This window comes from Streptomyces sp. NPDC033131, assembly GCF_055578365.1.
The window spans coordinates 1-41479 of sequence record NZ_JBVIPA010000030.1 but is presented as its reverse complement, the minus strand read 5'-3'; the positions used below and the strand labels follow the sequence as shown (position 1 = coordinate 41479).

Here is a 41479-nt window from a genome sequence, read left to right as displayed (position 1 = left end):
TGGCATCCGGTCTCCGCCCTGGCCGCGAGTCCAGGCCGCCCTGGGTCACCGCGACGGCCCGAGCCCTCCATGGTCCCTGTGGCCATCAAACGACCGCCCGGACCGCCCGGGCCGCCTAGGACCGCCCGACCGCCTACGACCGCCCGGACCGCCTACGACCGCCCGGGCCATCCCATGACCGCCCGGGCCCGCCACCCGTCGGGTCACGTCACGACCGCCCGGGCCAACTCACGGGCCACCTGACGACCGCCCAGGCGCCTACGACCGCCCGAGCCGTTCAAGACCCCTGGGCCGCCCGACGACTGCCCAGGCCAGCCAGTTGCTCCCAGGCCACCCCACGACTGCTCAGGCCACTCCACAACCGCCCCGGCCGCCCGACAACCGCCCCAGCCGGGTCACAGGGGAGCACGCCGCCGAGGTTCATGACCGAAACCGCGGACCTACGGGCACAGCGCCTCGTCGCCCCGCATCACTCCGAACGTGCCCTGCGCCGGGTTCGCCGCCCGCACCCTGCGCACCTCTTGGAAGTCCGTCCCGGCGATCACCTTCAGCGTCGCCCCCAGCCCCTTCACCGCCCGCAGCTCGCTGCCCGGCAGCGCGGCCGCGAGGGACTTCGCGGAGCGGTCCCAGCCGGGGTCGTAGGCGACGACCGTGCGCTTCACCGTGCGGTCGGCCGCGTTGACCGGCAGGCGCGTCGTACGGAAACCGGTCGACGCCAGCGCCGCGTCCACGCGCTTGCCGAGGCCGGCCGTGGCGGTGCCGTTCTCCACCTGGACGCGGATCTGCTGAGGGGCGACGTCCACGCGAAGGGCTTCGCCCCGCTGCTTGCGCACGGTCAGCGGTCTGTCTTCGCGCAGGGACCGGAAGAGTTCGCCGGCCTTGTGGGCGTCCCACTTCAGCGTGGAACCGACGCCCTTGACGGCGTATCCCATCTGCCCGATCGGCACGGTGGTGAACTCGGAGGAGGAGGGGGAGAAGCTGCGCATGGCCCGGCCGAGGTCGAGCAGCTCATGCGTGCCGAAGCCCTTGTCGGCTCGTACGGAGCCCAGCACGGCCCGGGTGATGTCCCGGAACTTCATCGGGTTCAGCAGGATCCCGGAGGACGTGGCGCGGTCGATCAGGGCGGCCATGAAGCGCTGCTGGCGCTGCATCCGGCCGAGGTCGGAGGCGCCGTCGACGTGACGGGAGCGGACGTACTGGAGGGCCTGGCCGCCCCGGATGGTGTGCGTGCCGGGCGGGAGGTCGAGGCCGGTGTAGGTGTCCTTCAGCGGTTCGGTGGTGCAGATCTCGACCCCGCCGAGCACGTCCACCGTCTTCATGAAGCTGGTGAAGTCGACCTCCAGGTAGTGGTCGATCTTCACCCGGGTCATGCTCTCGACGGTCCGCACGGTCAGCTGCGGGCCGCCCTCCGCGTACGCCGCGTTGAGCTTGAGCGGATGTCCGTGGTGCCGTTTGCCGGTCGTCCGGTCGGTGTGCGCGGGCGTCACGGCGTACGAGTCGCGCGGCAGGCTCACCACGCTCGCCCGCTCCCGGTCCTCCGAGATGTGCACGATCATCATCGTGTCGGTGCAGCGGCAGGGGGCGCCGCCGAGCCGGTACTTGCGCCGCTCGGCCTCGCCGATCCTGTCGCGGCCGTCCGTGCCGACGAGCAGGACGTTCATTCCGTGACCGGCCCTCGGGCGGTTCTTCATGTCCTTGAAGGGGTCGACCCGCGCGATGTCCGCGTCGAGGCTGGTGACCACCGCGTGGCCGATCCCGGCCGCGGCGAGCACGACCACGGAGAGCGTCGTCACCGCCCGCATGGCCCAGCGCGGTTTTTTCCGTCGTACGGGGGGTCGCACCGACCGTGGTGGCTGCGGGCGGCGCTGGGGCCGGGCGGCGGGGGAGCGGGGCGGCGTGGGCATGGGGGACACCTCCGCGTGCGTGGGATCGTGAGCACCGTAGGCCCATACGATCTGCTGCCCGGTGCACCGCCCCGGGCAGGGCGCACCCGTGTCCCCCATTCGCGGTAACGTTTGGGCCCTATGAACGCCAAGCCCGACGTGCAGCTCCCCGCCGTGTCCGTGATCATGCCCGTCCTCGACGAGGAGCGGCATCTGCGCGGAGCCGTCCAAGCGATCCTCGCGCAGGAGTACGCCGGCGAGATGGAGGTCGTGATCGCCCTCGGTCCGTCCACGGACCGTACGGACGAGATCGCGGCCGAGCTCGTCCGCGAAGACCCCCGCGTGCACACCGTGCCGAACCCGACCGGCCGTACGCCGGCCGCGCTGAACGCCGCGATCAAGGCCTCCCGGCACCCGATCGTCGTGCGCGTCGACGGCCACGGCATGCTCTCGCCGAACTACATCACCACCGCCGTACGGCTCCTGGAGGAGACCGGCGCGCAGAACGTCGGCGGCATCATGCACGCCGAGGGTGAGAACGACTGGGAGCACGCGGTCGCCGCCGCGATGACCTCGAAGATCGGCGTGGGCAACGCCGCCTTCCACACGGGCGGGCAGGCCGGCCAGGCCGAGACGGTGTACCTCGGGGTGTTCCGGCGCGAGGCGCTGGAGCAGCAGGGCGGGTACAACGTGGAGTTCATCCGCGCCCAGGACTGGGAGCTCAACTTCCGGATCCGGGAGGCGGGCGGGCTCATCTGGTTCTCGCCCGAGCTGAAGGTGTCGTACCGGCCCCGGCCGAGCGTGCGCGCCCTCGCCAAGCAGTACAAGGACTACGGCCGCTGGCGGCACGTCGTCGCCCGCTACCACGAGGGCTCCATCAACCTGCGCTACCTCGCCCCGCCGACCGCGGTGTGCGCGATCGGCGCGGGAATCGTGCTGGGCGCCCTCGTCAGCCCGTGGGCCCTCGTCGTCCCCGGCGGCTACCTCGCGGCGATCGCCCTCGGGTCCGTCCCCGCGGGCAGGGGACTGCCGCTGAAGGCACGGCTGCAGATCCCCGTCGCCCTCGCCACCATGCACATGTCGTGGGGCTGGGGCTTCCTGACCAGCCCGCGCTCGCTCGCCCGCAAGGTGATCGCGAGCCGGCGCCCCGCGGTCCACACGGGCGCCGGCGAGCTGACCACCTGACGCAGGCTCGGGGCCCGGCTCGGGGCTCGGCTCTGGGCTCGGCTCAGGACCAGGTGAACCCCGGGTTCACGTGCATGCAGGCGTCCTCGTCGGCGCCGTTGAGTGCCTGCGCCGACTCCGGGGTCGTGTCGTCCTTCTCGGGCGCCTTGTACGTCGTACCGTCACGCCAGTCCGCGCCCACGACGAGCGTGACCCCGGAGACGTCCGTCGACCGCTCCACCGAACTCGCCGGAATCCCGAGGGACGTGGCCACCCGCTCGGCGTCGCCCCGCAGTTCGGCGCTCGGATAGCGGACGACCGTGCGGTCCTCGCTCAGCGCCGACCTGGTGTCCGCGTCCGCCTTGGTGAAGCCCTTCTCCACGAGCAGCCCGGCCACCGTGCCGGCGCGTCCGGACGCCGCGCGGAGCGTGTCGGTGCGGGTGCCGTTCTGTACGAGGACCCCGATCTCGTCGTCGGCGGCGGCCTGGTCGCCGGACGCGGTCGCCGACGGGGCCGGGCTCGCCTTCTCACCGTCCTTGCCGTCCAGCGCGATGTCCTCCCGGACCAGGCGGAACAGCTGCTCGGCGTCCTCGGTGGGCTCGACACGGGCGCCCACGTACCGGTTGGGCATCGTGGTCATGGTGATGCGCTCCGGCTTCACCCGGCGCAGCTCGTTGCTGAGGTCGTAGAGCTTCTTGACGGTGTCGAGGCCCGGGTCGACCGTGAGGGCCTCGGTGGCCTCCTCGGCGAGCTTGCGGAGTTTGTTCGGGCTGCTGAGGGTGGCGTTCTCGCGCAGCGTCCGGACCATCGAGTTCATGTACATGTGCTGGGCCTTGGCGCGGGCGAGGTCGCTGCCGTCCTCGAAGCCGTAACGCGTCCGCAGCCACTGCAGTGCCTGCTCGCCCTTCACCGGCGTGGTGCCCTTCTCCAGCTTCAGACCGGAGCCGTGGCCCTGGCTGTCGCGGGAGAGGATGTTGGCGTCCACGCAGACCGGGACCCCGCCGACGGCGTCCGCCATCGACACCACGCCCGCGAAGTCGACCATCACGAAGTGGTCGATGTGGATGCCGGTGAGTTCCTGCCAGGTGGCCACCGTGCAGCCGGGGCCGCCATGGCCGAGGCTCCGGTTGGTCATGACGCGGCCCTCGCTCGCCGGGTACTCCTCGTCGTCGTCCGGGTCGGTGCACTTCGGGATCTTCACGAGGGTGTCCCGGGGCATGCTGACGACCGACATGTTGGAGCGGTCGGCGGACAGGTGCACCAGCATCTGCACGTCCGCGAGCGGCGTCGAGCCGAACGTCTCGCGGGCGCCGCCGAGTTGCTGGTTCTCCTCGGTGTCGCGGGCGTCGGAGCCGATGAGCAGGATGTTCAGCGGGGTCTGGCCGGCGGCGTTCGGCGTCGGCTCGGCGACCTTGTTGTCGCCGAGGTTGAGTTCGTCCTTCTTGATGTTGCCGTTGAGATGCCGGTAGTAGAGGTAACCGGCGGTTGCCGAGCCCAGTATCAGCACGGCGAGGGTCGTCGCGGACCAGCGCAGCAGCCGGCGCGCCCGCGGTGGGCGGCGTGTGCCGTGCCGGCTGTCGCCGGCGACGCCGACCTGCCCGGCGACTGGTTCGACATCCCGAACACTGTTCCGCGTCACTTCGAGTCCTCCCCGACCATCCCGCCCTCGCGCCATGGCGCGGCCCGCCGTACGTCCTGGAGACATACGACGGGCCCGTCAGGTTGCTCTGTTTCGTCAACTAACGCGCTTGAGTCGTCAACGAACGCGTCTGAGCGTCATCAACCCGCTTGAGCAGGCAACTGACGCGCACGGAGCGTCAACTCGCGCACACGACCTTGTCGGCTGTGGACTTCTCCACGTCCGGCGTCTCGGCCGAGGCGCCGTTGATCTTCACGCCCGCGCCCTTGAAGTCCTTGCCCAGGACCAGGGTCATCGTCGGCTGGCCCTGGGAGTTGGTCACACTCTCGCCGGGCTTCATCGCCGAGCCCGACAGGCCCATGATGTCGGCCAGCCGACGGGCCTGGTCGGCCTGGTCCGGCGCGTACTCGATGGTCGTCTTCGCCTGGTCGGCGTCCGCGTTGCCCGCGTTCTCCGACTTGATGACGCCCGCGCTGTTCTGCAGCCAGTCCAGCTGCTTCTGCGCACTGCCGGACGCGGCACCGCCGTTCAGGATCCGGACCCGCACCTCGGAGGCGTCCGCCTTGGTGCCCTTGAGGCGGGCGGCGACCGCGGCGGCCTCCTTCTTCTGCTGCGCCTTGACCTCGGTGAACGACACGTCGTTGACGATCATGTCGAAGACCTGGGGCGCCCTGGTCTCGTCGACGACCACCGTCGCCTTGATCTCCTCGGCTGGGTTGTCCACCACCGGGATGGTGGCGAAGGTGATGTTCTTGGTGGGCACCTGCTTCAGCTCCAGGGCCATGTCCTTGAGCGTGGTGACGTTGCCGATCGCGGAGTCCACGGTGAGCGCGCTGGTGGCCGCCTCGGCCAGCTTCAGCAGCTTCTTGGGGTTGGTGAGGGTGTCGCTGGAGGACATCTTGCGCATCAGCGACCCCAGGAACTGCTGCTGCACCTTGATGCGGTCGAGGTCACCGCTGTTGCCGAAGCTCTTGCGGGTGCGCAGGAAGGCGAGGGCCCGCTCGCCCTCGACCGTGGACTCGCCCTTGGGCAGGACGAGCTTCGACTGCTTGTCGTTGACGGCCTCGGTCACACACACATCGACGCCGTCCACCGCCGTCGTCAGCGTCTTGACCGCGTTGAAGTCGGCCATCATGAAGTGGTCCGGCTGGATGCCGGTGGCCTCCTTCACCGTCCGCATGGTGCAGCCCGCGTCCCGGCCGCTCTCGCCGAGGCTGCGGTTGAAGCGGACACCCTGCTGCGCGGCCACGGTCACCTCGGTGCCGTCGTCCTTCGTGGCCGGGCACTCGGGGATGTCGACGATCAGGTCACGCGGGATGCTCAGCGCGGTCGCGTTGGAGCGGTCCTTGGAGACGTGCAGCAGGATCGTGGTGTCGGCGTGGCCGACGCTGCCGGCGTCGCCGTAGCCGTCGTTGCCCTCGCCGGTGCGCTTGTCGGTGCCGATGACGAGGACGTTGAAGGCCTCGTCCTTCTTGAAACTGCTCGCGCCCGCGTCGCCGACGTCCGTCGTCCGGACGTTGCCCTCAAGGTGCTTGAGGTACAAGTAGCCGGCGCCCGCGGTGGCGACCAGGACAAACGCCATGCTGCCGCCGGTCCACAACAGGGTCTTCTTCGCCTTCGACGTCTTCTTGACCGGGCGGCGGCCACGCCGCCCCGGCAGCGGTTCCTCGGGGACCGGCCCCCGCCTGCGCGGTGGCGGGACCTCGCGGCCCGGGGCAGCGGGAGGCGCCGAACGGCCGCCACGCGGCTGCGGTACGGCCCGGCGCGGTGCGGCGGGCGTCAGCCGCAGTTCGTATTCGCCGGTGTTCGGATTGAGTACCCACTGGTCTGCGGGATCGACGTGCTCCGCCCGCTCACGGCCTGGTGCGTCCAAGGTTGTCCGAATCCTCCGTCAGGGCAAGCGCCTTCCCCACTGGATCGCTCACACTATCCGCACGATTCGGCGGCGAGTGAACTTTCCCCGCTTTCTTCGATCGGCGCAGGGCGCTACCAACGGTACGGCGGGTACACGTCCATGCACTTGGTCTCCGAGCCGTTGAGAGCGTCGGCGTTGCTCGGCAGGTCCCCGGCCTGAGGCGTCTTCTGCTTCGGATACGCCGTACCGGAACGCCAGTCGGCGCCGACGGCGACGGTGACACCGGAGACGTCCGTCGACTTCTGCACCGAACCCGCCGGAATCCCCAGGGACTTGGCCACCGCCTGGGCGTCGCCCGCCAGTTCGGCGCTCGGGTAGCGCACCAGGGTCCGCGCCTCGGTGAGCGCTGTCGAGGTGTCCTTCGTCGCCTTGGTGAACCCCTTGCCCACGAGGGCCTGCGCGATCTCGCCCGCCCGGCCGCTGACCGGGCCGAGGGTGGCGGACTGCGTGGCGTTCTGCACCAGCACGCCGATCTGGTCGTTCGCCGCGGCGGGGTCGTCGGTGGTCTTGGCGGCGTCGGCCGTGCTCGCTGCTTCGGCGTCCGCCTTCGCGCGCTTGCCGCCCTTGGCGCCCTTGTCGTCGAAGGGCACGTCGTCGCGGAGCATCGCCCACATCTTCTCGGCGTCGGCCCCGGCCGGCAGCAGGTGGTTCACGTCCTCGTTGTCCTCGACGGTCGGCATCGTCGTCATGGTGATGCGGTCCGTGGGCACCGTCTTGAGCTGCGTGCCGAGGTCGTACAGGTCCTTGACGGTGCCGATCTCCTCCGAGACCTTCAGGGACTTGGTGGCCGCCTCGGCCAGGTCCATCAGGCGGCCGCCATCGGTGAAGACGTTCTGGTCCTTCAGCGTGCGGATCATCGAGTTCATGTACATGTGCTGGGCCCGGGCCCGCAGCGGGTCGCTGCCCCAGGCGTGCCGGGTGCGCAGCCACTGCAGGGCCTGCTTGCCCTCGACCTTCTTCTTGCCGGCCTTCATCTTCAGGCCGGAACCGCCGGGCACGCCCGGGAGCGGGTGGTCCCACACGTTCTGGTTCACGCAGACCTCGACGCCGCCGATGGCGTCCGCCATGCTCACCACGCCCGCGAAGTCGATCGTCATCCAGTGGTCGATGTAGATCCCGGTGAGGTTCTCCCAGGTGGTCAGCGTGCAGCCGGCCCCGCCCCGGCCCAGCGTCCTGTTGATGATGTCGTTGGTCGCCGGGTACGTCTTGCCGGTGTCCGGGTCCTTGCACGCCGGGATGTCGACCCGGGTGTCCCGCGGAATGCTCACCACCGCGGCGCTCTTGCGGTCCGCGGAGAGGTGGATGAGCATCTGCACGTCGGCCAGCGGCGGGTTGCCCCGGGTGTCCTTGCCGCCGCCGAGCGCCACGTTCGCGTCGGACGCACGGCTGTCCGAGCCGAGCATCAGGATGTTCAGCGGCGTCTGCCCGTCGGCGTTCGCCTCGGTCTTGCGCGCCTTGGAGTCGCCGCCGCTGCGCCGGCCCTTCTCGATGTTGCCGTTGAGGTGCTGGTAGTAGAGGTATCCGGCGCCGGCCGTCCCCAGTATCAGCACCGCCAGGGTCGTCGCGGACCAACGGAGCACCCGGTGCTTGGCCTTGGCCCGGCGCCGGCTGCGCCGCCCGCCGTGCCCGCCCCCCGGGGAACCGTCGGGTCTGCCGGAGCCGTCGCCGTCGTCCCCACGACGGCCGTCCTCCCGCCCTGCCCCACTCGCGTGCCGGACGCCCGGTCGCGTCCCCTCCCCGTGCACACTGCTGTGCGTCATCCCCTGTCTCCCCACCCTCGCGCCATCGAACGGGCCGGCCTCTTCGCCCCGTGAGACGTGAGGCAGGCCCGTCAGGTCACTTGGCGCACTCGACCTTGTCCGCGGTGGACTGCTGAACCCCCTCCGGCGCCTTCGTCGGAGTGGTGAGCGACTCGCCCGCGCCCTTGAAGTCCTTGCCCAGGGTCAGCGTCATCGTCGGCTGGCCCTGGGAGTTGGTCACGCTCTTGCCCGGCTTCATCGCCGAACCGGAAAGGCCCATGATGTCGGCCAGCCGACGCGCCTGGTCGGCCTGGTCGGGAGCGTACTCGAGCGTGGTCTTGCTCAGCTCGGTATCCGCGTTGCCCGCGTTCTCGGACTTCAGCACGCCCTCTTCGTTCTGCAGGTACTCGAGCTCGGTCTGCGCACTGCCCGCCACCGCACCGCCGTTGAGGATGCGCACCCGCACCTCGGAGGCGTCCGCCTTGGTGCCCTCGAGACGGGCGGCGACCGCGGCGGCCTCCTTCTTCTTCTGCGCCTTGACCTCGGTGAACGACACGTCGTTCTTGATCATGTCGAAGACCTGGGGAGCCGACGACGGGTTGACCACGACGGTCGCCTTGACCTTCTCCGCCGGGTTGTCGATCACCGGGACCGTGGTGAACGTCAGGTTCTTGACGTTGAGCTTGCCCAGCTCCAGACCCAGGTCCTTCAGCTTGTTGATGCTGTCCAGCTGGGAGTCGACGGTCAGCGCCTTCGTCCCCGCCTCGGCCAGCTTGATCATCTTCGCGGGGTTGGTCAGCGTGTCGTTGGACTTCAGCTTGCGCATCAGCGCGCTGAGGAACTGCTGCTGCAGCGTGATCCGGCTCAGGTCGCCGCCGAACCCGACCGCGTGCCGGGTGCGCACGAACGCGAGCGCCGTCTCGCCCGAGATGTGCTGCGTCCCCTTCTTCAGGTCGAGGTGCGAGTCCGGGTCCTTGATGTCCTTGGCCAGACACACGTCGACCCCGCCGACCGCCGTGGTCAGCGTCTTGACCGCGTTGAAGTCGGCGACGATGAAGTTGTCGGGGGTGATCCCGGTCAGCTCGGTGACGGTCCGCATGGTGCAGCTGGGCGTACGGTCGTCCTGGCCCAGGCTGGTGTTGAAACGGACGTCGGTCGTGCCCTTGATGACCTCCTGCGAGCCGTCCTCCTGGGTGGTCGGGCAGTCCGGGACGTCGACGATCAGGTCACGCGGGATGCTCAACGCGGTCGCGTTGGAGCGGTCCTTGGAGACGTGCAGCAGGATCGTGGTGTCCGCGTGGCCGACGCTGCCGGAGTCGCCGTAGCCCTCGTTGCCCGAGCCGGTGCGCTTGTCCGTGCCGATCACCAGGATGTTGATGGCCTTGTCCTTCTGGAAGCCACCGGTGCTCGCGCCGTCGTCGGCGACGGAGGTGATGTTGCCGTTCAGATGCTCGATGTAGAGGTACCCGGCGCCCGCAGCGGCCACCAGCACGAATGCCATCGTGCCGCCGGTCCACAGCAGGACCTTCTTCGCCTTGGACTTCTTCTTCACCGGCCGGCGCCCGCGCCGCCCCGGCAGCGGCTCCTCGGGCACGCCCCGCCGTCTGCGCGGCCCCGGCACCTCACGGCCGGGGGTCGCGGGAGCCGCCGGGGCCGCCGTACGACCGCGCGGCGGAGCGCCCGCTCTGGCGGTGGCCGCCCTACGGGGTCCGGGAACAGCCGACCGCGGTGATTGCGGTGCGGAAGGAGTCAGTCGCAGTTCGTATTCACCAGTGCTCGGGTTGAGTACCCACTGGTCTGCGGGGTCGATGTCGTCCGCCCGCCCACGGCCTTGCGCGTCCACGGTTGTCTGAACCCTCCGTCGGGGCCACGCGGCGCCTTTCCCCTCCAAAGGCGCTCGGGTCTCGGTCACACAGTGCTCGACCCCAGGACGGACCTCTGGCCGGATGCACCGGATCGCTCACACTAACCGCCTTGTTCGCGTCCCAGCGACGCCGGTGATTAATTCCACTTCCCTACAACCGGGCAATACGCCCATTTACTCGGTCAATGGTTCATCACCTTGACAAGCGCTTTACGTGCACGTGTCCTCGGCCGCCGTGTTCCCCCGGAACGTCGGCACGGGTGAATTGACGGCCGAGGGTTCGCCGTCCTGCTCACTGCCCGCCCCTTCGCCCCTCTCCTCGCCCGCGCTCTCGCCGCTTTCCCCGGCATTCTCGGCCGGATTGCGGCTTTTGGTCGTCGATTCCGTTGATTCCACGGAGTCCCGGGGCGTCTTCCGCGTCACCTCCACGGGCGCGTCCGAGCGCAGCCGTTCGAACAGCCTTTCCGCTTCGGGTTCCACAAGCTGGTCGCGATTCGCGTTGTAGACGTACGACTCCCTCGGGACCGTAAGGAATTGCACACGTTCCGTGGGGATGTCGCGCAGCCCACGCACGAGTTCGTACAAACCGCGCAGGCTCGCCAGATCCGGGTCGGTCGTGAGCGCGGAAGTGGCCGCGTCCAGCACCGGATAGAGCTTCACCGGATTCAGCAGGACGTCATTGCTCTGCACCTTGTTGACCAACGCGCCGAGGAACCGCTGCTGACGGTCCATCCGGTCGGTGTCGCTGCCGTTGCCCAGCGACTTGCGGGCCCGCACATACCCGAGGGCCTGCTCACCGTTGAGCGTCACCCGCCCCGCCGGGAGCCTCAGCTTGGCCGCCTTGTCCCGGATCGGCTCGGCCAGGCACACCTCGACGCCGTCGACCGCGTCGACCATGTCCTTGAACCCGTGGAAGTCGACGACCACGTGATGGTCGACACGGATGTTCGTCAGCCGCTCCACGGTCCGGATCGTGCAGGCCGTGCCGCCCACCTGGAAGGCGTAGTTGAACATCGTGAACATGGGCTCGGTACGGCTGCCGTCGGGCCGTGTGCAGCCCGGCACGTCCACCATCAGATCCCGGGGCAGCGACACCGCGGTGGCACTGTCCCGCCCCGCGGCCAGATGCAACAGGATGGTGGTGTCGGACCGCTCGGTCCCCGAATCCCGCCCGTACCGCCGGTTCCGGGTCCCGGACCGCGAGTCCGAACCGATCACCAGTATGTTCTGCGCGCCCCTCACCAGCGAGGTGGGCCGGTCCCTCTCGTACCGGGCCAGCTCGGCCGCCGCCGCCTTGTCCGACGTGATGTTCCCGTCCAGCTTCGCGTAGACGGCCCACCCGGCCCCGCCGGCCGCCAGCACCAGGACCGTGACCGCGATCCCGGCCCCTCGCACACACCGCCGCCGGCGCCGCCGTATCAGCCCCCCGCCGGTCGCCGAGGCCCCCGCCCCCGGCCCGAGCGGTCCGGAGGGCGCGGACGGCGCGCCTGCGGTGTCGGTCACGTCGGAATCCACCCCTCATGGCGAACGAGTCACGTGGCGTACGAGCGTGTCGTGCGAGCTGCTCCTACGACCATGGCGCGGATGAGGGCCGGGGGGTGGGTGGAGGGGGCCGAATGGGGGACGCGCCGGTGCGGAGGCCGGGGCCAAGACCCCGGGGGGCCCAGGCGCCCGGTACTGGGAAGCGGGCGTGTCTACCGAGCCGTGGCCGTGACCCGCTCACTCTCGATCCGCTTGGCCAGCGCCTCCTCGCCCAGCCGGTCCAGATTCCGGCACAGCACCACGGACCCACCGGTGGCGAGCGGCGCGTACAGCCCGGCGTTCAGCCCCTCCCAGGTGTCGTACGGCAGCCCCGACAGCAGCCGGGACCCGGGCCCCGTGAGCCCCACCCTCGTCGCCTCCGCCCCGGCCCGTTCGACGACCTCCGCCGCACTGAACTCCCGCCCGGCCACGATCAGCGCCGGCTCGTCGGGATCCACCGGCGCGAACGGGGCGAACCGGTCGCCCTGTCCCGGCACCTCGACCGCGTAGTCGGCGAATCCGGCCGGCGGCTGCGGAAAGCGTCCGCCGAGCGGCCGCAGGGCCAGCGCGATCCGTTCCCCGGAGCACGCCCGCGCCGCCTCCAGTGCATCCGGCCCGCTCACCACCACGTCGGCCACCGCCGCGTCACCGCCCACGTCGGCGATCACACCCACCGACGAACACGCCAGCAGCCACACCGCGGTCTGCCAGTGCGCGGGCAGCAACAGCGCGACCCGGTCGCCGGGACCCGCGGCGAGGTCGCCCTGGAGGAGGTTGGAGGTCTTGGCCACCCAATTGGCGAAGGTGGCCACGGACAATTCGACACGTTCGCCCGTGGCATCGTCGTAGAAGGTCACCAGCGGGCGTCCGGGATCCGCGGCGAGCGCGGAACGCAGCAGGTCGGCAGGGGTGCGGTCGGTGGCGTTCACCCGAAGAAGCGTACGCGGGCCCGCGACCGCCCACCGGCGGGCGGGGCCACGGATCGCCGCCGGTACACCACCGGTTCGGCGGAGCACGGCCCGACAGCCCGTCAAATCCCCGATGGACAGATATGTATGACTATGTCCAAGATCAGGGGCATGCACGGATTCCTTGCTTCCTCGATCGGCGTCACCTGTGCGGCCGCCCTGGCCCTTCCGCTGACCCCGCCCGCGGCCGCGGCGAACCTGCCGGCCACGGCGGCTGTCCTGTCCGCAAGACCGCCGGCGGTGAGCACGCCGGCCAAGGCGAGCGCGAGACCGGCGGGGACCGCGGAAGCGCCGGGCAGCACCCAGTCGCTCCCCCTCGTGCCCCTCATCCGGGACCGAGCGGGCGGCCTCGCCCCCGAACAGGGCCTGACCCGCCGGGACGTACGGCACTTCTCGCTCGTCGGCGTGATCTGGGACAACCCGGACGTCGAACTCCACGGCCAGGTCCAGGTCCGTACCCGCGACGCCGCCACCGGCACCTGGTCAGGCTGGCAGGACGTCGAGACGCACAACGCCGACCACGCGGCCGACCCGGACACCGTCGAGCGCACCTCCGGCCGGGTGCGCGGTGCGACGGCACCGTTGTGGGTGGGGGACTCGGACGGCGTGGAGGCACGCGTCCGCGCGGACGCCGGGTCCCACGCCCACCGGGTCGAGGAGACCGCCCGCGGCCCCCGTACGGCGACCGCCGCCATGCCTCTCCCCACCGGTATGCGCCTCGAACTGGTCGACCCGGGTGAACCCGACGACCCGCCCCAGGTGGTTCGGGCCGCCGCCGACGATCCACCCCAGGTGGTTCCGGCCGACGCCGCCGGCGCTCCCCGTGCCGGCGTCCGGCCCGCCGAGCCCGCCAGGGCCCTGACCGCCAAAGCCCTGGCCGCCATGGACGCGTCCGCAGCCAACACCGACCTCGCCCCGCTCGGAGCCACCGAGATCCCGGCCCTGACGCGCGCCGAGACCGTGCGGGAGCTGTTCACCCCGCGGATGACCGAACCGGCTGAGGGACCGCGGGTGAAGCCGAAGATCGGCCCGCGTCCACGCATCGTCACCCGGCGCGGCTGGGGCGCGAACGAGAGCCTTCGGGAGAGGACCTTCGTCTACACGAAGAAGGTCAAGGCGGCCTTCGTGCACCACACGGCGTCCGGCAACGGGTACCGCTGCGCGCAGGCTCCCTCCGTCATCCGCGGTATCTACCGCTACCACGTCCTGAGCATGGGCTGGCGCGACGTCGGCTACAACTTCCTCGTCGACAAGTGCGGAAACATCTACGAGGGGCGCGCCGGGGGCGCGGCGAAGCCGGTCATGGGCGCTCACACGCTGGGTTTCAACACCAACAGCATGGGGATCGCCGTCCTCGGCACCTTCGGCTCCAAAAAGCCCTCCGCCGCCGCCGTGAAGGCCATCGCCCGGCTCACCGCGTGGAAGCTCGGCCTCCACGGCGCCAATCCACGCGGCAAGACATATCTGAAGTCAGGCGGTGGCAACCTCTACCCCAAGGGCAGGAAAGTACGACTGAATGTGATCTCCGGTCACCGGGACGGCTTCCCCACGGCCTGCCCCGGCTATCAGCTCTACCGCAAGCTCGGCACGGCCCGTTCGACCGCCGCCCGCTACCAGGGCCGGTAGCGCCGGGACCTGCTGAACCTGCCCGGGAACCGTTCGGACGCCACCGGAGTCTGTCCGGCCGTAGGACACATTCACCGCCGTCGGGGGGCAAGGGGCGGAATGCCGCACGGCCGTCGAAGGCACCGCGCAACGGTCTGCATACACTGGCCGGCCGAAAGACAGTTCGGCCGGTCCCGGCAGGAAGCAGAGACGACAGGTGACAGAAGCGATACTCCTCGTCGGCGGCAAGGGAACCCGGCTGCGCCCGCTCACGGTGCACACACCGAAGCCCATGGTCCGCGCGGCCGGGGTCCCGTTCCTCACGCACCAACTGGCGAGAGCGAGAGCGGCGGGCGTCGACCACATCGTGCTCGCCACCTCCTACCTGGCCGAGGTCTTCGAACCGTACTTCGGGGACGGTTCCTCCCTCGGGCTCCACATCGAGTACGTCACCGAGGACGAGCCCCTCGGCACCGGCGGCGCGATCCGCAACGTCGCATCCCGCCTGCACTCCGCCCCCGACGACCCGGTCCTCGTCTTCAACGGCGACATCCTGACGGGCCTCGACATCAGGGCGCTGGTGGAGACCCACGAGCGGACGGCCGCGGACGTCTCCCTCCACCTCACGCAGGTCACCGACCCGCGCGCCTACGGCCTGGTCCCCACAGACGGGACGGGCAGGGTCCTGGCGTTCCTGGAGAAGCCGCAGACCCCCGAGGAGATCGTCACCGACCAGATCAACGCGGGGGCGTACGTCTTCCGCCGCTCGGTGATCGACACGATCCCGCAGGGCCGCCCGGTCTCCGTCGAGCGCGAGACCTTCCCGGACCTCCTGGCGGCAGGAGCCCACCTCCAGGGCATGGTCGACTCGACGTACTGGCTGGACCTCGGCACCCCGGCCGCGTTCGTCCGCGGCTCCGCCGACCTCGTCCTCGGCCGTGCCCCGTCCCCGGCCGTCCCCGGCCGCTGCGGCGACCGCCTCGTCCTCCCGACGGCACGGGTCGCCCCCGACGCGAAACTCGCGGGCGGCACGGTGGTGGGCGAGGGCGCCTTCGTCGCCGAAGGGGCCCGCGTCTTCGGCAGCACGATCCTCCCCGGCGCCGTCATAGAACCCGGCGCCGTCATCACCGACTCCCTCATCGGCAACCGGGCCCGCGTAGGCGAACGCTCCGTTCTCACCGGCACGGTCATCGGCGACGGCGCGATCATCGGCCCCGACAACGAACTCCGCGACGGCATGCGCATCTGGTGCGACGCCCGAATCCCCCGAGGCGCGGTCCGCTTCTCCTCGGACCAGTGACCCACACCACCAACGCCGGGCAGCCCAGAGAGCCCTGCCCGGCTCCGGCGGCCGTGGCTCCGGTGGTCGAGGCTCCGGCGGTCCTGGCTTCGGCGGCCGTGGCTCCGGCCGCTCCGGTACTGGCGGCCCTGGCATCGGCGGTTCTGGCATCGGCCGTCCTGGTACTGGCGGCCCTGGCATCGGCGGTTCTGGCATCGGCCGTCCCGGTACTGGCGGCCCTGGCATCGGCGGTTCTGGCATCGGCCGTCCCGGTACTGGCGGCCCTGGCATCGGCGGTTCTGGCATCGGCCGTCCTGGTTCTGGCGGCTCTGGCATCGGCGGTTCTGGCATCGGCCGTCCTGGTTCTGGCGGCTCTGGCATCGGCCGTCCCGGTACTGGCGGCCCTGGCACCGACCGTCCCGGTTCCGGCGGCCCTGGCACCGACTGCCCTGGCCCCGGCCGCTCCGGCCCCGACCAAGGCCCTTCAGGCGACCGACTTCCGGACGGCCCTCCGCGACGCCGGCCCACACGCCTGAGCCGGCCCGTCGTCCGGGGACGGGTCCAGCGGTGCCGACCCCCCCACCTGTGGGGGGCGCTTGCGGTGTCACAGGCCGGCCATGCATGGGGCCAGCGGTGCCCAACCTCCGCCCACCCACCCACCCGCTGGGGGCGCCCCTTGCGAGGCCGGTCCGCTTCCCAGCCCGTCCGGCGTTTGAGGACGAGGCCCGTTCAGGGCCGACAGCGGGGTCTGGGGGCGCAGCCCCCAGGTGAGGTCCACCTCTCGACCGACCGAGTCGGGTGGCAGGGTGGGCACAGGTCCGGGGGTCTGGGGGCGGAGCCCCCAAGGGCGTCACCGAGACGCGCCCACGTCACAACCGGCCGATGTCCCCCCGGGGCATCCGCGGCGCCCGCCTCGCCGGAACCCTCCCACTCAACAAGATCAACCGAGCCGCCCGATGCCGCTGCCCGGCATAAGGCTCCAGCAGCTCCAACATCACCGCGTCATCCGCGTCCCGGTCCCCGGCCAACGCCCACCCCACGATCCCCGGCAGATGCAGATCCCCCACCGTCACCGCGTCCGCCGCCCCATGACTGCGCTGCACAACCTCCGCCGACGTCCACGGCCCCACCCCCGGCACAACCTCCAGCCGAGCCTGCGCGGCCTCCGGCTCCATCCGCACGGCCTCCTCCATCCGCGCGGCGACCCGAACCGCCCGCAGGATCGTCGAGGCCCGCTTGTTGTCCACCCCGGCCCGATGCCACTCCCACGACGGAATCAGCGCCCATGTCCGTGGCGCCGGCATCACCCAGAGCCGCCCACCCGCAGCCGACCCCGCCCCCGCAGGCCCCGGCGCCGGCTCCCCGAACTTCCGCACCAGCAACCGCCACGCCCGATACGCCTCGTCGGCCGTGACCTTCTGCTCCAGAATCGACGGAATCAACGACTCCAGCACCAGCCCGGTCCGCGTCAACCGCAACCCCGGCCGCCGATGCCACGCCCCTGCCACCACCCGGTGCCGAGGCGTGAACGCGGCCGGATCGTCCTCGGCCCCCAACATCCCCGGCAACCGCTCCAGCAGCCACTCGGCCCCCGGCCCCCACGCCTCCCCGCGCACCGCCCCACCGGCCATGGCGACCCGCAGCGTTCCGGGCCCGCCGGGCGTGAGACTGGCCCGCCACACGGACCCGTCCGGCATCGCCCGGAACGTCGGATCCCCCGGCCCCCGCCGGAGCGGCCCGAGCACCAGCCCGAGGTCGAGCGGCCCGTCCGGCACATACCTCCGCACGAGCCCCGCTGCCGAAGCAGGCCGCGCGGCCCCGCGCGCGGCAGGCACACCGACCTCCCCACCGCGCACAGTCGTACGCGTGGGCCGGGGAGCGAATCGTCCTGCCACGAGTGAAGTCCCGGAGAAGTCGAAGTACCAGTCGGTCGTACGGCACCGGCGGCGGCCGTAGGAGCCAGGCGGCGCCCGTACGAGCAGAGCCGCCCTATGAGACTAGGCGCCCGTACGACGCGACAGCGGCGGTATGACCAGGCTCACCGCACCTCGATGAAGGCCCCCGCCTCCCGCTCGGCCCGAGCCGGGGGCTCCTGTGCCGCATGCCCGACCGCCACGGCCCCCATCGGATCCCACCCCTCCGGCAGCCCCAGTACCTCCCGCACGACCTCCCGGCAGAACATGGTGGACGACACCCACGCCGACCCCAGCCGCTCCCCGGCCAGCGCGACCAGGAAGTTCTGCACACCGGCCCCCGCGGCGACCACGAACATCTCCCGCTCGGCAGCGTCCCGCCGCGCGTCCCCGTACGTGTGCGAGCCGTCCATCACCAGACACGGCACCACCAGGTACGGCGCCTTCCGCAGCACATCCCCCCGGCGCACCCGCTTCGCGATCGACTCCTCGCTCTTCCCGTCCCGCCGCAGATCCGCGACCCATGCATCACGCATGGCGTCCAGCAGCCCGGTCCGCGCGGCCTGCGACTCCAGCAGCACGAACCGCCACGGCGTCGTGTGGTGCGGCGCCGGCGCCGTGACCGCCGCGGCCACCGCACGCCGTACGGCCCCGGGGTCGACGGGCTCTTCGGTGAAGGCCCGAACGGTACGGCGCTGCGTGACCGCCTCCCGTACCGCCTCCGAGGTCCCCAGCCGGAACATGTCGTCGTGCGCGCCGCGCACCATGGCCCGCGCTCCCTCGCCGTGGTCCTCGGTCAGCACGTGCGACAGCCCGCGCACCACGGCGACGGGCAGCCCGGCGGCCTTGCCCTTGACCAGGTCACCGGCCGCGGCCAGTTCGTCGGCCGTCGCCACGACCGTCGCGCTGAGCGGATTGCCGTACGCGTCCGTGCCCCCGCGCAGATCGTCCAGCACGTGCACCCCTGCGGCCCCGATCGCGACGTCGGTGAGCCCCGTGCGCCAGGGCCGCCCGAACGTGTCCGTCACGACGACCCCGACGTCGACCCCGAGGGCGTCCCGCAGCCCGTCACGGATCGCCCGCGCGGACGCGTCCGGGTCCTCGGGCAGCAACAGCACGGTCCCCGAAGGCGTGTTGGAGGCATCCACCCCGGCGGCGGCCATCACGAGCCCCTGCCGGTTCTCGACGATCCGCAGCGCACCGCGCCGCGCCACCACGCGCACGGTCTCGGCGTCTATCGCGGCCTCCCGGTCCACCGCCTCGACGATCCGCCCCTCCGCCTTGGACACGATCTTGGAGGTGACGAGCAGCACGTCCCCGTCCACCAGGCCGGGCTCGGCGGCGGCGATCAGCTTGGCGAGATCGTCCCCCTGCTGCACCTCGGGCAGCCCGGGCACGGCCCACACCCGGTAACCGTCGACAGGTACGCCGCTCACAGCGCCCGCACCTCCTCCGCCAGCACCAGCGCCTCACGCGCCATCTGCGCGGACGCGTCCACGTCGGTCATCATCAGCGGCACGGCCCGGCACAGGATCCCGGCGGCCTTCACCCGGTCCACCACACCGGCGTCGACGGTGTCGACCAGCCAGCCGTCCAGCAGGCCCGAGCCGTAGTGCTCGGCGACCGCCGCGGCCGTCGACTCCACGCCCACCGCCGCGAGCACCTTGTCGGCCATCCCGCGCACGGGCGCGTCCCCGACGATGGGGGACAGCCCGATCACCGGCACCCCGGCGTCGGCGATCGCCTCCCGGATGCCGGGCACGGCGAGGATGGTGCCGATGGACACGACCGGGTTGGACGGCGGGAACAGCACGACGTCCGCCTCGGCGATCGCCTCCAGCACGCCCGGCGCCGGCTTCGACTGCTCCGCACCCACCGGCACGATCGCCTCGGCCGGCACGGAGGCCCGCAGCCGCACCCAGTACTCCTGGAAGTGAACGGCCTTGCGCTCCCCGTCGACCTCGACGGCGACATGCGTCTCGACCCGGTCGTCGGTCATGGGGAGCAGCCGTACGCCCGGCTTCCACCGGTCGCACAGTGCCTCGGTCACCGCGCTCAGCGGGTACCCGGCGCCGATCATCTGCGTCCGCACGATGTGGGTGGCGAAGTCCCGGTCGCCGAGCCCGAACCACTCGGGCCCCACGCCGTACGCCGCGAGCTCCTCCTTGACGTGGAAGGTCTCGTCGGCCCGCCCCCAGCCCTGTTCCTCGTTGATGCCGCCGCCGAGCGTGTACATCACCGTGTCGAGGTCCGGGCAGACCTTCAGCCCGAAGAGGTGGATGTCGTCCCCGGTGTTGCCGATGACCGTGACGTCCGCGTCCGGCGCGGCCTGCTTCAGACCGCGCAGGAACCGGGCACCACCGATGCCGCCTGCCAGAACCACAATGCGCATGGGAGCAAGTCTTGCAGGCGGGTACGACAACGCGTCAGGCGGTTACGACGACCCACGCCGTCGTCCATGCGTCAGGCGGTGACGACGTCCGCCTCGTCGTACGCGGCCGGGGCCGAGCACTGGGGCGCGTGCATCTGCATCTCGGTCAGGCCCGGGTAGTAGACGTGCAGGCTTACGGCCGGCTCCAGCGTGTCGTTGACCACCTCGTGCACGTACCCCGGCGCGAACACCCGCTGAGCGCCCGCCTCCAACGCGCGCGTGCCCCGCCCGGTCCGCTCGGTCAGCTTTCCGTCCAGCACGGTCAGGACACCGGAGGACCGGCCGTGGTCGTGCAGTCCGCTGCCCTGTCCGGGCACCCAGGACAGCAGCCACACCTCGTAACCGGGGCCGGTGCGCAGCCGGTGGTACCAGCGGGTGGTCGCGTCGTACTGGACGAGGTGCTCCCACTGGGCGCGGTCGGCGGCGATGGAGCGGGACAGCCCGGCGAACTCGGCGACGGTGGCCGGGTGCTCGCGTGCGGGCTGGAGCAGGTGCGGGACTTCGAGGATGTCGCCGGCGATCTGGAGGTCGCTGTCGCTGTTCATGGAGTGCGGTGGTCCTCGGCGGAGAGTGTGGGGGATGGCTGGGTGTCACGTACCGTCCGCCCGGGTCACGGGAGGACAGAGGAGCCCTGGTCCGGGCGTGGAGAACAGGCAGCCGAGTCTCGGTGGACTCAGAGGCAGCCGGAGCGCGCTTGGCTCAACAGCTGGGACAGCAACAACAGCTACAGCGAGCGTGGGCAGCACCGGGGGACCCGGCGGAGCGGGTCGAGGTGAGTGCCAAGTTCGCGAGCATGCCCACAAGGACAGCGGTTCACACGTTGACTGTCAACTCGACGCCCGGTATGTGGGACATGTTTCACCTCATCCGGTTCATCTCCCAGGTGAAAGGTTTGTTCACGCGGACTCGGGACACATGGCGCACAACCAGGCGCGCGAGCCTCGGAACGAGATCGAACTCGTGGGCGTCCTTCTCCGTACAGGCCCCCCAGGAGCGGTGCGGGAACGAAGCCCCTCAAGGGTCTCCTCTGCTTGTCAAGGTTTATGCCGATTTGAACACTTTCCGCTAGGCCTTGGTTCCGCAGAGTGAATAAGGGGCCCAATAGCAGATCTCGGCTTGACTCGCCCGGAGCAGCACACTTGTAATTTCACTCGTGTCGTTCAGCCGATATCGGTACGGCTACATCACGGGGACGCGAAAGACAGACGAGGGGCGCACATGACCGAGACGGTGCAGCAACTGCTGGTCGACGACGCGGACGAGGAACTCGGCTGGCAGGAGCGCGCGCTGTGCGCCCAGACCGACCCCGAGTCCTTCTTCCCCGAGAAGGGCGGCTCCACCCGCGAGGCCAAGAAGGTCTGCCTCGCCTGCGAGGTGCGCTCCGAGTGCCTCGAGTACGCCCTCGCCAACGACGAACGCTTCGGCATCTGGGGCGGCCTGTCCGAGCGCGAGCGCCGCAGACTGAAGAAGGCCGCGGTCTGACCCGCGGGGCATGTCCCGGGTCCGCCCACGCATCCGTCACGAACGGCCCGTCGCAGGTGGGTTATCCACAGGCGGCGGGCCGCCGTCATGCCCAGCCGCTAGTGTGGGCGCTCGTCCGAGACGCCCCGCTGCCCCCTGGGGGCACAGGCGTCCACCACAGTCCACCGAACCGGGGCCCGTACCTCGATGTCCGTGCACAGCCACACGGCAGCCCAGCAAGACACCGCTGCCACCCCTGAGTTTCCGCGTCACGTGGTGACGGCGGTCCTCGTCTCCCACGACGGCGCCCGCTGGCTGCCCGACGCGCTCGCCGGGCTGCTCGGCCAGGAGCGCCCCGTGCAGTTCGCCATGGGCGCCGACACCGGCAGCGCGGACGACTCCGCCCAGCTGGTCACCGACGTCCTCGGCGCCGACCGCGTGCTGCACCTCGCCCGGCGTACCGGCTTCGGCCAGGCCGTCGAGGAGGCGGGCCGCACCGCCCCCGTCCTCACCCCGGACGAGCTGCCGTACCTGAAGCGGCCCAGCGGCTGGGACCCCGTCACGCGCACGTGGCGCGACGACGCGTACGACATGCCGGAGCTCCCGCACGGAGAGCCGGTGCAGTGGCTGTGGCTGCTGCACGACGACTGCGCCCCCGAACCCGACGCCCTGGCCCAGCTGCTGCGCGTCGTGGAAACCGAGTACGACCTGGGCCGGGACGACGTGGCCGTCGTCGGCCCCAAGCTCCGCGGCTGGTACGACCGGCGGCAGCTGCTGGAGGTCGGCGTCAGCATCGCCCACTCCGGCCGCCGCTGGACCGGCCTGGACCGCCGTGAACAGGACCAGGGCCAGCACGACCACGTCCGGACGGTGCTGTCCGTCTCCACCGCGGGCATGCTGATCCGCCGTGACGTCTTCGAGCAGCTCGGCGGCTTCGACCGCCGGCTGCCCCTGATGCGCGACGACGTCGACCTGTGCTGGCGGGCGCACGCGGCCGGCTACCGCGTCCTCATCGCCCCGGAAGCCGTCGTACGACACGCCGAGGCCGCCTCGCGCGAGCGCCGCGCCGTCGACTGCGCGGGCCGCACCACCGCCTCCCCGCACAAGGTCGACAAGGCCGGCGCCGCCTACACCCTGCTCGTCAACACGCGTACGGCCCTGCTGCCCTGGGTGCTGGTGCGGCTGGTCCTGGGCACCCTGCTGCGGACCGTCGCCTACCTCGTCGGCAAGGTCCCCGGACAGGCCGTCGACGAGATCCGCGGTCTGGTGGGCACCCTGCTGCGGCCCGAGCGCATCCTCGCCGGGCGCCGCAGGCGCGGCCGAGCGGCCGTCGACAAGGACGAGATGCGGCCGCTGTTCCCGCCACCGGGTGCGACCGTCCGCGCCACGGTCGAGCAGGCCGCGACCAGCATCTTCGGCAGTTCCGACCCCGAGGTGACCTCCGGGGCGGGCCGGCACGGCGGAGCGGTCGAGTCCGGGCCCGGCGGCGACGACGCCGACTTCCTGGAGGTCGAGCAGTTCGTCCGCATCAAACGCATCGCCCGCAAGCCCGGCCCGGTGCTCTTCCTGGTGCTGCTGCTGGTCTCCCTGGTCGCCTGCCGGGCCCTCCTCGGCGGCGGCGCGCTGGCGGGCGGCGCCCTGCTGCCCGCACCGGCCGACTCCGGCGAACTGTGGTCGCGCTACCTGGACGCCTGGCACGCGGTGGGCACCGGGGGCACCCCGGCCGCACCGCCGTACCTCGCGCTCGTCGCGATGTTCGCCTCCGTGCTGTTCGGCTCGACCGGCCTCGCGGTCACCGTCCTGATGGTCTGCTCGGTGCCGCTGGCCGGGTTCGCCGCCTACTTCGCCTCCCGCCCGCTCGTCGAGTCACGCCTCCTGCGCGCGTGGGCGGCCGTCGTCTACGCCTTCCTGCCCGCCGCCACCGGTGCCCTCGCCGGCGGCCGCATCGGCACCGCCGTCCTGGCCATCCTGCTGCCGCTCATGGCGCGCGCGGGCATCGCGGCCAGCGGCCTGGCGCACGGCTCGGGCGCGCGGGGCAGCTGGCGCGCCACCTGGGCGTACGCCCTGCTGCTGACCATCACCACGGCGTTCACGCCGATCGTGTGGCCCATCGCGCTGATCCTGGGCATCGGCCTGCTGGCCGTGCGCCGCACCGAGATCACCGCCTACGGCCTCCGCTTCGTGGCCCAGCTCGGCACGCCCCTGCTGATCCTCGCCCCGTGGTCGCTGTCCCTCCTCCCGTTCGGCTTCTTCCAGGAAGCCGGGATGGAGTACGGCGCCTCGACCGCCTCCGCCCTCGACCTGCTCGGCATCAGCCCCGGCGGCCCGGGCACGGTCAGCGGTCTGATGCTCATCGGCGTCGTCCTGGCCGCACTCGCCGCCCTGCTGCGCTCCGAGCGGCAGTCCGGCATCCGGACCGCCTGGGCCGCCGCCCTGGTGGGCCTCGTCTTTTCCGTCCTGTCCAACGCCTCCACCTGGGCCGGCCCCGCGACCCTCGTCTACGGCCTCGCCCTCCTCGTCGCCGCCGCGCTCGGCGCCGACGGGGCACGCGCGCGCGTGGCCGAGCAGAGCTTCGGCTGGCGTCAGCCGGTCGCCGCCCTGATCGCCTTCGCCTCGGCCGCGGGCCCGCTGCTCGTCGCCGCCGGCTGGATGCTCGGCGGCGCCGACGGACCGCTGGAGCGCCGCGACCCGGTGCAGGTGCCCGCGTTCGTCGCCGAGGAGAGCGGCACCCGCGACCAGGCCCGCACCCTCGTCCTCGACAGCGACTCCGCCGCCCACGTCGGCTACATGCTGGTGCGCGGCTCCGGCGCCCGCCTCGGTGACGCCGAACTGGCCGCGGCCGACGGCGAGAACAGCGACCTCGACAAGACCGTCGCCAACCTCGTGGCCGGCTCCGGCGCCGACCAGGCCGACCAGCTCGGCAAGTTCGCCGTGCGGTACGTCCTGGTCCACAAGGGCGCGCCCCGCGAGGTCACCCGCATCCTGGACGCCACACCCGGCCTGTCCCGGCTCAGCCAGCAGGACGGCAGCGGCCTGTGGCGGGTCGACCAGGAGGTCGCGCGCGCCACGGTCGTCCCCCAGTCGGGTGCTCCGCAGCCCGTCGCCGCCGGCCCCGTCGAGATCCACACCACGATCCCGCCCGGCGCCGACGGCCGTGTCCTGCGCCTCGCCGACACCGCCGCCGAGGGCTGGACGGCCACCCTGGACGGCAGGCCGCTCACCCGCACCACGGTCGACGGCTGGGCCCAGGGCTTCGAACTCCCCGCCTCCGGCGGCAAGCTGGACGTCACCTTCGACGCCCCGATCACCCACACCGCCTGGCTGTGGGCCCAGGGCGCCCTGGCCGTCGTCCTCGTCGTCCTGGCCCTGCCGGGCCGCCGCCGCGACGTCGACGACGACCTCCCCGAGGAGCCGGACGTTCCCGCCCAGGCCGTCGCCGGCGAGGGCCGCCGCGCCCGCCGCCTGCGCGCCCAGGCCGAGGCCGAGGGCGAAGAGGGCGGCCGGCCCGAGGAGTTCCCGCCTCCCCCTCCGGAGGCGGCCCCCGCCGTCCCGCAGCAGCAGTCCTACGGCGAGACCCCGAGCTACGCGGGCACGGAGTACGCCGGCGGCTACGGCGAGCAGCAGTACCAGGGAGCCCAGCAGCAGTACCCGGCGGGCGGCTACGACCAGCAGCCGTACCAGGCGGACCCGTACCAGGGCGGCCAGTACGACCCGTACGCGTACGGCGGCCAATCCCAGCAGGCGCCGTACGAGCAGGGCTACGGCCCGCAGTACGACCAGCAGGGCTACGACCCGGCGTACGACCCGACGCAGCCGCCCCCGCACGGCAACGGCAGTGAGCGCCCCGACGGGAGTCAGCAGTGAACCGCACCACCCTGTCCCTGATCGCCGGCACCGCCGCGCTCGCCGCCGTCACCGGATTCGCCGTGCTCACCACGCCGGACGCCGCCGGCACGGACACCGCCGAGGCGGCCGCCGTACTCCCCGTGGAGCGCACCAGTCTGCTGTGCCCGGCGCCCAGCCTCTCCGACCTCGCGGACACCTCGTACACGTCCTTCACGCCTGTCACGAAGGGCACGGAGAGCGACGGCAAGGCCGAACTCGAGTCGGCCGCGGAGCAGTCGGCGGACGACAGGAGCGAAGGCAAGAAGAAGGCCGACAAGCCGGTCCTGACACCGAAGGAGCCCGGCACCCCGGTCACCGGGGACACCTCCGGGGGCGACGCGCCCGCGCTCGTCGGTACCGCCGAGGGGAGGTTCGCGCCCGGCTGGACCGTCCAGGAGACCACCGAGGTAGCCGCGGGCAGCGGCCGCGGTCTCCAGGGCGTCAACTGCACCGCGCCCGACACGGAGTTCTGGTTCCCGGGAGCCAGCACGGCCGCCGACCGCACCGACTACGTACACCTGACCAATCCCGACGACTCCGCCGCCGTCGTCGACATCGAGCTCTACGGCAGGGACGGCGCCCTGGAGTCCACGGTGGGGGAGGGCATCACGGTCCAGCCGCACTCCAGCGAGCCGGTCCTGCTGTCCACCCTCACGGACGAGAAGCAGGAGAACCTCACCGTCCATGTGAACGTCCGCAGCGGGCGGGTGGGCGCCGCCGTACAGGCCCTGGACGACAAGCTCGGCGGCGACTGGCTGGCCGCGTCCACCGACCCGACGGGCAGCCTGGTCCTGCCCGGCATCCCCAAGGACGCCACCGCCGTGCGCCTGGTCGCCTTCACCCCCGGCGACTCCGACGCCGACCTGAAGGTGCGGCTCTCCTCGCCGTCCGGACAGATCACCCCGGCCGGCAACGAGACACTGCACGTCAAGGCGGGCATGACCAGCGCGGTCGACCTCGGCGACCTCACCCGCGGCGAGGCCGGCTCCCTGATCCTGACCCCCACCGACCGGTCCGTGCCGGTGGTCGCCGCGCTGCGGGTCGTCCGCGGCAAGGGAGAGAAGCAGGAGACGGCGTTCATTCCCGCCACCCGCCCGGTCGGCACGCGCGCGACGGCGGCCGACAACAGCGCCAAGGGCACCACGCTCGCCGTGGTCGCACCGGACCGGACGGCGCAGATCAAGGTCACCGCGTCGGCGGGCAGTGACGGCGGTACGGCCGTCTCGAAGACGTACACGATCAAGGCGGGCACGACCCAGAACATCGAGGCCCCGGCCCCGAGCGGCGGAAAGGGCACGTACGCCCTGACGATCGAGCCGGTCTCCGGCGGCCCGGTCTACGCCTCCCGGACCCTGACGGCCACGGAGGACGGCGTCCCGGGCTTCACGATCCAGACCCTCCCGGACGACCGGGGAACGGTGGCGGTCCCGGAGGCGGACCAGGACCTGTCGGTGCTGCAGAAGTAGGCCGGCGCGCGATCCGCGGGCGGTCAGTCCTCGCCGTACCGCGGATCCACGGTCTCCGGAGTCAGCCCCAGCAACTCGGCGACCTGCTCGACCACGATCTCGTGCACCAGGGCTGCGCGCTCGTCCCGCCCTTTCGTGCGGATCTCCACCGGCCGCCGATAGACGATCACCCGAGCGGGCCGTCCCTCCCGGGAGGCGATGGTGCCGCCCAGGGGGACCGTCTCGTCGCTCCAGCCCTCGCCGGGCGAGTTCAGCTGAGGTACCTCGAGCACCAGGAAGTCGATGTCGGCGAGCTGCGGCCACCGCCGCTCCAGACGCTCCACGGAGTCCTGCACCAGATCCGCGAACGCCTCGGCACGGCTTGCCGCCAGCGGCACCTGCGGGGGCGCGATCGGCCCGCGCATGCCCCGGCCGTGTCGATCACGACGGCGGGGCCCGGGGTCGGCGGCACGGGGCGGTACGGGGTTGTCCATCACTGGTGAAGCGTAGTCCCCGCCCGGGCCGCATGCCCCGCCCCACGCGGCATCGTGGGCCCCGGCGTCAGTCCCGCACGGCATGTCGGCAGTTGACCATTCAAGCCAAGGTTGGGCTCGATTCCAGGTCTCTCCGAGACCGTCGCGCGCAAGGCAATTGCCATGGTTTGTGCCAAGTGGTGACCGCTTTCAGGACCGCTCGGTCTCGCGGTCACCTCTGTCCGTGCAGGTCAGGCCGGTGTGCCCGGAGTGAGGTGTGGGGCGTTTCACAACGCGACACGGTGGAGTGACCGGAGGGGGAGTCGTCGCGGCCCGCTCAAGAGTGCGGTACCGTCCAACGTCGTGAGCCCTGTACGTCGCTGTTCGCGCACCGCTTGCGGCCGTCCCGCCGTCGCGACGCTGACGTACGTCTACGCCGACTCGACCGCGGTCCTCGGCCCGCTCGCCACCTACGCCGAACCCCACTGCTACGACCTGTGCGCCGAGCACTCCGAGCGCCTCACCGCCCCGCGTGGCTGGGAGGTCGTCCGCCTCCTCGACGCCTCGGCCCCGGCCCGGCCCAGCGGTGACGACCTGGAAGCGCTTGCCAACGCCGTACGCGAGGCGGCCCGTCCGCAGGAGCGGGCGGCCGGCGGCGGCGGGGGACGCGGGGCCGACCCGATGGAGGTCGCGCGCCGCGGCCATCTCCGGGTGCTGCGTTCTCCTGACAACTGACCTTCTCCGCCCCGTTCTTGTGGACGCGCGTGCCATCGAGTGATGCGCTCCCGCTGAACGGGCGGTTGGCGCTGACGCGACCATTCCGTTGACGCCGACACGAGAAATCGCTTTCCGCATGACGTCCGGGAACCTCACGTGCAGGAACCCCAACCGGTAACCGACTCGCTCGGCTTGTCCCTCCTGATGGCGGCCCTCCCCTCGTGACGACCTCGTCCTGCTCGGCGGCCTCCACGTGAAGGCGCACCTGGCGGGCCTCACGGGCCTCCTGGCAGCCGCGCCGGTCGCCTGGCCTGCCTTGCGGGCACGCCACGGGGTCAGGCCGTCTCCAGGGCCGCCCAGGGCACCGGGCAGTGGGACCTGCGGCCGGCGTCGCGTCGTCCTCGGCCTCTTCCTCATCCTGTGGCTCGTCGTCAACGCCCCCTGGGTGTACGGCTGACGGTCCGCACCCGGCACTTCGACACCCGGCGCCGCTCCTTCGGCGCGAGGACTACGCCGGTCGCGACCCTCGCTCAGGCCACCGAACTGCCCCTGGACACCGTGACGTCCGTAATGGGCCGTCAGACGCCCCTGCCGACCCTGTTGGTGTCGCGGGTGCCGGTCTGGCTGGTGGACGGGCGGCGCGGGCTGCGCGAGACGTGGGTGTCTGCTGTGCGCAAGGAACTGCACTGACCGCCCCGTTCCGCTTCTGACCTGAGGTTACGGCTCGGAGTCCACTCGGCTACCGCACGGCCCCCTGTCCGTGGGTGCGAGTAGTTTGTGGTGACCAGAGGACTTTCAGAAGGGGTGGCCGTGGCCGCTGATCTCTCCCAGCTCGTGAAGGCGTACGACGTGCGGGGGGTCGTTCCGGACCAGTGGGACGAGCCCCTCGCCGAACTCTTCGGGGCCGCGTTCGTCCAGGTGACCGGCGCGAGCGCGATCGTGACAGGGCACGACATGCGGCCCTCGTCGCCCGGGCTGTCGGCCGCCTTCGCGCGCGGGGCAGCGGCCCGCGGTGTGCACGTCACCGAGATCGGCCTGTGCTCGACCGACCAGCTGTACTACGCCTCCGGCGCGCTGAACCTGCCGGGCGCCATGTTCACGGCCTCGCACAACCCGGCGCAGTACAACGGCATCAAGATGTGCCGCGCGGGCGCCGCCCCGGTCGGCCAGGACACGGGCCTCACCGAGATCCGCGAACTCGTCGAGCGGTGGAGTGAGTCGGAGGCCCCGGCCCCCGCGGCCACGACCGGGACGATCACCCGGCAGGACACACTGACGGACTACGCGGCCCACCTCCGCTCCCTCGTCGACCTGACCTCCATCCGCCCCCTGAAGGTCGTCGTCGACGCGGGCAACGGCATGGGCGGCCACACCGTCCCGACGGTCTTCGAGGGCCTGCCCCTGGACCTCGTGCCGATGTACTTCGAGCTGGACGGCACCTTCCCCAACCACGAGGCCAACCCCCTCGACCCGGCCAACCTCGTGGACCTGCAACAGCGCGTCCGCGAGGAGGGCGCCGACCTCGGCATCGCCTTCGACGGCGACGCCGACCGCTGCTTCGTCGTCGACGAGCAGGGCGACCCCGTCTCCCCGTCCGCGATCACGGCCCTGGTGGCCTCCCGTGAACTCGCCCGGCACGGCGGCAAGGGCGTCGTCATCCACAACCTGATCACGTCCTGGTCGGTGCCGGAGGTCGTCAGGGAGAACGGCGGCACGCCGGTACGCACGCGCGTGGGCCACTCCTTCATCAAGGCCGAGATGGCCAGGACCGGCGCGATCTTCGGCGGCGAACACTCCGCGCACTACTACTTCGCCGACTTCTGGAACGCCGACACGGGCATGCTCGCCGCCCTGCACGTCCTCGCCGCCCTCGGCGGCCAGGACGGCACCCTTTCCGCCCTCGTCGCCCAGTACGACCGCTACACCGGCTCCGGCGAGATCAACTCCACGGTCGACGACCAGACCGGCCGCCTGACCGCCGTCAAGGCCGCGTACGAGAGCCAGGAGGACGTCACCCTGGACGAACTCGACGGCCTCACCGTCACCGCCGCCGACTGGTGGTTCAACGTCCGCGCCTCCAACACGGAGCCCCTGCTGCGCCTGAACGCGGAGGCGAGGGACGAGGCGACGATGGCGAAGGTACGGGACGAGGTGCTGGGCATCATCCGGGGCTGACCGTCGGCCGGGGTGCCCCCGTGACGTGCACGGCGGCACCCCGCCCGGCCGAACCCCACCGCCCCACCCCCACCGGCGGTACGCTGACCAGGCACATCCGCACAAGCAAGCGCACGCGACCTCGCCCCCGAAGGGAACACCCCATGCCGCTCGAAGCCGGCCTCCTGGAGATCCTCGCCTGCCCGGCCTGTCACGCCCCCCTCAAGGAGCAGGACGCCGAGCTGATCTGCACCGGCCAGGACTGCGGCCTGGCGTACCCCGTCCGCGACGGCATCCCCGTCCTCCTCGTCGACGAGGCCCGCCGCCCCGCGTAAGCGACGACCTGGCGACCCGGAGACCCGCGAAACCGACGACCCGGCGACCGGAGGCTGCCCGCCCATGCTCGACGAATCGCTGCTCGACAACCCCGAGGCACTCTCGGAGGCCGACCACCGCGGCCTGCTCCGCGGCGCCGCCGAAGCCGGCGCCCGCGTCCGCACCGCCGCCCGCCACGCCGCCGAGGCCGGCGTGGGCGACCTCAAACCCGACGGCCGCCCCCGCGCAGTCCTCATCGCGGGCCCCGGTGCCGCCGCCACCCACGCCGCCGACCTCCTCGGCACCCTCGCCGGCGCCGGCAGCCCCGTCACCCGCCTGGCCCCCACCGGCGTCGCCCCCGCGGCGGGCGCCATGCGCTGGGAGCTGCCCGGCTGGGCCGGCTCCGTGGACCTGCTGCTGATCGCGACCCCCGACGGCAGCGAGCCGGGCCTGTCCCTGCTCGCCGAACAGGCCTACCGCCGAGGCTGCAGCGTCGTCGCCGTGGCCCCGTCCCACTCGCCGCTCGCCGAGGCGATCGACGGCGCCCACGGCCTCTTCGTACCGATGGCGACCGCCCCGTACGACCAGGACGAACCCCTCGCCGCGTCTGCCCCCGGCGTGCTGTGGGCGCTGCTCACCCCGCTGCTCGCGCTCCTGGACCGCACCGGTCTGCTGACCGCCCCGCCCGACGCCCTGGGGAAGGTCGCCGACCGCCTCGACCAGATCGCCGAGCGCTGCGGGCCAGCCATCGTCACCTACAGCAACCCGGCCAAGACCCTGGCCGCCGAACTGGCCGACGCCCTCCCGGTCATCTGGACCGAGGGCACCTCCGCGGGCCCCGCCGGCCGCCGCTTCGCCGCGGCCCTCGCCGAACTCTCCGGCGCCCCGGCCGTCGTCGCCGAACTGCCCGAGGCACTCGCCGCGCACAGCGCCCTGCTCGCGGGCCGGCTCGCCGCGAGCGCCGACCCCAACGACTTCTTCCGCGACCGCGTCGAGGAGTCGCCCGCCCTGCACGCGCGCGTGGTGCTGCTCCGCGACCGCCCGATCGGCGGCCTCACCGCCGCCCCCGCCGCCCGCGACCTGGCCCTCGGTCACGACACGCCGATCAGCGAACTGGAGCCGGAGACCGGTGGCGAACTGGAGACCCTCGCGGAACTGATCGCCGTCACGGATTTCGCCGCCGTTTACCTGGCGCTCGCCTCAAGGGCCTGATCTGGTCCCGCGCCTTGTGACCAGAGCCCGCCGAGCAGCGTACGTACGGAGACAGAGACACAGCATGGACCGCCTCGACAACACCGTCCGCCCCTACGCCTGGGGTTCCACCACAGCGATCCCGAAGCTGCTCGGCACCGAGCCGACCGGCGAACCGCAGGCGGAGATGTGGATGGGCGCCCACCCGGGAGCCCCCTCGCGCACCGCCCGCGGCACGCTCGTCGACATCATCGAGGCGGCCCCGGAACGGGAACTGGGCGAGAAGGCCGTAGCCAAGTTCGGCCCCCGCCTGCCCTTCCTCCTCAAAATCCTCGCCGCCGGCGCCCCGCTCTCCCTTCAGGTGCACCCCAACCTCGCCCAGGCGAAGGAGGGTTACGAGGACGAGGAGCGCCGCAACATCCCCGTGGACGCCGGGCACCGCAACTACAAGGACGCCAACCACAAGCCCGAACTCATCTGCGCGCTCACCGAGTTCGACGGCCTGTGCGGCTTCCTCGACCCGGCGCAGGCCGCCGACCTCCTCGACCAGCTCGGCGTCGACTCCCTCAAGCCGTACGTCGACCTGCTGCACGCCCACCCGGAGGAAGCCGCCCTGCGCGAGGTCCTCACCGCGATCCTGACCGCCGACCCCGAGGAGATGGCCCGCACGGTCGCCGAGGCCGCGACCGCCTGCACCCGACTCGGCGGCGACCACGCGCCCTACGCGGACATCGCCCACCACTACCCGGGCGACCCCGGCGTCATCGCCGCGATGCTCCTCAACCATGTCCGACTCCAGCCGGGCGAGGCCCTGTTCCTCGGCGCAGGCATCCCGCACGCCTACCTGAGCGGCCTCGGCGTCGAGATCATGGCCAACTCCGACAACGTCCTGCGCTGCGGCCTGACTCCCAAGCACGTCGACGTCCCCGAACTCCTGCGCGTCGTCCGCTTCGAGGCCGGTGACCCGGGCGTGCTGCGCCCGGAGGCGTCCCCCGACGGCGAGGAGGTCTACGCGACCCCGATCGACGAGTTCCGGCTCTCCAGGTACGTCCTCCCTGAGGGCGCCACCGGCCACGACCTCACCCGCGCGACCCCGCAGATCCTGCTGTGCACGGCGGGCACGGTCCGCGCCGGCGACACGGAACTCGCCCCGGGCCAGTCCGTGTTCGTACCGGCGGGAGAACACACAGAGCTGTCCGGGACCGGCACGATCTTCCGGGCGACCGTCATCGTCTGAGCGACCACTTGGCGCCCTGGCGCGCCACCGTCCTGCCGGGCTGCAACAATGGCCCACCGCAAAGGACGGGCAAAGCCCGGGACGGCGTACGAAGGGACAACGCGAACACATGAGCGCGTCAGGCGGCACCAAGGCGATCGTGGCGGCACTCGCCGCCAACCTCGCGATCGCGGTAGCGAAGTTCGTGGCGTTCCTCTTCAGCGGATCGTCATCGATGCTCGCCGAGTCCGTGCACTCACTCGCGGACTCGGGCAACCAGGCCCTGCTGCTCGTCGGCGGCAAGAAGGCCCAGCGCGAGGCCACCCCGCAACACCCCTTCGGCTACGGCCGCGAGCGGTACATCTACGCCTTCCTCGTCTCGATCGTGCTCTTCTCGGTCGGTGGCATGTTCGCGATCTACGAGGGCTACGAGAAGATCAAGCACCCCCACGAGATCGAGCACTGGTACTGGCCGGTGGGCGTCCTCGTGTTCGCGATCATCGCGGAGACGTTCTCCTTCCGGACGGCCATCAAGGAGTCCAACCCGCTGCGGGCCGGGAGGTCGTGGAAGGACTTCGTCCGCCACGCCAAGGCTCCTGAACTGCCCGTGGTCCTCCTCGAGGACCTGGGCGCCCTCGTCGGCCTGATCCTGGCCCTCGTCGGCGTGAGCCTGGCCCTGGCGACCGGCGACGGCGTCTGGGACGGCATCGGCACCCTGTGCATCGGTGTCCTCCTGATCCTGATCGCGCTGATCCTGGCCGCAGAGACCAAGTCCCTGCTGCTCGGTGAGTCCGCGGGCATCGAGGACGTCCACAAGATCGAGGCCGCCATCGTCGACGGCGACACCGTCACGGGCATCATCCACATGCGCACCCTCCACCTCGGCCCCGAGGAACTGCTGGTCGCCGCCAAGATCGCCGTACAGCACGACGACACGGCCACCGAGGTCGCCGCCGCCATCAACGCCGCCGAGTCCCGCATCCGCGCGGCCGTCCCGATCGCCCGCGTCATCTACCTCGAACCGGACATCTACAGCGAGACCGAGGCCGCCAAGGGCGCCGACCGCAAGGCCGCCCCAGGCGGCCCGACGCCGCACGACGCCGGCCACTGATTCCGAGCGTCTTTCCCGTACGGACATCCCGTACGGCGGTCTCGTCCGTAGCGGGGTCCACCGAGTCGCTCGGTGGACCCCGCCGCGCGTCTACCGGATCTCGCCGAGCACGCCGAGAACGGCAGCCTCATCCGCGGCCGCCGTCAGCCGCTCGCGGAACCCGGCGTCCATCAACCTCCGCGACAGCAGCGCCAGAATCCGCAGATGCTCGTCACCCGCGGCCGCCTCCGGCACGGCGATCATGAAGACCAGCTTCGCCTTCGTCCCGTCCAGGGAACCCCACTCGACCCCCTCGACGGACCGCGCGAACCCGACCACGGGCGCGGTCACCGCGTCCGTCTTGGCATGCGGAATCGCGATCTCCTCGCCCAGCCCGGTCGTGCCCTGCTCCTCGCGCCGCAACGCCGTCCGCACCAGCTCGTCCCCGTCAGCCACCTTGCCGCTCCGCGCGAGCAGCCCTGCCATCTCCCGGATGGCGGCCTCCTTGTCACGCGCGTCGAGCGAGACCTTCACGGTCCGCCCGGTGAGGTAGCCGGAGAGGACCGGGCCGCCGCCGTCGGGGTGGTCGTCGGCTGCGGGCGGCGCGGCCCCTGCTTCCCCCGCGGTCCCCGCTGCCTCCCCGGCGGACGCGCTCACGCCAGTGCCAGCCGTCCCGGTCATGGCCTGCTGCGACACGGCGGGACCAACGCCCGCCCCGACCAGCGCGGGCTCGGCCCCCGGCGCACTCTTGCCGGCGACCGCCGCACCGCGCCGCTTCCGCTCGCTGATGTCGACCAGTGTGACCGTCGTCAGCGCGGTGACCACCGTGCCGATCACCACAGCCACGAAGAACATCGGCACGCCGCTCACCGCGCCCAGCACCGCGACGATCGGTCCGCCGTGCGGCACCGCGTCCTCCACACCGGCGACCCCGGCGACCGCACCGGCCACCGCGCCGCCCAGCATGTTGGCCGGGATGACCTGTGCGGGCCGCGCCGCCGCGAACGGGATCGCACCCTCGGAGATGCCGAAGCACCCCATGAACAGCGAGGCCAGGCCGGTCTCGCGCTCCTGCTCGGTGTACAGCCGCTTCCGTATCAGCGTGGCCAGGCCCTGGCCCAGCGGCATGACCGGGATCGCTGCCGCGCACATGCCCATGACCGTCTGGTTGCCGGTCGCGATGAGCCCGGCGCCGAAGAGGAACGCCGTCTTGTTGACCGGTCCGCCCATGTCGAAGGCGATCATGAGGCCGAGAATCGCGCCCAGCAGGATCGCACTCGTGCCCGTCATCCCGCTGAGCCAGTCGGTCAGGTGCTCGAACACCCACGAGATCGGCTTCCCGATCACGTAGACGAAGAACAGCCCGAGCGTCGTGGTCGCCACGATCGGGATCACGATGATCGGCATGATCGGCTGCACGAACTTCGGGACCTTGACCTTTTTGATCCACAGCACCAGATACCCGGCGAGGAACCCGGTCACGATCGCCCCGATGAAACCGGCGCCCGCCTTCGAGTCGTACAGCGACCCCGTGTTGGCGATCCAGCCACCGATCATGCCCGGCACGAGCGCGGGCCGGTCCCCGATGGCGTAGGCGATGTATCCGGACAGGATCGGCACCATCAGCGTGAAGCCGATGACGCCGATGTTGTTCACGTCCATCCAGAAGGAGTCCTCCGGGATGACGAGACCCCCGGAGGGGTCGGTGTGCCCGCCGAGCGACAGCGAGACGGCGATCAGCAACCCGCCGACCACCACGAACGGGATCATGTAACTGACCCCGTTCATCAGCGCCTTGTACGCGACACTCCGCTCCTTGCCGCCCTCCCGGGAGGCAGGCCTGACCGGGCCGCCCCCGGTGTGAACCGGCGCCGACCGCACCCGCTCGATCAGCCGCTCGGGGTGGCGAATGCCCTCCGCCACGCCGACGGTGAGGACCCGCTTGCCCACGAAACGGCTCAGGTCCACATCCTTGTCCGCGGCGACGATGACACCGTCCGCATGCTTGACATCGTTGTCATCAAGGACGTTTTCAGCCCCGATGGATCCCTGCGTCTCCACCTTCATGTCGATACCGCGGCTCTCGGCGGCCTGGGCGAGTTTCTCCGCCGCCATGTACGTGTGCGCGATGCCGGTCGGGCACGCGGTCACCGCGAGCAGCTTCAGCCGCCCGCGCTCGCCATCGCCGCTGCCCGTGGGGGGAGGGCCGGCCGAAATGGTCACATCGATCTCCTCACGCCTTTGTCACGCGAAACGCCGTCCCTGACGCCCCGCCGGATCGATCAGAGGTTCCGATCTCCTGGCATCCTGCAACACCCGCACCCAGGCTCAAAGGCGCGAGAGCACCCCTTGTCCTGGTCCGCTCCCTCCTGTCCTCCCGTTCGTGAGTGTCCTGTTACCGCCCTCCCGGCAGCCCACCACCGACGCCTGAGCCGGTCGGTGATCGGCGCAATGTGTCCGGAGGCGGACTGGGGACGGCCGGGCCCACCGTGTAGCTTGGGTGGGAGCCAGACGTCGCTGCTGATGGCGGTCGGGCGGTCCCACCGCGGACCGGCCGAGGGAGAGAGGGCCTCCGACGGACTGCGCTGCGCGCACGCGGGCATGCTGTGTCCTCCTTCGGGGCACCCCTGTGTCCGCCGCCGCGCAGGCCAGCCGTACCCACCTCGCCCCAATCCCGAGGAGCAGCTCGAATGACGACTGTCGAAAACCGACAGGACTTCAAGGTCGCCGACCTCTCCCTGGCCGAGTTCGGCCGCAAGGAGATCACCCTCGCCGAGCACGAGATGCCCGGCCTGATGTCGATCCGCAAGGAGTACGCGGAGGCGCAGCCCCTGGCCGGCGCCCGTGTCACCGGCTCCCTGCACATGACCGTCCAGACCGCGGTACTCATCGAGACCCTCACCGCCCTGGGCGCCGAGGTCCGATGGGCCTCCTGCAACATCTTCTCCACCCAGGACCACGCGGCCGCCGCCATCGCCGTCGGCCCGAACGGCACGCCCGACAACCCCCAGGGCATCCCGGTCTTCGCCTGGAAGGGCGAGACCCTGGAGGAGTACTGGTGGTGCACGGAGCAGGCGCTGACCTGGCCGAACACCCCCACCGGCGGCCCGAACATGATCCTGGACGACGGCGGCGACGCCACGATGCTCGTCCACAAGGGCGTCGAGTACGAGAAGGACGGCAAGGTCCCGGACGTCGAGACCGCCGAGTCCGAGGAGCACGGGGTGTTCCTCCAGCTGCTGACCCGCACGGTGGCTGAGAGCCCGCAGAAGTGGACTCAGGTCGCCTCCGAGATCCGCGGCGTGACCGAGGAGACCACGACCGGTGTCCACCGCCTGTACGAGATGCAGCGCGACGGCACCCTCCTGTTCCCGGCGATCAACGTCAACGACGCCGTCACCAAGTCGAAGTTCGACAACAAGTACGGCTGCCGCCACTCCCTGATCGACGGCATCAACCGCGCCACCGACGTCCTCATCGGCGGCAAGACCGCGGTCGTCTTCGGCTACGGCGACGTGGGCAAGGGCTGCGCGGAGTCCCTGCGCGGACAGGGCGCCCGCGTCATCGTCACCGAGATCGACCCGATCTGCGCCCTCCAGGCGGCGATGGACGGCTACCAGGTCACGACCCTCGACGAGGTCGTCGACAAGGCCGACATCTTCATCACCACGACCGGCAACAAGGACATCATCATGGCCTCGGACATGGCCAAGATGAAGCACCAGGCGATCATCGGCAACATCGGCCACTTCGACAACGAGATCGACATGGCCGGCCTCGCCAAGATCCCCGGCATCGTCAAGGACGAGGTCAAGCCGCAGGTTCACACCTGGAAGTTCCCCGACGGCAAGGTGCTCATCGTCCTGTCCGAGGGCCGCCTGCTGAACCTGGGCAACGCCACCGGTCACCCGTCGTTCGTGATGTCCAACTCCTTCGCGGACCAGACCCTGGCCCAGATCGAGCTGTTCACCAAGCCCGACGAGTACCCGACCGGCGTCTACGTGCTGCCCAAGCACCTCGACGAGAAGGTCGCCCGCCTCCACCTGGACGCGCTCGGCGTGAAGCTGACCCAGCTGCGCCCCGAGCAGGCCGCCTACATCGGCGTCGAGGTCGACGGCCCGTTCAAGTCGGACCACTACCGCTACTGAGCCCGTACCTCGGCTCGCGGCGAGCACGTCCGTGCACTGACGCGCTCCCGCAACAGCAGGTCCTCAGAGGCAGGCCCCCGCACCCCCGTGCCGGGGGCCTGCCCCTTTGCCCGCCGAGGCCGGACCATCCCGTCAAGCCCCACGACCAGGACCCCCATGCCCCGCGGCCGCTATTCGCTCCACGATCCGCACGATCACACCCCCCTCGCAGAAGAGCACTTCCACTGCGCACCCGGCCCCTCCGGCTGGCGCTACGTCTCCCAACTCACCACCCCCTCGGGCGACCACAGCGGCTCCGTCGACCTCACCCTCGACGAACTCGGCCGCCCCATCCGCCTGGAACTGCATGCCGCAAGCTGGCAGGTCCGCGGTGCCGCCCTCGACGGCGTCACCTGGGTCCGCACGGACCCCTCCGGAACCCATGCGACGGAAGGCAACGTCGCCGCCCACGCCTTCACCGGAACATCCCCCGCATTCCTCGTCGCCACCACCCGTCTCCTCCGCCTCACCCCCTCCTCCACAGCAACGCGCGTACGCCTCGTCGCCTTCACGGACCCGGTCCTCGCACCGCGCACCGTGGACCAGTCCTGGGCCCTGCTGAAAAGAGAAGCACACGGCACTGACAACGGCCCCTTGACCGTGGAGGAATACCAGGTCACAGCCCTGGACACGGGGGAGCAGCACACCGTTCACATCGCCGGCGACGTGGTGCTCGCGGCACCCGGAATCGAGCTGGAAGACCTCGAGTCCCCGCCGTCGGCATCGGCCTGAGCGAGGACCCTGGGCGCACAGGTCGAGACGGTCGGCTTGCCGAGCGACACGCCACCCTCAACCGCTGCTCTCCACCGTCAGGCGGGCGGCACGAACCCGGTGCCGGGCCGATCGGCAGCCGGCGTCTGCTGTGGCGTCTCCCGAGGCTGGGGCGGCCGAACCGGCACGGGCCCACCGACAACACCGCTGTTCGGGGCCGGAGCCACCGTCTCACCCTCCCCTGCCGGAGCGGACCACGCGCTGTACGGGGTGGGCTGAGCGACGGCCGCCGAGGGCTGCACCGCCGGAGGCCCGTACATACCCGGCCCACCAGCAACGTGCGGCGCACCACCGGCGCCCGGCCCACCCCCACCGTCCGGCGAACCACCCGGATACCCCGCACCAGCCGGCGCCCCGATCATCCCCGCACCAGCGCCGAAGGCGCGGCGAACCTCCCGCGCCTGCCGCTCCTGCACCACCGCCGCCAAAAACGCGGCCGGCGGCACGCCCTGCGGCGCCGGAGCTCCCGTACGAGCTGTGAGATCAGCGGCGAGCCGCTCCGCCATGGCCCAACCGACCTGCGGATCCAACTGCTGCATCCGCGTCAGATACTGGCGGATCGCAAGCCACAAACCATCCGGCACCGCCGACAGGTCAAGCGCCGAGAAACGCCCGGCAAGCCAGGGCGGAGGCGGTGGAACGAAGCCCGTCCGCGCGGCCGGCACCCGTTCCCGTACGACCAGAGTCCCCGCGAACACGTCACCGAGCCGACGCCCTCGAGCCGAGACGAGGGAAGCGATACAGGCGACGACCCCGAACGTCATCAGGATCTCGACCGCACCGATCGCCCCCCGCACCAGCGCATGCCGGAACCGGATCGGCCCACCGTCGTCCCGCACCACCCGCAGCCCGCACGCCAGTTTCCCGAGCGAACGTCCATGGCTGAGCGTCTCGACCGCGATCGGGGCCCCCACCAGCACGAGAAGAAACGCCGCGATCGACAACGCGACCTGCGCCGCTTCGTCCAGGGACGCGGTGGCGGCGACCAGAGCGATGGTCACGACGACATAGGCGGTCACGGCCACGGCCAGATCGATCAGTACGGCCAACCCTCTGCTGGGCAGCTTCGCGGGGCGCAACTCAAGCGCCACCGCCTCGCCCGTCACCAGATCACTCACGTCAGTCCGCCGTCCTTCCCCTGGCCTGCCCCGAGAACCGCCAGTCTGCCAAGCTGAGGGCGCGGCGCACCGCAGTACGACAAGCTGACCCCGCGACGAACCGCCGACGACCAGCCGAGGAGCAGGCAGACCGATGGACCTCGACGTCTTCGTCACCGCCCACCGGGCCGAATGGGACCGCCTCGACGCGCTGCTCCGGCGTCAGCGCCGCCTCACGGGCGCCGAGGCCGACGAACTCGTCGCCCTCTACCAACGCACCGCCACCCACCTGTCCCTGATCCAGTCCAGCGCCCCCGACCCGCAACTGACCGGTCGGCTCAGCCAACTGGTGGCACGCGCGCGTAGCGCCGTCACAGGAACCCGCCGCGCCTCTTGGCGCGACGTCACCCGCTTCCTGACCCACGGTTTCCCGGCCGCGGTCTACAAGTCGCGCCACTGGTGGGTACCCACAGCGCTTCTGTCGACGGCCGTGGCGGCCCTCCTGGGCTGGTGGATCGGCACGCATCCCGAAGTACAGGCCTCGATCGCGGCCCCCACCGAACTGCGCGAGCTCACCCGCCCCGGCGGTCAGTACGAGACGTACTACTCGAGCCACCCCGCAGCCTCCTTCGCAGCTCAGGTCTGGACGAACAACGCCCAGGCCGCAGCCATGTGCCTGGTCCTGGGGGTCTTCCTGGGCCTTCCGGTCCTCTGGATCCTCTTCCAGAACATGCTCAACATCGGCGTCGGGTTCGGCCTGATGTCCTCAGCGGGGCGCCTCGACACCTTCCTCGGCCTCATCCTCCCTCACGGCCTGCTCGAGCTGACCGCCGTCTTCGTCGCGGCCGGCACAGGACTGCGCCTCGGCTGGACGGTGATCGACCCGGGCCCGCGCTCCCGACGCTCGGCTCTGGCCGAGGAGGGTCGAGCCGCCGTGGGCATGGCGATAGGCCTGGCGCTGGTCCTTTTCATCTCCGGCGCCATCGAAGGCTTCGTCACCCCTTCAGGCCTGCCCACCTGGGCCCGCATCGGCATCGGTATCGCCGCTGAACTGGCCTTCCTCGCGTACGTCTATGTCCTGGGCGCCCGAGCGGTCCGCGCCGGAGACACCGGCGACGTCGAGGCAGCCGAGCGCAGCGCCACCGTGCCGACGGCCGCCTGATGTGCGCGCACCTCCGCTGAGCTGCTACTGTCTCCTTCGCCCCGGAAGAGCCGTTGACACGGAGCTGGCGAGGAGGTAGATTCAAACAGTTGTCTGGAGCTCGGTAGCAACCTGGCTCGGCAGCAGTGAGTGTCTGTCTGCTTCTAGAAACTTTGATTTCAAAGAAGCCCCTTCCCGATGAATCGGAAACGACGGCCGGTCAGACCGGCTCAAAACTTCTGATAATGTTGGGACCGCCGGAAAGGGAAACGTGAGAGCGGGAACCTGGAAAGCACCGAGGAAATCGGATCGGAAAAGGGTCTGATAGAGTCGGAAACGCAAGACCGAAGGGAAGCCCGGAGGAAAGCCCGAGAGGGTGAGTACAAAGGAAGCGTCCGTTCCTTGAGAACTCAAC

Annotated in this window: 31 protein-coding genes; 17 read left to right on the top strand and 14 right to left on the bottom strand. The window is 71.3% G+C overall.

Features of this window, described 5'->3' with window-relative positions:
- Positions 1-440: 440 nt before the first annotated feature.
- Entirely contained in the window at positions 441-1904 is a 1464-nt protein-coding gene (locus tag ACZ5XS_RS31300; protein WP_468656965.1) for an LCP family protein, read from the bottom strand.
- A gap of 120 nt (positions 1905-2024) precedes the next feature.
- Between ACZ5XS_RS31300 and ACZ5XS_RS31295 the strand changes: the two genes are divergently transcribed.
- Positions 2025-3068, top strand: coding sequence for a glycosyltransferase family 2 protein (locus tag ACZ5XS_RS31295; RefSeq protein ID WP_468656963.1), 1044 nt, complete (start codon positions 2025-2027; stop codon positions 3066-3068).
- Between the two features lie 43 nt (positions 3069-3111).
- Here ACZ5XS_RS31295 and ACZ5XS_RS31290 read toward each other — a convergent pair whose 3' ends face one another.
- From ACZ5XS_RS31290 to ACZ5XS_RS31265, 6 genes are all read right to left on the bottom strand, one after another.
- Complete coding sequence (locus ACZ5XS_RS31290; protein WP_468657088.1) at positions 3112-4722, bottom strand: LCP family protein; 1611 nt, start codon at positions 4720-4722, stop codon at positions 3112-3114.
- A gap of 142 nt (positions 4723-4864) precedes the next feature.
- Positions 4865-6559 (bottom strand): LCP family protein, encoded by a 1695-nt coding sequence (locus ACZ5XS_RS31285; RefSeq protein WP_468656961.1) that lies wholly within the window; start codon positions 6557-6559, stop codon positions 4865-4867.
- Positions 6560-6672: 113 nt separating this feature from the next.
- Positions 6673-8361: an LCP family protein gene (locus tag ACZ5XS_RS31280; RefSeq protein ID WP_468656959.1), complete on the bottom strand. Its 1689-nt coding sequence runs from the start codon at positions 8359-8361 to the stop codon at positions 6673-6675.
- Between the two features lie 76 nt (positions 8362-8437).
- Complete coding sequence (locus ACZ5XS_RS31275) at positions 8438-10183, bottom strand: LCP family protein (protein WP_468656957.1); 1746 nt, start codon at positions 10181-10183, stop codon at positions 8438-8440.
- Positions 10184-10414: 231 nt separating this feature from the next.
- Positions 10415-11707: an LCP family protein gene (locus ACZ5XS_RS31270; RefSeq protein ID WP_468656955.1), complete on the bottom strand. Its 1293-nt coding sequence runs from the start codon at positions 11705-11707 to the stop codon at positions 10415-10417.
- 191 nt (positions 11708-11898) lie between these two features.
- The gene (locus tag ACZ5XS_RS31265; protein WP_468656953.1) at positions 11899-12654 is read right to left on the bottom strand and encodes a TIGR03089 family protein; all 756 of its coding nucleotides are present in this window, start codon (positions 12652-12654) and stop codon (positions 11899-11901) included.
- A gap of 126 nt (positions 12655-12780) precedes the next feature.
- Between ACZ5XS_RS31265 and ACZ5XS_RS31260 the strand changes: the two genes are divergently transcribed.
- From ACZ5XS_RS31260 to ACZ5XS_RS31250, 3 genes are all read left to right on the top strand, one after another.
- Positions 12781-14319 carry a peptidoglycan recognition protein family protein gene (locus ACZ5XS_RS31260; RefSeq protein WP_468656952.1) on the top strand — a complete coding sequence of 513 codons (1539 nt, stop codon included), beginning with the start codon at positions 12781-12783 and terminating at the stop codon, positions 14317-14319.
- 196 nt (positions 14320-14515) lie between these two features.
- Complete coding sequence (gene manB / locus ACZ5XS_RS31255; RefSeq protein ID WP_468656950.1) at positions 14516-15598, top strand: mannose-1-phosphate guanylyltransferase; 1083 nt, start codon at positions 14516-14518, stop codon at positions 15596-15598.
- Positions 15595-16113 carry a hypothetical protein gene (locus ACZ5XS_RS31250; protein ID WP_468656948.1) on the top strand — a complete coding sequence of 173 codons (519 nt, stop codon included), beginning with the start codon at positions 15595-15597 and terminating at the stop codon, positions 16111-16113. Before manB ends, ACZ5XS_RS31250 begins: the two co-directional genes overlap by 4 nt.
- A gap of 333 nt (positions 16114-16446) precedes the next feature.
- Here the strand turns inward: ACZ5XS_RS31250 and ACZ5XS_RS31245 are convergent, their stop codons facing one another.
- From ACZ5XS_RS31245 to ACZ5XS_RS31230, 4 genes are all read right to left on the bottom strand, one after another.
- Positions 16447-17472 (bottom strand): DNA-3-methyladenine glycosylase family protein, encoded by a 1026-nt coding sequence (locus ACZ5XS_RS31245; RefSeq protein WP_468656946.1) that lies wholly within the window; start codon positions 17470-17472, stop codon positions 16447-16449.
- A gap of 143 nt (positions 17473-17615) precedes the next feature.
- Positions 17616-18926, bottom strand: a complete 1311-nt coding sequence (locus tag ACZ5XS_RS31240; protein WP_468656945.1) for a coenzyme F420-0:L-glutamate ligase — start codon at positions 18924-18926, stop codon at positions 17616-17618.
- The gene (gene cofD, locus ACZ5XS_RS31235; RefSeq protein WP_468656943.1) at positions 18923-19882 is read right to left on the bottom strand and encodes a 2-phospho-L-lactate transferase; all 960 of its coding nucleotides are present in this window, start codon (positions 19880-19882) and stop codon (positions 18923-18925) included. The genes ACZ5XS_RS31240 and cofD overlap by 4 nt, the downstream gene beginning before the upstream one ends.
- A gap of 71 nt (positions 19883-19953) precedes the next feature.
- Positions 19954-20466 carry a cysteine dioxygenase gene (locus ACZ5XS_RS31230; RefSeq protein WP_217242312.1) on the bottom strand — a complete coding sequence of 171 codons (513 nt, stop codon included), beginning with the start codon at positions 20464-20466 and terminating at the stop codon, positions 19954-19956.
- A gap of 673 nt (positions 20467-21139) precedes the next feature.
- Here ACZ5XS_RS31230 and ACZ5XS_RS31225 point away from each other — a divergent pair.
- The 3 genes from ACZ5XS_RS31225 (at position 21140) to ACZ5XS_RS31215 (ending at position 26733) form a co-directional block, all read left to right on the top strand.
- Positions 21140-21403, top strand: a complete 264-nt coding sequence (locus ACZ5XS_RS31225) for a WhiB family transcriptional regulator (RefSeq protein ID WP_010034659.1) — start codon at positions 21140-21142, stop codon at positions 21401-21403.
- Between the two features lie 186 nt (positions 21404-21589).
- Positions 21590-25246, top strand: coding sequence for a glycosyltransferase family 2 protein (locus tag ACZ5XS_RS31220; RefSeq protein WP_468656941.1), 3657 nt, complete (start codon positions 21590-21592; stop codon positions 25244-25246).
- Positions 25243-26733, top strand: a complete 1491-nt coding sequence (locus tag ACZ5XS_RS31215) for a DUF5719 family protein (RefSeq protein ID WP_468656939.1) — start codon at positions 25243-25245, stop codon at positions 26731-26733. The genes ACZ5XS_RS31220 and ACZ5XS_RS31215 overlap by 4 nt, the downstream gene beginning before the upstream one ends.
- A 23-nt stretch (positions 26734-26756) precedes the next feature.
- On the opposite strand, the gene ACZ5XS_RS31210 is transcribed toward ACZ5XS_RS31215, so the two are convergent.
- Positions 26757-27206 carry a metallopeptidase family protein gene (locus ACZ5XS_RS31210; protein WP_468657086.1) on the bottom strand — a complete coding sequence of 150 codons (450 nt, stop codon included), beginning with the start codon at positions 27204-27206 and terminating at the stop codon, positions 26757-26759.
- A gap of 342 nt (positions 27207-27548) precedes the next feature.
- Between ACZ5XS_RS31210 and ACZ5XS_RS31205 the strand changes: the two genes are divergently transcribed.
- From ACZ5XS_RS31205 to ACZ5XS_RS31175, 7 genes are all read left to right on the top strand, one after another.
- A complete protein-coding gene (locus ACZ5XS_RS31205) occupies positions 27549-27920 on the top strand; it encodes a DUF3499 domain-containing protein (RefSeq protein ID WP_468656937.1) in 372 nt (123 codons plus the stop codon).
- Between the two features lie 402 nt (positions 27921-28322).
- On the top strand, positions 28323-28592 hold the full coding sequence (locus tag ACZ5XS_RS31200; RefSeq protein WP_468656935.1) for an L-lactate permease: 270 nt from the start codon (positions 28323-28325) through the stop codon (positions 28590-28592).
- Positions 28593-28712: 120 nt separating this feature from the next.
- Entirely contained in the window at positions 28713-30077 is a 1365-nt protein-coding gene (locus ACZ5XS_RS31195; RefSeq protein WP_468656933.1) for a phosphomannomutase/phosphoglucomutase, read from the top strand.
- Positions 30078-30220: 143 nt separating this feature from the next.
- On the top strand, positions 30221-30391 hold the full coding sequence (locus tag ACZ5XS_RS31190) for a Trm112 family protein (RefSeq protein WP_020940431.1): 171 nt from the start codon (positions 30221-30223) through the stop codon (positions 30389-30391).
- 64 nt (positions 30392-30455) lie between these two features.
- Positions 30456-31583, top strand: a complete 1128-nt coding sequence (locus tag ACZ5XS_RS31185; RefSeq protein ID WP_468656931.1) for an SIS domain-containing protein — start codon at positions 30456-30458, stop codon at positions 31581-31583.
- A gap of 64 nt (positions 31584-31647) precedes the next feature.
- Positions 31648-32799 (top strand): mannose-6-phosphate isomerase, class I, encoded by a 1152-nt coding sequence (gene manA, locus ACZ5XS_RS31180; protein ID WP_468656929.1) that lies wholly within the window; start codon positions 31648-31650, stop codon positions 32797-32799.
- Positions 32800-32908: 109 nt separating this feature from the next.
- On the top strand, positions 32909-33889 hold the full coding sequence (locus ACZ5XS_RS31175) for a cation diffusion facilitator family transporter (RefSeq protein WP_468656927.1): 981 nt from the start codon (positions 32909-32911) through the stop codon (positions 33887-33889).
- 90 nt (positions 33890-33979) lie between these two features.
- Here the strand turns inward: ACZ5XS_RS31175 and ACZ5XS_RS31170 are convergent, their stop codons facing one another.
- The gene (locus ACZ5XS_RS31170; RefSeq protein WP_468656925.1) at positions 33980-36091 is read right to left on the bottom strand and encodes a fructose-specific PTS transporter subunit EIIC; all 2112 of its coding nucleotides are present in this window, start codon (positions 36089-36091) and stop codon (positions 33980-33982) included.
- Positions 36092-36558: 467 nt separating this feature from the next.
- Between ACZ5XS_RS31170 and ahcY the strand changes: the two genes are divergently transcribed.
- Together ahcY and ACZ5XS_RS31160 are read left to right on the top strand one after the other, a co-directional pair.
- On the top strand, positions 36559-38016 hold the full coding sequence (gene ahcY / locus ACZ5XS_RS31165; RefSeq protein WP_468656923.1) for an adenosylhomocysteinase: 1458 nt from the start codon (positions 36559-36561) through the stop codon (positions 38014-38016).
- Positions 38017-38172: 156 nt separating this feature from the next.
- Complete coding sequence (locus tag ACZ5XS_RS31160) at positions 38173-38787, top strand: hypothetical protein (protein WP_468656921.1); 615 nt, start codon at positions 38173-38175, stop codon at positions 38785-38787.
- Between the two features lie 77 nt (positions 38788-38864).
- Here ACZ5XS_RS31160 and ACZ5XS_RS31155 read toward each other — a convergent pair whose 3' ends face one another.
- Positions 38865-39944, bottom strand: coding sequence for an RDD family protein (locus ACZ5XS_RS31155; protein ID WP_468656920.1), 1080 nt, complete (start codon positions 39942-39944; stop codon positions 38865-38867).
- Positions 39945-40077: 133 nt separating this feature from the next.
- Here ACZ5XS_RS31155 and ACZ5XS_RS31150 point away from each other — a divergent pair, with 133 nt between their 5' ends.
- Positions 40078-41085 (top strand): stage II sporulation protein M, encoded by a 1008-nt coding sequence (locus tag ACZ5XS_RS31150; protein WP_468656918.1) that lies wholly within the window; start codon positions 40078-40080, stop codon positions 41083-41085.
- Positions 41086-41479 lie beyond the last annotated feature (394 nt).

Coding starts and splice junctions, on each gene's coding strand:
- ACZ5XS_RS31175 (WP_468656927.1), top strand. CDS start 32,909: ATGAGCGCGTCAGGCGGCACCAAGGCGATCGTGGCGGCACTCGCCGCC.
- ACZ5XS_RS31150 (WP_468656918.1), top strand. CDS start 40,078: ATGGACCTCGACGTCTTCGTCACCGCCCACCGGGCCGAATGGGACCGC.
- ACZ5XS_RS31160 (WP_468656921.1), top strand. CDS start 38,173: ATGCCCCGCGGCCGCTATTCGCTCCACGATCCGCACGATCACACCCCC.
- cofD (WP_468656943.1), bottom strand. CDS start 19,882: ATGCGCATTGTGGTTCTGGCAGGCGGCATCGGTGGTGCCCGGTTCCTG.
- ACZ5XS_RS31290 (WP_468657088.1), bottom strand. CDS start 4,722: ATGGCGCGAGGGCGGGATGGTCGGGGAGGACTCGAAGTGACGCGGAAC.
- ahcY (WP_468656923.1), top strand. CDS start 36,559: ATGACGACTGTCGAAAACCGACAGGACTTCAAGGTCGCCGACCTCTCC.
- ACZ5XS_RS31230 (WP_217242312.1), bottom strand. CDS start 20,466: ATGAACAGCGACAGCGACCTCCAGATCGCCGGCGACATCCTCGAAGTC.
- ACZ5XS_RS31225 (WP_010034659.1), top strand. CDS start 21,140: ATGACCGAGACGGTGCAGCAACTGCTGGTCGACGACGCGGACGAGGAA.
- ACZ5XS_RS31210 (WP_468657086.1), bottom strand. CDS start 27,206: ATGGACAACCCCGTACCGCCCCGTGCCGCCGACCCCGGGCCCCGCCGT.
- manA (WP_468656929.1), top strand. CDS start 31,648: ATGGACCGCCTCGACAACACCGTCCGCCCCTACGCCTGGGGTTCCACC.
- ACZ5XS_RS31280 (WP_468656959.1), bottom strand. CDS start 8,361: ATGACGCACAGCAGTGTGCACGGGGAGGGGACGCGACCGGGCGTCCGG.
- ACZ5XS_RS31295 (WP_468656963.1), top strand. CDS start 2,025: ATGAACGCCAAGCCCGACGTGCAGCTCCCCGCCGTGTCCGTGATCATG.
- ACZ5XS_RS31300 (WP_468656965.1), bottom strand. CDS start 1,904: ATGCCCACGCCGCCCCGCTCCCCCGCCGCCCGGCCCCAGCGCCGCCCG.
- ACZ5XS_RS31220 (WP_468656941.1), top strand. CDS start 21,590: ATGTCCGTGCACAGCCACACGGCAGCCCAGCAAGACACCGCTGCCACC.
- ACZ5XS_RS31185 (WP_468656931.1), top strand. CDS start 30,456: ATGCTCGACGAATCGCTGCTCGACAACCCCGAGGCACTCTCGGAGGCC.
- ACZ5XS_RS31260 (WP_468656952.1), top strand. CDS start 12,781: ATGACTATGTCCAAGATCAGGGGCATGCACGGATTCCTTGCTTCCTCG.
- ACZ5XS_RS31190 (WP_020940431.1), top strand. CDS start 30,221: ATGCCGCTCGAAGCCGGCCTCCTGGAGATCCTCGCCTGCCCGGCCTGT.